The organism is Bacillus sp. (in: firmicutes), from assembly GCF_031983925.1.
GTDB lineage: Bacteria > Bacillota > Bacilli > Bacillales > Bacillaceae_G > Bacillus_A > Bacillus_A pacificus.
Genome location: NZ_DALYZR010000005.1, coordinates 1 through 56159, shown reverse-complemented (window position 1 = coordinate 56159; position 56159 = coordinate 1). Strand labels below are relative to the sequence as shown.

The following is a 56159-nucleotide window of genomic DNA, read 5'->3' as shown; positions in this document are numbered from 1 at the left end:
GCCAGACTTTATATATATGATTGAAAAAGATAATGATTCAAGTGTGTATGTACTTGTTGAAACTAAAGCTGAGAATATGAGGTTGGAAGATCAAAGAATTATTGATATTCAAAAGAAATTCTTTGATACATTGAAAGAACATCATATTGAATTCATAGAGGCAACAAGTGCGCAACAAGTATATTCTATAATTAGAAAGTTGTCTGAAGAGTGAGGGGTAAAATAGTGGATAAAAATATTTCATTATTAGAATTGATGCAAAATGGTCAATTGGTAAAAACTGGAGCGAAACCGAAATTGCCGATACAAATTCCAAATGTAAATGACGGTATGTTAGATGTATACCGTATTCCATTAAAATATCTTTATTATAATGCAGAGAATGGCCGAATCGCTTCGGCTATTTCTCGACAAGATATTCAATTGGAACCTGCTAGAGATGATGAAAACCCAGAATACAATCAGCTAATTGCAAAAATGATTGTAGAAGACAATGCTGCTAAATTAAAGCAAACTAAAAAGTCTATTCGAGAGTCTGGTCAAAAAGTTTTTGGTTATGTTTTAGCAGATGGCCGGGTTATTGATGGAAATAGAAGGTATACAGCTTTGAGGCAATTAGCAGAGGAAACGGGAGAAACCTATCTATTTGAAGCAGTTATCTTACCGTTTACTTATGCATCGAAAACTGAGCGGGCAGAAATCAAGAGACTTGAATTAGCTATTCAGATGGGAACAGAAGAACGTCAAGCATATGATCCAGTTGATTTAGCGGTAGATATTTATCAAACTGTTGTAGTTGATAAACTGATGACAGAGAATGATTATGCTAAAGAAGCAAATATTAAACAAAAAGAAATCAAAAACCGTACCACAACAGTTATGTTAATGCGTGAGTTTTTAGAATTTATTAATGCTAAAAAAAATGCATACCATATTATTAAAGATACGAAATTATATAATCCTTTATATGAATTGGCTAAAAAATTGAATACTCAATTTCCTAAAAAGGGACCAGCCTATGAACAAAGTAAAATTACTTCTTTTGCTTTATTAACAAAAATGTTGGCTACTGGTGGAGATACGGTACGTGAAGTACGTGATTATTTCAAAGATGTACTAACAACCACGGCGAATGAGGATTTTAATGATGCAATTGAGGATTCTATTGATAATTTAAGAGATACCTTTGAAGAAAACCCAGTTACTTCTGCAACAGAATTCAGAAGAGTAATTGAAATAGCCAGTCCAGAAATTAGAGAGATTAATGGAGAATATGTGCGAATACGAAATCGACAAAACCGGGGAAAGAATATTGATAGTTTTATAGGAGATGTAAAAGAGACATTAAATAGTCTAAAAGATATGCAAAAAGGTGAAGGATTGACAGGGAATTTGAACTTTAATAATTTTAGTAAAGATCAAATTAATGAAATCAGGGAATATTTAATTCAAATAAACCTAATTAGTAGAGAGTTGATTGAAATTTATGACAATGAAATCTAATCCAGAACTTATTACGGTAGTATTTGGGGAAAAGGAATTTTTTCAACTTCAAGATACGAAGGAAGAATATTTTAAACAAGGCCGAGTGAGGCGTATTTTAGATCGTTATCAAAGTTATTTTGATAACTATAATGAGTTATTGATTAATAGTAATATTAATTATGTATCGTTACAAGAACTGATTGAAAAGATTAATAAAGCTTTATCTGGGGTAAGTACTGTATCGTTGGTAGTTAGTGTCGAAATTCAAGCTTACATTCAACAAAACAAATATGCAATTAATGAGCAACGTATCGCAGGAAGTACGATTAAAGCTTCTGATGAACGGTGGAAAAGTGAGCTAATCACATTTGGGAAAATTTTAGACGAAGAAATAACACGGCCATTGAAACCAGAACAATTACAAGCGAGTTTTTATCTTGCTACAATGAAAAGGGCTGCTAACTTTTCTGTTCCTGGTGCAGGTAAGACTGCTATGATGTACGGAGCGTTTGCGTATCTAAGTAGTAAAAAAATTAGAAAGATAAGACGATTATTAGTTGTCTCACCGATCAATGCCTTTGAGGCTTGGCGCACAGAATATATTGAGGTATTTGGAGAGAAACGTTATTTAAATTATATGAATTTAAAAGAAGTTAAATACCGAAATGTTGGAAATGTTCGAGTAGATTGGGGGAAAAGCGACATAATCGTTATCAATTATGAAGCGTTAGAAGGCAAACTAACTATTTTAAATGAATTAATTGATGAATATACTATGATTGTATGTGATGAGGTTCACCGTGTAAAAGGTGTGGGCGGAAGACGAGCTACGGCCGCTTTAAATTTAGGGCCAAAATCTCAATATCGTTATGTTTTGACAGGGACTCCGATACCTAATAGTTATAAAGATATCTACAACTTTTTACACTTACTGTATGATAAAGAATATGATTCTTTCTTTCGTTGGGAAGTAAGTGATTTAGAGAACCCTGAAGTGGAGGAGATTAATAACCGTATTCAGCCCTTCTTTTGGCGAACTAATAAATATGATTTAAAGGTACCAAAAGCAGATCCAGACAAATTAATTGTTGTTAAACCTAGTGAAAAGCAAAAACAATTAGTTCAAGCAATATATGAAAATGAAGGTAATATATTAGCGTTGTATTTACGGTTATTGCAAGCATCTACAAATCCTGCTTTATTGTTAGATAAAATTGAATATCGAGATTTAGGTCTTTTAGATGATGAATTTGATTTGACACAAGTTAATGCTTTAAATGATGAAGAAAGAGAAATAGCAAGAATAAGAGCCTATCAACAGTTACAAGTAGATATAATTCCATCTGCAAAATTTGAAAAAGGAATTCAACTAATCATGGACTTGGTGGGAAAAGGGAAAAAAGTGATTGTATGGGGAATGTTTGTAAAAACCATGCAGAAGATTAAACAGGTATTACAACAAAAGGGTGTATCTGTAAATTTAGTTTATGGGGGAACACCAAAGGATGAACGTGTGAAATTGATTAATGATTTTCGTGATGGTGAAGTGGAGGTAATGATTTCTAATCCAAATACTTTAGGAGAATCTATTTCGTTACATCAAACTGTTCATGATGCTATCTATTTTGAATACAACTTTAACCTAACATTTATGCTACAATCCAGAGATCGTATCCATCGACTAGGATTAAAAGATGATCAATACACACGCTATTATTATTTAATGACTGAAGGCGATAGAGCTCATGGTGGATTTATTGATCAGGCAATATATAAACGATTGAAAGAAAAAGAACAAGTAATGCTCGATGCTATCGATGGTGAATTGCTGATTCCAGAGGTAACAGATGATTACTTAAATGATGTGAAAAATATTATTCAAAACTAAGCTGAATTGAATACAATTAATTTTGGAAATGAATTTCACAAAATGCTTGAGAGTATAAAATGTTTTGTATAAATGAGTAGGGAGACAAGAAAGCAAGGATTTATTTTCCGGGATTAAAGTCATCATGTGATACATTATAGAATATAGATCTTCCGTATGAATCATTTGCCGATAAAATTTGTTGAGGAACTTGAAAAATAGATTTTAAGTGAATAGATTGTTTAGCTGAAAAAGGACGAATAGCCATTCATACGAAATACCGTTTTTGGATGGAGAAGAAGTTGATATTATCGGTTTTTCTGGGTTCTTTAATTGATCTTTTTCATAAAAATAAATCCACTCATTTTGATTAGTTCTTTCTAAATGAGTGGGTTTATTTAATTGGTTAACATTGAACTATTTAAAAGCCTACATACCTTTTAATAATTCACTTGAATATAGTTAGTATACTTATGTTCTTGAGTACAGGCTGTAATAGTCGTTAGCCTTTTATATTCATTTCAATCACTCACAATTTAATGATGATGCCTCTTTATATTTTATTATGAGATATTGAAAGTACTCATCAAATTAACTATACGTAGAATGTTAAACAATTTTTCATAAAAAATCATTTGAGAATAGATATTATGAGAAGTACCTATACATTTCAGGATAATTCAATTTTTAACTTTAGTTATGTTAAAATATAGTTGATTTGTTATAAGGATAGATGTAAGGAGAGTGGGACTATGGAAGAGTTAAAAAAGAGGTTAGTATCAACTAATATAATTGAACGGGATAAAGCTATAGAAGAAATTATCAAGTCTGATTTATTAAGTTTAAGGGGGGAGCTTATTAATATAATTGAACATGGGCCTACATATGCAAAAGTTGGCGCAGCAAAAGCTTTTTCTCAAATTGCTACCGAAGAAGATATTGATACTTTAAAACGAATTTTAAAAATGAAATCTTGGCATATTCGTGTAGAGGCCATACACGGTATATATAAAGTTTGTGGAGCTGATTCAGCTGAAGAGTTAACACCTCTCTTAAAAGATAAGGCGTATGGTGTAAGAGTAGAAGTAGAGAAAATTTTAAATCAGTTAGCTCAAGAAAAATATCCTTTAAAGTAAAATAGATAAAATGCTATACTTCAGAATGGAGTATAGCATTTTTGTTGTTTATAAAAAGGATTATGGAGGCTTTTGAACACGTGGATAAGATGAAACAGTATTCAAAAGAGATGGGAGTACTATCACGCTACTTTTAACCTGAACTAATTAGAAAATATAAAATGACCTTATAAAGTTAAACAGCTTGTCTATTACAATAGAAGAAAAATCAAATGGAAGAAAACCTTATTCCAACCCGCAACAAACTTATCCGAAACAAAATCCCACAAATAATAAAGACCAACGGAAAAACACTCACAACAAGAATCCTACCTGAAGAAGAATACATAAAAGAAATCTGCAAAAAAACACAAGAAGAATTAATCGAATACCTAGAAGCAACAACGAAAGAAGATAAACTAGAAGAGCTATCCGACCTCCTAGAACTAATAAACGCCCTGGCCGAACATGAAGGCACGACACTAGGAGAAATAGATAAAATCCGTAAAAAGAAAGCAGAAGAGCGAGGTGGCTTCTCAGATCGAGTTTTTTTAATCGAAGTAAACGATAAATAGCCTCCTACTAAATAATAAATTACTAAGAAAAAAAGACAAAAACAACTACACGTAGTAGCAGCTGAAAATCGGTATTTCTGTTTGGTGAGAATATCATTTTTTCTTAATATAGGTGCTAGAAAAGAAGGGGATATCCGATATCATCTTCATACATAATTTGAAAGAAGGACAGCAACGCTTAAATAAGTGTTGCTGTTTTATTAACTGATAAAATTTAAATAATATATCAATTTTTTTCAAAAAAGCATAATTTCAGTATCGAGTAGAGTTTTAGGACTTTCTATTGATATTAACTAATATAGTATGTTCTTGATACTTTTTAAGAGAAGTGGAAAATGTTTTTGGGGGAGGAGTGGGTGAAATAGGCGATAATCCAAGTTTATTAGAAATTATTTTTATTTTTTTTTGTAAATCTTTCTTTTGTACGGGAGTAAGGTGATTAACAAAGTTATGACAGCAACTATCTATTACTTTATCTAATAGACGGAGAACTTTATCAAATATATATTGATGTACTAAGAGAGTGTATTTTTGTTTTAATGATCTTGTAAAAACAATATCTTTAAGTCTTTCGTTATTTAAACTATCATCGCCAATCATATCGTTAATACAGTCTCTTTGAAAATCTTTTGAGGATTTATTAAATTCATCTAACTTGGTAAATGTTTTTATACTTTCTACATTGTTAGCATTTATTTTGCGTTTAATATAAATATCAGCTACGTATTCTTTATTGTCGGGGTGTATATTAGTTAAATGGTGAATCTCAGTTAATCCATGTCTTCCAGCTCCAGATTGTTCCGCCCTAATTTTCCAGTGAGTGTTAACATCTTTTCCATTAATGTATTTTTTTACAGTCTTTTTTTGTATGTTACATTGCTTAGCGATATCTTCTTCTGTATAACCATTATCAAGTAAAAAACTAATCATTCGTTCTACCTCATAACCTGTTTTTTTCTTGGATTTTAATTCAACACGAAGACGTTTTAGAACCCTTGAGTCTTTTGAGGTGAGTTTTTCCACTTTGCATGTTACAAATGGAATGTTTAAATGTTTTAAAGCCCAAAAACGACGATAACCCTCAACTAATATAAAACAATTCGAATTTTTTTCTTCTACAATAAGTGGTTCTATTAATCCATTTTGTTTAATGCTTGTAGCAAGACTAAAATCCTCTAAATTCTTCCGGAATTCCTCTTCTAGTTTAATATGTTTTAAGGGGATGCTTTTAAATTTCAATATAAACCACCTACTTGTTTTAGGGTTTATTAATGAATATTCAATAAGTAATTTGTACGATTACTTAACTTATAAATTTAATGTTACAGGTATTACAAAGAAAGCAAATGGTTTTAATATACTAAAAAGAAGACAGAGTTATCTTCCAAAATGAGATTCTCTAATTAAAATAGCCCCTCCTAAGCCCCTTACAAGCCCCTACCAAGTAATAAATCACTAAGAAAAAACATAACAAAACAAAAACACCAACAAACACCGTAGTAGGAGTCGAAAAAAATTTTGAAATAACACGCCAAAAACCCGGCCCTCCTTCCTATATATAGTACAAAGAGGAAATTTTCATTTTGAATTAGGACGGGAGGAATTAGGATGGCGGTGTATCGTACTGTGCAGGTGAATTTTTGGCAGGATGATTTTGTTTTGGATTTGACGCCGGAGGAGCGGTATTTTTATGTTTACTTATTAACTTGTTCGAAGACGACGCAGTGTGGGATTTTTCCTTTTCCGAAGCGGTTAGCCGAGATGGAGACTGGTTATAATCGGGAGACTGTTGATAAGCTTGTACAGCGCTTTGTTGATTATGGAAAGATTCTTTATGATGCGGAGACGCGGGAGTTATTCGTTTTGAATTGGCTTCGTTATAATCCTGTGACGAATACGAATGTGGAGAAGTGTGTGCTTCGTGAGCTGAAGGGTGTGAAGAATAAGGAGTTTGTACATATGTTTCTTCAGAAGTGCGTAGAGGAGGAACTGAATGTTCCGATGCTTTTAGCGCATTTCGGTATGCCGAGTGATTTAGCTGTAGATGATGTTGAGCCGGTTTGTGAGGAGGCAGAGGAAGAAGAGGTTATAGAGGAAGAAACGGGGAGTCGCGTTTTTTCTTTTTATGAGCAACATTTCGGAAGTTTGTCTCCGCATACTGTGGAGGAACTGAGTGCGTGGATGGAAGATTTGTCAGAGGAGCTTGTGCTGAAGGCTCTTCAAATTGCGTTTGAGAATAATAAGCGGACGGTTGCTTATGTGAAGGGCATTTTGAGAGGTTGGCATGGGAAAGGGTTTACGAAAGTTTCTGAGGTTGAGGCGGATACGGCGAGCTTTAGGAAGAAGGATTTGTCTGTTAGTACGGGGGAGACGGAGGAGTTTTTGGCGAGGTGTGAGGAGTGGGAGAAGAATGCGCCATCTGAGGAAGAGTTACAGCGCTTTTTAGCGGAGCGCGGGTGGCGGCCATGAGTATTCAAAATGTGGAGGCGGAAAAGACGGTGCTAGGTTCTCTACTACTGGATGGAGAGCTTATTAAGGAGTGCCGTTTGACGGAGCAGTATTTTTCGATGCCGGTGCATAAGTCTATATTTCAGTTAATGCGAAAGATGGAAGAAGAGGGGCAACCGATTGACCTTGTGACTTTTACTTCTAGGGTGGATCCGAATTTTTTGAAGGGGATCGGGGGAATGGAGTATTTTATAGGGTTAATGGATGGTGTGCCCACTACTAGCAACTTCTCATACTATGAGGGGCTTGTTCGAGGTGCCTGGAAAATGTATCAGGCGGGTGTTCTCGGGCACAAGATGGGAGAGCGTCTTATTGCGGAGAAGAGTGAGAAGATTATTGGTGAGACGATTACGGCACTTTGTGAGTTAGAGGAGAAGGACTGTGTATGTGAGTTTGATTTGAAGGATGCGCTAGTTGATTTGTATGAGGAGCTGCATCAAGATGCGAAAGAGATTACGGGGATTGAGACTGGTTATACATCGCTAAATAAAATGACGTGCGGATTGCAGGAAGGTGATTTTGTTGTACTTGGTGCGCGTCCTTCTATGGGAAAGACTGCGTTTGCGTTAAATGTTGGACTGCATGCGGCGAAGTCTGGAGCGGCGGTTGGATTGTTTTCGTTAGAGATGAGTAGTAAGCAATTGTTAAAACGGCTGGCGTCTTGCGTAGGGGAAGTGTCAGGAGGTAGGCTGAAAAATCCGAAGCACCGTTTTGCGATGGAAGACTGGGAACGGGTGAGTAAGGCGTTTGCGGAGATTGGTGAGTTACCTCTTGAGATTTACGACAATGCAGGGGTTACGGTGCAAGATATTTGGATGCAAACTCGTAAGTTAAAGAGGAAGCATGGTAATAAGAAGGTTTTAGTCATTGTAGATTACTTGCAGCTTATTACGGGAGATCCAAAGCATAAGGGCAATCGATTTCAAGAGATTAGTGAGATTTCTCGTAAGCTTAAGTTATTAGCGCGGGAATTAAATGTTTGTGTAGTAGCATTATCGCAATTGTCTCGTTTAGTAGAGTCGCGTCAAGATAAGCGCCCTCTTTTATCTGATTTAAGAGAGACGGGACAAATTGAGCAAGATGCGGATGTCATTATGCTTATGTATCGCGAAGATTATTACGATAAGGAAACGGTGCAAAAAGAGATAACGGAGATTCATGTGGCGAAGCATCGGAATGGGCCTGTTGGTAGTTTTAAGCTGAGGTTTTTGAAGGAGTTTGGGCGGTTTGTGGAGGGGAAATAGTGAAAAGATTTGAGTATTACTTTGCATATAAAATAAAGCATAAGTTTTCCATTGTATTCACTTATGCTTTATTTTTTGAATATGTTTCTTATTTCTCCATAAAGAAAGCTCTTCTCTCTGCAGTAATCCATTGCTCCAAGTCATCTTGGCTACGTCGGACAAGGCGATTTACTAAAACATCATGCCATATATAATCCTCTAATAAGTATATATGAACGGGGTCATCTGTATAAAAAGCAATATTACGCTCTTCAAGTGATGGGCCGTAAATCATCTCTTTAGAATCTATTGATAAAATAAACCAATGTTCTGTAGAGCGAGTTTCTGTATAGGGTGTGATACGATGGGCTTCTAGATTTTTAATAGGATTTTCAACATGTAAGGTAATACCTTGTACTGAAACTTTATCAGCTACCTCAGCTAGATCCTCTTTTAACGCTTCATACATCTCATCCCACATCGAAATGACAATACGTTTTTCGGCTTTTTTTATTAATGTTTGACAATAGCTAATGATTGTTTGATTGTCTTTTAAAGTAATGACTCGATTATCCGTTTTTTCTTCGGAAGTTTCTAGTTTCTTTAATGAATCACTTATTCCTTCGTAAGTAGACTGCCATTCTGATTGCGCCTTCTGTAAAAAAATTTCAACAGGTAGAGGTGAATAGCGGGTGGTGTCATTTATTTCTTCTTTCATGACAATTCCTTTTTCTACAAGGTTACCTAAAATCTCATAAATTCGCGCTCTTGGGACACCCGAATCCTTACTCACTTGATAGGCTGTGACAGGCCCTTGTTTCACAAGAGATACATAAGATTTAGCTTCATATTCATTAAAACCAATTTTTTTAAGCTGTTGTACTATGTAGTCCACTTTTTTTCCTCCGATGTTTGCTTTTATCCCGCTTTAACGGGCAGTAAGACCCCCACCTCAAAATTCAGTGGAAGCAAAGAAGTTAGGTGGGGATCGGGCTGCCCGTTAAAGCCCGATTGGTGAGGGCTGATAATCAGTGGGGATGAACAAAACCCCCCACTGATTAAAGTTTCACTTTATATTTCAACGTTACAATAACTCTTTACATTTAGCAAATTGATAGTTACTATTACAATAGTGACTAAAGGGGAGGCTACTAATATGGATTTTTATTTAGACCCATCTGTATTAATGATTTTGATTGTTTTTGGATTTGTAGCTGCATTTATTGATTCAGTTGTAGGTGGTGGTGGATTAATCGCCTTACCAGCTTTATTATTTACAGGATTGAATCCAGCAAGTGCAGTAGCCACAAATAAACTAGCATCGACAATGGGAAGTGCCACTAGTAATATTGTGTTTTATCGTTCTGGTAATCTCGATTTGAAATCGGCGTTTAAATTATTTCCAATCACTTTCATAGGTTCCATAGTAGGGGCATGGACCGTTCATTTAATGAATCCAGAAGTATTGAAGCCATTAATGTTGATCATGCTTGGTGTGGTCGCTATTTATACAATATTCAAGAAGGATTGGGGAAGTATTTCCACTCATAAAAAATTGTCTGGTCGACACGTCATTATTTTTACCTTTTTTATTTTTGCTATTGGTTTTTATGATGGATTTCTAGGTCCTGGTACAGGTTCATTTTTAATGTTTTCTCTTTTATTTATTGGGTATGATTTTTTAAAAGCAGCAGGTACGGCGAAGTTTCTTAATTTAGGAAGTAACGTTGGTGCATTGCTCATGTTTATGTATGTAGGGCAAGTAAACTATGCGTATGGCTTCATAATGGGAATTGCTCAAATTGCTGGAGGAATCGCCGGCTCCAAGTTTGCTATAAAAAAGGGAAGCGGGTATGTTCGCGCCCTTTTCATTACAGTAACTTGTTTGTTGTTAGCGAAAAACCTGTATGACTATGTGCAGTAGTATGCAGGCTACACAAATATAATAATTCTTTTTAACATTTTTTAGATGCTATCTTATTCGAAGATAGCATCTAAAAAAGTCTCATTTACAAGAGAATGAAAATAATAGTAATGAATATTTTCCCGGGGTATGTTTATCTATTCCACATTCTTTTTATAATTAACTCGTAATAAACTCTTAAAATCTACCTCAGCAATCAACACACTGACTAATATAAGTGTCGCCCCTAAGTAGCCTTTTCTTGTAAGTGTTTCACCTGTGAAAACGAAAGCGAAGCCTGCGGAAAAGACAGGTTCTAATGAAAAAATAAGTCCGGTATGTGTAGGCGTCGTGTATTGCTGGGCGATAACTTGCACGATGAATGCGACTGCGGTGCAAAATATGCTTAAGGCTAAGATGATGAGCCATGAGTTGATTGTGCTAGGAAGCTTTGGCGTTTCTATTATAAATGAAAAAATAAGACTAAATAGGCCGACGAAACCAAGTTGCACTACTCCAAGTGCAATGGAGTTCACATGTTTCGTTACGCTGCCAGTAATGATGACGTGAATCGCATAAAATAAGGCAGACAGTATGCAAAATATGTCACCGTTACCGATTTTGAATTCACTCGTTAATGTTAATAAGCCGATTCCTATTATCGTTAAAATAATTCCCACTATAACTTTCTGTTCTGGAATATGTTTTAAAAATATAGCTGATAAGATCGGAATGAAGATGACTGTGAGACATAGTAAGAAACCGGCATTAGAAACACTCGTATACTTCGTGCCGAAAGTCGCGAAAATGTAAACGATAAATAAAACAGAAGCGAGTATAAATGCATATTTTACCGTTTTAAAATCGATTTTGAATAAATGTTTGTAAAATATTAAACCTGATAAAAGAAAGGCGATAATAAATCGTAATGCGATTAAGTTGTATTCTTCTATGCCTTCAAGTCCAACCTTTGTAAGTAAGATGGATGCACCCCAAAAGAATGTAACTAGTAGTAGCCCTAAATCCGCTTTTAATTGTAGTTTCATTTCTATTCCCTCGTTATGTATAATTTTTAATCCCATACCCCTATCCCCATTGTTTATTTTAATATTAATTCTGAATATTTGTAACTTAAATTTATCGACGGTTTTTTCTCTATCATGTATGAGAAATTTCTTATATATTTCTCATACATTCATCATTTTCCTTTCATCGCCTCCTCACGTCTAAGTTTTACAATCATATGTATTAAAGATAAAGGGAGGTAATACATCTTATACTTCTTTCAAAAACGAATGATAGATGGTGGTGAACAGATGAAAAAGAATAAGCGTAAAAAAATGCGTTGGTTAAAATGGATTTTGGTCCTTCCGTTACTTCTGGCATTCCTATTGTTTGGATTACATAGTATGAAGTTTGATAGGGGGGAACATGAGAAGCATAAGCAGGCGGCGTATACTGTTTCTCACGATAAAGAAAGGGAAGCTTTCGTTGCTCAAAAAGAGAAGTTTCATCACTTTGAGCGACTAAATCATCATGAAAAACATTTTGAAAAAGAGTTTGATGGTTTATTCTTTATACCATTCTTGTTAGCGTTTGGATTTGTTCTTTTCGGCTGGTTTATGATTCGTAAGTCTGAAGGGAATATGGTTAAAAAGTGGACAGGCATAGTGCTCCTGGTTATTGGTGTATTACCAGTCCTTCCGATGCTTGCATTTGTTGCAGCGATTGTTTGGGCATATAAAAAGTTTAAAGAAAAAAGAGTGGCAACTGATATAGAGTTATACAGCGATTTCCAAATGCAAAAACAGATAGATATTTTAGATCAATGGGAACGCAATATTCGTAAGGAGGAGAAGTAATAATGGGTATTTTAAAACGTATTAAAAATATTGTAGTGGCGGATGTGCATGAAACGTTAGATAAACTGGAAAATCCCGTGAGCATGTTGAAGCAGTATCTTCGTGAAACAGAAAAGCAAATTACGAAAGCTCAAAAAGCACTCTCTCACCAATATTATTTAGAAAATAAATATAAAGCATTAATTTCAGAGACGGATGCTCTTATCGCGAAGAGAACTCGTCAAGCTGAACTCGCAGTATCACGCGGAGAAGATCATATGGCGCAGTTAGCCCTGCAAGAAAAAATTTCAAATGAGAAAAAAGCAGAACTGTATCGCAAGCAGTATGAAGTAACGAAAGAGCAAACGGCGAAACTGTATGAACAGATTGACAAATTGCAAGAGAAATATGAAGAGCTACAATATAAAGAACTTGTTCTCGTTTCGCGATTAAATGCAGCGAGAGCAATAAAAGAGAGCAATGCAGCAATTGATTCTTTCCATACAGAAAGTACAGCGAAAGGATTTGCCCGCATTGAATCGTATGTGCAAAAATTAGAAGCAGAAACAGCTGCTAGTAGCTATTTTTATAATTTGAAGGCTCCTAATCAACAAGAATTGTTAGACCAAAATTTGCAAGAAGAAGTGAAGCGGGAGTTAGAGAAGTTAAAAGAGATTAAAGTTTCGCTTTAGAATCTCATAGCTATATCTCTAGTGTATATTAAGATCCTCGTTGATTAGAGTTTCACTATATGCGGATGTTTTTTATGAAGAAAGGACACTCATATAAGAGTGTCCTTTCTAATAGTTTGTTAGCAGAAGCAAGAAGCTCCAACGATGATTAATAAAATAAATAATACAACTAATAGAGCAAAGCCTCCAGCAAAACCACAGCCTTCGCCGCAGCTACCACCATATCCCATAAATAGTTCCTCCTTTAGAGTAGAGGACAAAAACAAGGGGGCATTCATGTGTTTTAACGGATTCTATTTACTTTATGTTTTTACGTATGAAGCTGAGCAGGTCCTTTTGAAAATAAAGCGAAGGCTCATGATCGGGCGTTTTTTTTTAGATTTGTACAATCCTAATTGTAATAATATGAATTTTGATTACAGTCGAGATGTATGTGAAAATGGGGCACAATCTCATTGTTATTTTCGGATAAAGCCTATGGAACTAATAAATTGAAAGGGAAAGAAGAACGGAAATCTCACATATTAAGACATAAAAAAAGACACTCTCAAGAGTGCCTCCCCTTAGCAGCCGAATCCGCCGCCCCAACAGCTAGCGCCAACGATGATTAATAAGATAAAGAGTACAACTAGTAAAGCGAATCCGCCGCCGAAACCGCAGCCTCCACCACAACTACCTCCATAGCCCATATTAACTCCTCCTTCCATAAAGACCATTAATTAATGGATTTAATTTACTTTATGTTTTTACGGATAAACTTGAGCAGGTCCTTTTGAAAAATAAAGGTGCTTAGATTTTAAGGGAGTTGACGACCTTATTTTTGTCACCGCTATTCCGCTGATGACATATTCTATTTTATTCTGTGCATTGGGGGAAGGAGGATCTTTATGGCCAATTCTGAAATGATTTTACGATTACTTACCGATTTAAAAATTGAGCAGCAAGCTTTAAAAGAGCAGTTAGGAAAGATACAAACAGCTGTGACTATTCTTGAAGAAAAATCAGCGATTGTGGAAGCAAAACCAAAGACTATTGAAGAAAAACCAGCTGTTGCAAAGCAAAGAGCTCATTCTGGACACCCAACATCTTTTCGTGCTTGGAGAGCATCTGCTCAAAGGAATTCATAAAAATATAAGAAAAGAAGACATCAATTACGATGTCTTCTTTTGCTTGTACAATCCAAATGCGATAAGAAGGTATATATCCATATTGCTTTAAAACTAAGAAGAAAATAACAATTGTCGACTCCTGTTTTAGTATAGCATGTAATAGTAAATATTTTTATGTAATATTACATATATATATAGATTGTATAATGTTATTCTTGTATATTTTAGCTGTCTGTTATTTGTTTTAATTCATTTACTCTTATTGATGGGGTCTTTTTTATAATTGTGTTAAAACAGAAACCCCTCAAACATAAGGAGGGGCTCCATAAATAGAGAAATGGTTATTAGTGTTTAATAAGGTGAAGCTCAGGATATTGCTTCTGAATTTCTTCTAAATGATTTTCGTTTATCCCTTTTAAAGTTTGATCGAAGAAGCTAGTTACTAGTTTATTAATGAGTGTATAATTTGCGGATACATCTTCACCGGGTTCGTTAATAATAGGTGAAAATGCTGCTAAATCTGTAAAACTATTATGATTTGTTTTTGGAAGTACAACTGTGTACGCGCCAGGTTTTTCAATGGTTTTATTCCTTAAATAGGATATTTCAAACAATTCATCTTGGATTCCGTCTGTCTTTTGATTCTCCGCTTCTTTCATATACTGAATGGTAGCTTCAGCATTCATCAACATGAATGGTTTTTGAGGGCCGTCTTTAGGCATTGGATCGCCATACAATCCACCATCCATATCAATCGCAGCTTTAATACGGTTATCCTTTACTAACATTTGCGCGGCAGTTGCTCCTCCATAAGAGTGACCAAACATGCCAATTTTGTCATCGTCAATTAAATTTGCAATGGCTGTAAAGTTTTTATCAAAATTGCCTTTTATTACTTCATTTAAAATAAAAGTAGTATCTTGTTCCCAATTTCGAACCATGTTATTTAAAGCGTTAGGTGTAAATTCAATTGGTACGGAATCTATACGTTTTCCATTAGGGAAAATTGTTGTTGCTGCGTATCCTGTGAAATTAAGGGCGATTACTACATAACCTTGACTAGCTAATTCTTCTAACTGGAATGTATTTTGTTGTCCGTATAATTCCATTCCATGGCCGAATAAAAGGAGTGGGAATTTTTCTTTAACTTGAAGTGGCTTAGCATCTTGATAAGAATGTGTTTTTGTCAGACCTAAATGTGTTGTTACGATATATGGAGCACCTTTTGTTACAGCCAATTGTTCAGCGAGGGCGTCTATGTTCTCAAAGTAGGCAGAAGGTTTCCCAGATCCTTTTTCGGCAGGATAGTACACTTGTATCATTAACTCGCGATTTCCATGATTATTCGGTACAGTGGTTTCTTTTCGATTTGTATCAATTAAATGAAAAGCTTTCGTTCCTACTGTATATTTTCCAGTAGGCTCTGGGAGTGTTATGATCGGGAAAAGTAAAGGTAACGTGAACATTGCGATAGCAGTTACGATAATTCCTACCCCTTTTAAAATTTTCATCACTAACTTTTTAGAAACAGCTGTAGTTTTTGGTTTCAAAAAAACTTGTAATGTTAAAACGAACAATAAGAAATAAGCAGGTATCATACGCCAGTTTGCGCCAATTAATACGATGGTGGCTAATAAGAATATGTAATTTATTATTAAGATGAATACATTCTTTTTCGTCAACCCACGCTTGATAAAGATAAGTTGGATGCTAGACAAAAGTAATACAGCAACAAAAATGATTTCTAACATTTTCAGTTGTTAGCTCCTTTCCTAATCATATAAATGTAGATTGCTAAATTGATAATCTATAATCTTATCGGTTATATAACCGTCATTGATAATTGTATGCATGTAAGTAAGTTTAGAATGGTTTTACATGAAATCTTAAGAAAAAAGTACTCATATGAGTACTTTTTTTCTTAAACCGTGCCCCATAAATGATAAACCATACCGATAACAAAAAATGCTAGTCCTACAAATAAAACGATTAAAGCAAGGATTCCATTTTTATTATGTTCCATACAGTCAGCTCCTTTTTAGTTATATACAAAAAAGCCTTTAGTCGTAATTATGGCTAAAGGATCGGATTCTCATACTTTTTTAGTTTATAAAGAAAAGACACCCATATAAGAGTGTCTTTTCCAATAGTTTGTTTAGCAGAAGCAAGCAGCGCCAACGATGATTAATAAAATAAACAATACAACTAATAAAGCAAAGCCTCCAGCGAAGCCACAGCCTCCACAACTACCACCAAAGCCCATAATAGTTCCTCCTTTAAATAAGAGGGAGAAAACAAAGGATCACTCATGCGTTTTAACGGATTCTATATACTTTATGTTTGACGCCTGAATGTGAGCAGGTCCTTTTGAAAATAAAAAAAAGACACCTTGAGGTGCCTTCTGTCCCATTTATTTCATTAATATTCGTTAGCGTAAAATTCTTTTATTAGCTTTATTTCATTTGTATCTGGGTTAAACTTAAATATTTTAATTTGATTAGATTCGTCTTTATAGGCAAATGTATTATCGCCAATTTGGGTCATATTGCTAGTGTTTAAGATAGGGTCACTATCATGATCAGTGATTTCCACAGGTTTGTCACGATCCCAAAATGCAATGACAATGATCAAGATGATAAGGCATATACGTATGTTACGTAGTTCTCTTGCTAGAGGATGCTCCATATGATATTCTCCTTTTTCATTTGCTAGATTTTGTGTATAAAAGAGATATTTTCTATGAGAATATAAATAAAAAAGACACTGTAAAAAGTGTCTTTTTTATTTGATTTATGCGCATTGCTTAATAAGACGCTAGTTCCTCAAGTTAAATATGAGTAACTATGTAGGGTGATTTCATTATAACATTTTAACCATTACTGGGTCTATATGGAATTTTATTGATAATTGTGTTTGATTATTCAGAATGGTACATGTAGTGAAAAATATGTATTACCTATAGTAATTGTAAAATATAACGATGTATATAACTAGTCTTGTAATGAACTTTTATTATATTTAAGATTGAAATAGAAATGAAAAAAGCACAAAGAAGGAGCTGTAGCATATGGGCGCTTGGGGAACTGGATTATTTGATGATGACACGACTTGTGATGTGAAAGATCAATTTATTGAGTATATAGAAGAGGGTAATAGTGCGGAAAAAGCAACTAAGCTCATTTTAGAAGAATATGTAGATGAGTTTGATATAGAGGAAGAATTAGAAGAAATATCTTTAGTATACATTGGTCTTGCGGCAATACAATTGGAGAAAGGCTGTCTTCAAGAAGAAGTTCGTAACAAGGCGATTGCATTAATTGAACGTGGGGCTGACCTTGAGCTTTGGGAAGAAGCCGATACGGAAGATTATGAAGAGAGAAAGAGAGTTTTAGATGAATTTAAGCAACAGTTGATTAACGGTTAGTAGTTTACAACATAAAACTTATATATTGTCTAATATATAAGTTGAGGTGAGAGAAACACTTTTGCTTGTATAAAGATGTAATTGAGAAGAATAGTGAAAGTTTAGAGCTTTACGTATGAGAAGGAGACATCTTAATGGATGTCTTCTTTTTTAAAGTATGGAAATTGATTTCCCTTTACACAAACATAACGGTATAATATAGTTAAGTTAAGTAAACTTAACTATTTGAATAAAACCGAAATAACAGCATGGAGGAAGAGTGCTATGACTAGAACGTATAAAGAAATAATTAATGAAATGAACCGAGCCTACACTGAATTTTACATTTTACTATTTCAAGATTTAAAGGACGAGTATGGTCTTACTGGGCAGCAAGAGAGCATGTTATTTCATATTAATTTAAATGAAAACACGACAGCAAATCACATCGCGACTACTTTTAATATATCGAAAAGTGCTGTGAGCCAAGTTTTATCGAAATTGGAAAAGCAGAAGATGATTTCAAAACAAGTAAATCCTAATAATAAAAGGGAGTATTTCCTTACACTTGGTCCGAACGGTAGTAAGTATATGGAGCAGTTGTCTAAGTTAGATGATGTATTAATTGAGAAGTATTTTTCTAAAATCGATATAAATGCTTTAGAACAAATGACGGATACGTTAAAGAAAATAAATAAGGTGATATTGGAAGAAAAACAGAAGGATCTTGATTGTAATGAGTAAGAACTTGAATGAGGTAATGAGTAGAAAGGAGGAGAAGCGTGTGATGAGTTACATACCAAATATGATGACGATAGCGAATTTTATTTGTGGGATATTGGCCATTTATTCTGTTTTCTTTCAAGATATGTATGGTGCAGTCATGTTCATTATTACAGGTATGGTATTTGATTTGTTTGATGGTATGGTGGCTCGGAAACTGGATGCTGTTTCGGAAATTGGCGGAGAGTTAGACTCATTTGCGGATTTAGTTACTTTTGGTGTGGCACCGTCTATTCTTGCCTATAGTGTCGCGTTAAAAGATTTGCAGTCTATTGGGATGATATGTGCGCTTGCTTACAGTATTTGCGGAATGCTTCGGCTTGCGCGATTTAATACACAACAAAGCAAACTCCCGACATTCATCGGTATGCCCATTCCATTTGCAGCAATGTGTCTCCTCATTTTATGCCTCTTAAATAAACCAGTTTCCGTGGCATTTGGCACATGCGTACTTGCTTATTTAATGGTGAGCAAAATCAAATTCCCTCATTTTAAAAAAGATATATCGGAAAGCTTGAAGTCCGAAAGATGGGAGTAATAGGAAAGGTAAGGAGCATAACATGATTCGTATGGCATTAAGATCATTTAACATACAAATATATTGCTTGCTAGGCGTGATGTTACTGGGATGGCTGATGACACCTTTTCGAGCACAGTTTGTAGGGATAAGCATTGGCCTTATAGTTAGTATGTACTGCGCCTGGATTTTAGGAAGGCGTATCGAAAAGTTTGGAAATAGCATCGTAAAAAAAGAAAAAGCACCAATGCTTGGCATGATGAATCGATTTGCAGCCGCCATACTCGGTGCGATTATTATGTATGAAATTGAACACCGTGAGTACATGTGGACATTTGCAGCTGGAATTATGGGTGGGTATTTCTTGGTTATTGTTAATTTGGGGTATTATAGTATGAGGGATGAGAAGGAAGAAATATGAAGAAGTTAAGGGATTGCTATATGGCAATCCCTTAACTAATTTAGTTCCTTAATAGTTTCCCTAGCAATTTCATTAGAAGCATCCAACTCTAAAATTTTATTACAAATTGCAAGTACCTTTTCATTCACGCTAACTGTTTTCTCTTGTCAGACTTCCATACTGCATTGATGAAAATACTACAAGGGTTGCATGTGAAGATTTAAGAAAAATTTTATATTTACCCCACTCTTTATTTTAAAAGTTTCTCCTATCCTATAAACAAGTTACATCAAGGAGGAGACTGAAAATGAAGAAGTGGGGATTGTTTATTTTTAATATATTCCCGATATTCGAAGACAAAGTAGAAGATTAAATATATGAACAAAGTACCGATTCTTAAACTATGTTCTAAATAATAGATGAAAATGTAAAGTTAGGGGATTCCACATGCGCACAGAAGTCTTGATGAGTTATTTGTATACGTATTTTTTTACAATTATGTTTTGTATTGTATTTCAAATTGGATGTTATTTTAAAGCGAAAAACAATATATCTATTCGGCATTTTTTATGGGTATATGTTTTTCTATTCTACCTTTCGCTAGTGTATAAAGTGACGCAAATCGCGACTGTATGGGATATAAGTAGATATGAAACGTGGATTCGTGTAAATCAAATTAATTTGACTCTATTTGATACGGTAGGTAGTACGACGTATCTTTTGAATATTTTACTGTTTATGCCTTTAGGTTTTTTATTACCGACCATTTGGCCGCAATTTAGAAAAATGAAAAACACCGTATGCGCGGGATTCTTTTTTTCATTGGCAATTGAGTTAAATCAATTACTAAATAATAGAATTACAGATATTGATGATTTATTTACGAATACTCTTGGGACGATTGTTGGGTATGTATTATATAAAGTATTATATACAGCATTATTTAAAATGATATTGAAAAGAGAGGAAAAAAAGATTGATATGAACTCTTCGCTAGTCATAAAATACGAGGCTATTTTTTGTTTAGTGTGTTCATTTGTAGGAGCGATGTTAATTTATTATCCAGCTTTGTTTGGAAGACCTGTAATTCTCCAATGAGATGTGTGATCTCGTTTATAAAATGATTCTCGTTCTCCACACCCAAACACAGTAAAATGTGAATGACGCATTCTCTTTTTCTAACTTAATAGATATAGTTTATGTATTACATGATAGGCAGGTGTAAATGTGTTACATGTTCAATTATCTCAATACTTACTAAAAGAATCAAAACCAGCTCTTCATACAGATGAAAAACGAGTATATATGTTAAAAGATGAAGGGTTATCACCGTATCCTATTTATTTAAATCACCCTATTATGATAGGAGTGGGGACGAATTGGAATCAGCATACAGGATTCGAAGAAATCATTAAAGGATTTATGGGTACACATAACAAATTTCCTATGTATATGCTATTTGAAACTTATTTATGTAGAGACTTTATTGAAGGATTTTTAGAAGAGAATAAACTTCATTTTGAGCTAGTTTTTACTAATAAGAAAAAGGATACGAACTTTTTTAAAGTGTGCATTACCAATAGTGATGATATAACCACACTTATGAAGTATTTCTTCCAATCAGCACAAGATTCTCTCTATACGTTATTAAGCTATTCGGTAGACTGTAAGATTATCAGTAATCGTATTGGTGAGATTGAAATAAAAGCGGACAGTTTCTATCCAAGCTTTTCATTTATGTATGATGCGCAAGAATTATTTATTATTGGTGGAGAAGAAAAATGGTCTGATATCCATTATATAAAAAGATTTTTCCATCTTGAGCAGATTACAGATGAGCTAATTATTGATTTAAGAAAATGAGAGACGAGAGAGAATAAATGAAAAAACCCTCAAGTATAGAACGACATACTTGAGGGTTTTTATGTATGAAGAAGGGCCTTGTATCATATATTTTATTCGTCGCTGCATGTAAGTCATTCGGTTTATAAAAACAATGTGTTGAATAGATCAGTAAAGAAGGCTTTTCTATTTTTCCCTAGAATGAACAGTAATGTATAATCTAATTCCTTCATGTAATAAGGAGGCAGTGAAATTTGAACAGGAAAATTTGGTTTGTATTTACTTGTTTTGCTCTTTTAGTATCTAGTTATATTGTTGTCCAATATTTTATTATGGATGGATTTCAAACAGGGCTTGTAAAAGTGAAGCTTATGTTTGGATCTAAATTAAGTGCGTTCTGGTATATGATGCTATTTATACATATTACAACTAGTATAGTAGCATTAGTAATTGGTCCGTTTACATTATCCACTAAATTTAGAGAAAGGAATATCAACCGTCATCGAATAGCTGGGAGAATTTATATGGTTGGTATATTATTAGGCGGCGTTTCTGGACTATACCTATCCTTTTATGCTACGGGAGGATTGGTAGCGAAGCTAGGTTTCGGTTTGTTATCCGTACTTTGGCTAACATCAGCATATCAAGCATTACATAGAGTTAAGAATAAAAAAATTAAAGAGCATCGAAATTGGATGATTAGAAATTATGCTTTAACCTTTGCGGCAGTTACATTAAGAATTTGGCTACCTTTGTTTATCGTTCTATTTGGGATAGAACATTTTGAACTTAGTTACGCTATTATTGCTTGGTTAGCATGGGTACCCAATTTAATTGTCGCAGAATTATTCATAAGAAAAAGGCTTAATAAAGGAAAATACGAAGGAAATGAGGATTTACATTTTTGATGTAAAATTGCTGTAATATTGAGGACGAAAATTTTTAAATAGCTGAATTACGTACAAAAATAGGCTGGCCAATTGAAGCCATCCTATTTTTATTTATATTACCAACTAGCAGTTTCCGTATTTTCTTTCAACCACTTCACCCAGTTCAAGTCCTCTACCTTAAGTAAACTTAAAGAAACACCCTTCATATCTAAAGAAGTTAGCAGTGTACCAACTTTTACGAATGTAATCTGTAATCCTTCCAGCTCACACAAACGACGAATGTCGTTTGCGAAAATGTATTGTTCCATTAAAGGTGTTGCGCCGAGTCCATTAATAAGGATGGCGAAGTTGTCACCTTTTCGCCAGCGATAAATGCTTTTTAGTTTGTTCATTAGTTCAATCGCTAATATTTCAGAAGAGGATAATGCTTCTTTGCGGTAACCTTTTTCTCCGTGAATGCCGACGCCGTAAAAGACTTCATCTTCGTTTAATGTGAATGAAGCTTGTCCTTTCACTGGATCGTTGGCAGGTGAAAGGGCGACTCCTAATGTGTGTAAGTTCTCGGTAACAGAACGGCCGAGTGTTGTTAGTTCTTCTAAAGAATGACCTTCAAGAGCAGCCGCACCAAGTATTTTTTGAACGAAAACAGTGCCAGCGACGCCGCGTCTTCTTTTATTAAAAGAAGCATCATCTTCAATTGAAACGTCGTCATTTATGATGATATGGTCAATTTTTTTTCCTTCTTCTTTAGCGATCTGCTCAGCCGCTAGAAAGTTCTCAACGTCATCTTTAAAGTTTTTGATGATGAATAGTATACTTTTATCTTTTGGCACGAGGCGAGTTGCCGTCACAATTTGTTCCACTGTAGGCGGAGTGAAAATACTGCCGTTTACTGCCGCTGTAAGCATACCTTTCCCTACATAACCAATATCAGCAGGTTCATGTCCGCTACCACCGCCACTTATAATAGCGACGTCTTGCTTCATTTTTTCGATATCTTTTACATAAATGATGTTATTTGTTTCGTCATAATTTACTTTGTCGTTATGTTCAAAATAAAAGCCATGCAGCATATCTTGAACGATATTTTGTACATCATTCATAATCTTTTTCATTGCTTTTGCCACCCTTTAATTACTTTGCTGATTGCTCCAGTAATAGTAGTAATTGATTGTTTATCATATTTTTCATGAGAGAAGACATAATGGAAGGATCTACTTCGCACTTGCTTTCAATCCAATCTTTTATCGTTCCAACGAAGCCGTGACTATAAAAGGAGGCAATCGTATTTTTTGTCTCATCAGAAAGGCTGAATCCACAGCTCACAGATAATTCATCAATAATCTTCATATATAAGTTTTTCGTATGCTCAAATAAATAGTGATTAAACGAGTTTTGTTCAATGACTTTAAAAGCATTTCGGTAAAATTTTTGATTTTCATAAAAGTAATCAAATAATAAATCAAAAATATTTTCCCACGTTTCATAGTCGAGAAAGTCAATAATGTTTTCTTTCGTTTCTTCTCTATAAATCCAGCTTAATAGTTCAAATTTATCTTTAAAATGATAATAAAAAGTTTGCCTACGCATTTGACAGTGTAACATAATATCGCTCACTGATATTTTATGAAAAGACTCTGTTTCCATTAAATGTTTCAATGAGTTCGCGATTATCTTTTTAGAAATTATAGAAGAGGTCATCTGAATCATCCCTAGAATGTTAGTAATATGAAAATCCTACCCATAAATGAGAGCGGTGTCTTTAGACAGATTGTCCATTTTGTCCGTTTACTATAAAACGCTTTCATTTTAACATAGATAGTAAGAAGAAGATTTCAAATATATCACAATATATTAAAGGAATTGAGGGAGAACTACAATGAAAAAGATTATAAATAAACCAGAAACATTAGTAATGGAAATGTGTAACGGAATGGTGATGGCGCACCCAGAGCTTGAGCTTTTGAAAAAATATAAAGTCATTAAGAAGAAAGAAATGAACGAAAATAAAGTAACGTTAATTAGCGGCGGCGGTAGTGGCCATGAGCCAGCGCATGCAGGTCTAGTCGGAAAAGGAATGTTAGATGCGGCAGTGTGCGGAGATGTGTTCGCATCTCCTTCGCAAATTCAGGTATATCAAGCAATTAAAGAGACAGCTAGTAAAAAAGGTACGTTATTAATTATTAAAAATTATAGCGGCGATATTATGAATTTCAAAAACGGAGCTCATTTAGCGACGGAAGATGGAATTGAAGTAGATTACGTAAAAGTGGACGATGATATTGCGGTGGAAGATAGCTTGTATACAGTAGGAAGACGCGGCGTTGCGGGCGTTATTTTAGTTCATAAAATTGCTGGTGCAGCAGCGGAAGCAGGTATGGATTTAGGAGCGGTGAAAGCTGTCGCAGAAAAAGCAGCTGCTAACGTGCGCACAATCGGTTTAGCGTTAACGTCTTGTACAGTTCCAGCGAGTGGATCACCTACTTTCACACTTGCGGAAGATGAAATGGAATACGGCGTAGGTATTCACGGCGAACCAGGAATTAAACGTGAAAAAATGTTGTCAGCTGATGAATTAGCGAACCGTATGACAAATGATTTAATGAAAGATTTAGGAGTAAAAGATGGCGAAGAAATTGCACTTTTAGTTAACGGTTTTGGCGGAACACCACTGCAAGAACTTTACTTATTTAACAACGCAGTTACACGAGAATTAGCTGCTAGAAACATTAAAATTAATAGAGTATTCGTTGGTAACTATATGACGAGTATTGATATGGCTGGTATGTCTTTAACGGTGATGAAATTAGATGATGAGCTAAAAACATTACTATCAAAAGAGTGTAATACACCAGCGTTTAAAGTAGATGGGCCAGTTGAAAGTGTAGAGTACGTAAATGTACTTGAAGAAACAGAAGAGAAAGAAGTTTCCTTTGAAATAGAAACAGCAGAAGAGCACGCTGTGATTAAAGATAATGTTATTACATTAAACAACATGATTTATCTCGTTGATAAAATGAGCGATATTATTATTAAAAATGAAGTACCGTTCTGTGAGCTAGACACGCATGCTGGTGACGGAGACTTCGGAATGAGTGTAGCAAAAGGATTTAAGCAATTAAAACGTGAGTGGCATTCGATTGTAGAACAAGAAAACGTAACGATCGGATCATTCCTTGACGGTTGTTCCATGATTATTATGGAACATTGCGGCGGAGCTTCAGGTCCAATTTGGGGCGGAGCATTCCGTGCAGCTAGTAAAGCAGCAGGCGAAAAACGTGAGCTAACAGTGAAAGAATTCGCTGAAATGTTGCAAGCAGCACTGCAAGGCATACAATCTATCGGTGAAAGATCATTCGGAAGAGGAGCAGTAGTTGGTGACAAAACACTTGTTGACGCACTTGCTCCATGTGTAGATTCTTGGTTAGCTAGCGCTTCAAACGAAGAAAATATGAAAACTGCTTTTGAAAAAGGAGCAGAAGCAGCAGTTAAAGGCGCAGAGTACACGAAAGAAATCGTAGCTCGCATGGGCCGCGCCGGTACAGTTGGTGAAAGAAGTTTAGGCTATCCAGATGCAGGTGCGCATGCGCTTGGGGTTATCTTTACGGAGATTGCGGGTAGTTTGAAATAGGAATGAGAAAGTCCCTTTGCCTTAAGGCGGAGGGACTTTTATATAGTTGATATGTAGAAGACTTCTTCGACGCTCTCTCTGTAAAGATATGAGTTTGTTAATATTTTTGATAAAATCTTATTTCAAAAATACAACTAATATTTCTCAACATTAATATATTGAAAATAGTTAGAATATTTAGGATAATCGTTTGTGAAGAAATAAATTATAAAAAGGGGGAATTTATTTTGTTACGTCGCTTATCTATTGGTACTTTATTAACAGCTTTTATCTTTACTTTGTTTACATTTAACGGCTCTGCTTTCGCGGCTACGAATACTACTGAAAATGAAACAGTAGTAGCAGCTTGTGCAAAGGGAGGTACGGTAGGTACATATGGTGCAAAGATGCGCAGTGGTTACACTGTTGGATCACCTGTGTTACATACATTTAATAGTGGTGAGAAAATTACTGGCACATGGGTAACTGGTGAGTATGTTCAAGGGCATTATAGTAATTCTAATCAGTGGTTAAAAGTTACTTATAAAGGGATGACAGGTTATGTATCCCACACAACATTATATAACATTTGCTCATAAAACTATGTAATATAATAGCTTTTGAGATAAAAAAACTAATCCCTTATAGGGGTTAGTTTTTTTATCTCCTTGAAAAATATCCATATTTAACTAAGTTAGTGTATAGATAACCATTTTTTCTAAGGATTTATTGGATTAATAGTTTTAATATTAGTTGTTAATTAGTATGGAGAAATTTATCATGCAAGAAGAGTGAGAAATCAAGAATTATAAAAAATTATAGTATCTTCGATTTATATGTTTATTTTTTATATAGAAACGAATAAGGAACAGAAAAAGTTATAAGTCTAAAGAGTTGAAATGGTGAAAATGTATTGAGAAATTTTTTGGAGTGTTAATATTCTGAAAATTAAATGTTTTCTAGGTTTATTTTTGTTATTATATTAGTAATCTATAGACAAAGGAGAAGGGGCTATATGAGTGTACACGTAATAAAAAAGGAAGAAATCACTTTACTTTTACATGATTGGTATCGAGAAATTCGTTCACAGAATTTCGTTAAGGCAAAGGAATTAAAACAAAGTATTGATACAAAAATTAATAGTATGGAAGAAAATCAAAAGAATACAGAGTTTTATTCACTTTTAGATTTTAGATTTAAAATGTTAAGTGCAGAGTTTTATCCCCATCAATCTGACATATCTAAGAATGATCTAAGAAAAATGAAGTTAGATGAAGCGCCATCAGATGAATCTTTATTATATTATTACCATTTCTTTAAGGCTTCTCATGCTACGGTAAACGGTGATTTTAAAGTGGCTGAAACGCATTATGGAATAGCAGAATCTTTGTTGGAAAATATTCAGGATCCAATCGAAAAAGCAGAATTTAACTTTAAGCTATCTAGCTACTATTATCATGTTTGCCAGCCTATTTTAGTTATTCAATATGCAACTAGAGCAAGAAATATATTTGAAGGGCTGTACGGGTATAGTAGGAAGGTCGCGGCATGTGACAATGTTCTTGGGTTAGCATGTGTAAAGCTAAATGAATTTGAACAGGCAGAAGTTTATTTTATGTCGTCTTTGGATATTTTGAAAAAGCAGAATGAAGAAGAGCTAATGTTACGAGTTCGACATAGCTTAGGGGTTATGTATGCAGAGCAAAACCTATCTGATTTAGCACTTCGTTATTTATCAGAAGTATCACAAAAAATTCCGAATCACTTTAGAGCGATTTTTTTGGAAGCTAGAGAGAATTTAAAGTTAGGAAAAACAAAGCTTGCAGCCTCTTTAATTGAAAAAGGATTAGTAATCTGTAATGAACTAGAACAAAAAGAATATGAACATCATTTTACCATTCTAAAGGGAATGAATGAGAATGTTTCTGCTGAAGAATTAGAGTTAGCTATTTCTAAAGGAATTTCTTTCTTTAATGAAGTAGGTTTATGGCAATATGTCCAGGAATACGCTGAAAAATTAGCGGTTAAATATCATAAAGAAGGAAATTCAATAAAATCCAGTGAATACTTCTATTTAGGATATAAAGAAAAAGAAAAAGGTTTTCAGAAAGGGGCTTTAAAATGAAAAGAATCATAAGTAGTTCAATTGGATTTATAATTACGGTCATACTATTAAATGGAGTAAATGTTTCAACGGACCAAACAAAGGTTAATACAACAAGCGTTATACAATATACACACGGAGAGCCATGGGGCTGATAAAATATTGAAGTATAAAGAGTTATTAGATCAAGGGCTTATTACTGAAGAAGAGTTTTAAGTGAAAAAAGTAATTATTAGGTATAGAGATGAAACGCTCAAATGAGCGTTTTTTTTAAAAGAATCAGATAATTTATTTTCATATATATCCCGGTAAATTTTATCCCGCATTAACGGGCAGTAAGCCCGATTGGTTCAACTAATAATCAGTGGGGGATGAACAAAACCCCCACTGATTAAAGTTTCACTTTATTCCTTGCCCTAAAAGAGAAGACAACCAAAGGCGCCCTTCTCCGACAAGAACCATCGTAGTTTTAATAATATATATTGGATTCGCATCCAAATGATATTTTACTAAGTTGAGGTTACATCACCATCAAGCTAAGAAAATACAACTCCCCCGTAACGAAAATTTTATGTATCGTTGACTATTGGTAATGAGACGCTACGTCTACTAATTTTGTATAGAACAAGCATAAAAAACTGCAAAAGCTTATTACTAAATCAAATCATGTTCTCTATTAACAAATTTTTTAATTTTATTCCCATATAAAACTTTCTTTGGATTTATAATTATAAGTAAAATCGCAACTATGGAATAAAAAATTGCAGTATACATAATTAATTCAATTAATTGTCCATTGATTATGCCAATAAATAAGTTAAAGAAAAAGTGGATGATCATTGGAACAATTAAATTTTGATTTAAATTATAAAATGTTGTCATAATAATTGTAGTAGATATAATTGCAATCATAAAAAACAAAATATATTTGATTAAATTACTGCCTGTAAAACCTGTAGTAAACCATATAGGCAGATGCCACATTCCCCACCAAAAACCAATAATGATTGAAGATTTTAATGGTGAATATTTTTTCTGAAGCTCCATTAATGCAAAACCTCTCCACCCTAATTCTTCTCCTAGTGGTCCAGATACAATAGTTTTAACAACATAATAAAGTAATACGCCCCATGTAGTTTTATTAAAAATAGAGTTTGCGTCACTGTTAGTCGAAATGAGAAACAACATCGTCAAAAATATAATTATTTGAATGATACTTACAGTAAGAACGATAGAGTAATTAAGTTTATTTTTAAATCTATCTTTTACGAATTGAATAAAACTCTGTCCAGGATAAATTCTTTTAAATAGAAATATAAAAGCAAAAGTGGAAGACCAAGCTGATATACAAAGCATTACATCAAAAATCCAAGTTGGAAAATTTAATAACTTTGTAATTCCTACAAGCAGAAAAAGTGGCCAAAAAATAATGTTGGTTAGTAATATAAAACTTACCACGGGCTTTTTCAGTCTTTTATCTTCAGTCATATACAATCCCACCTTAAGCTAAATTTTCAACATATAATAATGTACTTATTCAGCGCGTTGAGATAATGAACCGAATATTCTTTCTATTATATTTGACATATGTAAATTTCTACAGAGATTTTTCAGTGTATATTTTGGAGTTACTTGCCGTTTACGTTATAAGAGATATATACATCTTGGTTAATTTTTAGATGCAATGGGTGTTTCAAGATTTTTTTGCTTCATATGTTAAAGAATATAGAGCAAAAATCAGAAAATGAAATGATTCGTACAGAACTATAGGTATATATAATTTTATACATTTACATAGTTTTTTAATTTTAAACAGTAAACTAATTCTGGATGGTGTCCTTCCTCAATCTTTCCTGTTGGCCTAAAACCCACTTTTTCATAAATCCGCTTTGCGCGTTCATTATCGTAAATAACCGATAAGAATATTTCTTCACATTTGTACGTCTGAACCATACTATCTATTACTGCTTTTAAAACAGGAACTCCATACCCTAACCCTTGATATTGATGGCCAAGCATCATGCTAATTAACTCATATTGCTTCGTTTCATTTCTAAACCCATACGAAGCAAAACCTATTAAAACATCATTATCATATATAGCTTTCGGAGTAAATCCAAACGTTTGGCAAGCTGCAAGAAAGAAAGCGTTTGAACCAACCCATCTTTCATATATTTGAATGTGTTTTTCTTGAAGTTTATCTGATTTTAAATTAATAATTTCAAAGAAATTTTCTTCTGTTACATCTATTAATTTTAGATTCATCTTTTCTCCTCTTTCCATTTTTTACATTATCTATTCTAATTCTTCATCGTATTTCTCATTCCTTTATCTTCTTAATGGATAACACTAGTCAATTTTAAAAATAGTCCGAAATCTTAAGTTAATGGATGTGGGGTAGCACTAACGAAATGTTCTTTTTTTTTCAAAGTTTTTATGACTTTACTTAAATAAACAGTATTCCACATACTAATTTCATTAATTAAGAGGTTTCGTGCACTACTTCTTGGAAGTTGATCTTGTAGCGCTCTTTCTCGTAATTCACTATGTTTTCCAAAGAAAATAGTGAAAGGCAAGGCTATGAATACATTTACAAAATGACGAAATTGTAAGAATACAAGAATGTTTGTAAGAAAGTTCGATGTTTTCCTTTTTCTTTTTTTATTATAGTGAAGAAGAACGAAATATTCTCTTATGTAGGAAAGGAAGATAATAATGATTGATTTATTAAATAAATGGATGTTAGAAAGCACAGGGAATTTCAATATTGTTGTAGGACTTACAGCACTTCTATTTTTGGGTTCAGTAATTGCACTTATTATTATTTACAAAAAAATTGGTAAACCAGATGAAAGAACAAATGCTATTTATTTAAAAATTACTTCTCGTATGTTTACTACTCAAATTCTAACGAATGCTATATTTATTTCTTTAGTTGGTAAAGATATCGAGAATTTCCGTCAAATCTTTATATTATTTGAAGCTTTTGTATTCTTCGTTGGAGCTATTTATTCGTTTAAATTATATAGACAGGAATACAAATAATTTACTTATAAGAAACAATAAAAAAGAGGTTGCTCAAAAGTAGTTATTCAGCTGCTTTTGGGACAACCTCTTTCTAATAGTTTTTTAGCAGAAACAGCTGCATCCGATAATGATTAATAGAATAAATAATACAACTAATAAAGCAAATCCTCCAGCGAAACCGCAGCCTTCTCCGCAACTACCACCATATCCCATAACAATAGTGCCTCCTTTAGATAAAAGGGTAAAACTAGGGTTCATTCCATGGATTTTAACGGGTTCACTTTACCTTATGTTTTAAAGAATGAATTGAGCAGGTCCTTTTGAAAATAAAGAAAAGACGCCATTAGGCGCCTTCCTTTTAGGTAGACAAGACTTTAGTTTTCCAATCTAAAGAAATTTTGTATCAGTTCTTTGTGAGTATATCATAATATCTGGTTGATTTATTATGCATTGTTACATACTTCTCTAAATTCCTCTATTTTTCATTTGATAAAATAAAATCCTAATATTATCAAAAAATAAATAAATATTTCTACATATTCAAGATATTTACATAAATTACAAAAGTGATACATTTAAGTTGTAAGCTATAAAAACTATTAAAGGGGGATTTATTATGTTTAAGAAATTAGTAGTAGGGCTATTGGCAACTGGTATTGCATTAACAGGAGGAATTGGAGCGGCTTCAGCTGACACGCAAAAAGATGTGAGCTCTCCGAAGCAAGCAGCATGCTCAATTCCTTATGAGTATTCTAATGGTAAATTCAAAAGAACTCTTTATTACTCAAATGGAGTATATGCTAATAGTTTTAATGAAAATGTTTGTGGCGGGACGATTACATGGTATTTAAAACATGTTCAAAATGGAGTTGCTTTTTACGAAGGTAATTTAAAATAGTAGATTTTTTGAACCTCATGTATTGAGGTTCTTTTATTTTGTATTCCAATAAGTTTATCTGAATCATTTTTAGATTATACCCTTTTTCTATTAGCTCAAATATAAATAATGCTATTTTCATGTTAATAACAACATCTTCTTGAATTTACTTTATTCTTTGAATGTATCCGGTTTTTCGATTCTAAATGATTTCACCTCACCACATTCTAAACAGAATGTAGTTAATAGTTTGGAGCGTTTCCCTCCTGAAAAAAATCTACTAGATTCATCTTCGCAAACATATGCATGATAAGCAGATCCGACTCTTCCTTCTTTAAATGTAGTAGAGCCACAATTATCACATCGTTTATTTTTCATATTACTAACACCTCTTTTGGTTCATATTTATTTTGCTGTATTTTTAAGATAGAAGTAAAGTAACTTAGTTATAAATGATGTTTTCGACATGATACAACATACCCCTTTATATATTCGCCAGTAAAACAACATAATACCTCTATACACCTCTATAGCAATATGGGTTTCTATATATCATTCAATGTATATCGGAAAAATAAGTATTAAAATATTGATTTTTATTATTCTGACGATTATAATGAATGAAAATCAAACAATTCTTATGTTGAGAAGTGGAGGGACGGGCCCTATGAAACTTCGGCAACCTCGTATGAGACGAAAGGTGCCAAATCCTGCAGGTGAAGAAACACCTGAAAGATAAGAGCGGTTCAATTAGTCAAGAAGGCTACTCTTATTTCGATAAGAGTAGCTTTTTTTATGGCTAAAAGTTAAAGGGGGAATAGGTAGTGGAGTATGGTTTTTGGTTGCCGATTTTTGGGGGATGGCTTCGGAATGTAAATGATGAATCTATGCCGCCTACGTTTGAGTATGCAAAACAAACGGCGCAAGCGGCAGAACAATTAGGTTTTTCAACAACACTTATTGCAGAATTAAACTTAAATGATATAAAAGGTGTTTCAGCGCCAAGTTTAGAAGCGTGGACCACTGCGGCAGCACTTGCAGCAGTAACGGATCGATTAGAGATTATGACAGCTGTAAGACCTGGCTTCCACAATCCAGCAGTTACAGCGAAAATGGCAGCAAATATTGATCAATTAAGTAATGGTCGTTTTACATTGAATGTAGTTTCAGCATGGTGGGAAGAAGAAGCGAAACAGTACGGCGGAGTATTTACCGCACATGATGAAAGGTATGATCGCACAGAGGAATTTGTAACAATTTTGAAGGGGCTTTGGAAAGAAGAAGAGTTTTCTTATAAAGGGAACTTTTATGAGCTTCATCATACACATTTAAGTCCAAAACCGGTGCAGAAACAAGGCATTAAGCTTTATGCAGGTGGTGAGAGTAAGCGAGGAAAAGAGGTAATCGTAAACCACGCGGATGCATATGTCATGCACGGGGGAACAGTGGAAGAAGTATCTGTGAAAATAGAAGATATGAAGAATCGTAGAAAGAAAGTTACAGAGGAGCCATTGCAATCATTCGGGCTTGCGGCTTACGTCATTTGTCGTCATACAGAAGAAGAGGCGTTAGAAGAATGGAGACGCATAACGGATGTGAAAGATGATGCGTTAGGTTACGCGGGTTACCAAGATTTTGTGAGTAAATCGCAGTTGGAACAGCAAGTGAAGCTCAATGATTATTCCGTATCGAATCGCGGGTTACGTCCTAATTTAATCGGAACACCAGAACAAATTGCAGAAAGAATACTCGCTTTTGAAAAAGTGGGTGTTACGTTATTACTTTTACAATTTTCACCACAGCTTGAAGAGATGAAACGATTTTCTGAAAAAGTGATGCCATTAGTTGAAGCGAAAAGAAAGGAATTGATTACAAATGAGTAAAATTTACATATTACATGAGAATAAGGAATGGACGGATCATTTAGTGAGAAGGTTAGAAGAGTTGGAGTTACCGTATGAGGAATGGCATTTAGATGAAGGAACGATTTCGTTAGACGAAGAACCTCCCCAAGGTGTTTTTTATAGCCGCATGAGTGCTTCTTCACATACGAGAGGTCATAGATATGCACCTGAGTTGACGGAAGGGGTTCTTGCTTGGCTAGAGGGATACGGGCGCACAGTATTTAATGGATCTCGTGCGTTACGCCTTGAGGTAAGTAAATTGAATCAATATGCAGCATTAAGAAATTTTGGGATACAAGTGCCGAAAACAATTGGTGCTGTTGGCCGTGATCATATAGTAAAAGCAGCAAAAGAGTTAGGGGAAGTACCGTTCATTACAAAGCATAACCGTGCAGGTAAAGGCCTTGGTGTCCAACTCTTTCATTCTATTGATGCTTTAGAGCAATATTTGGATAGTCCGGCGTTTGAAGAACCCATTGATGGAATTACTTTAATCCAGCAATATATTGAAGCACCAGAGCCATATATTACACGTTGTGAGTTTGTGGGTGGCCAGCTTGTATATGCGGTTAAAGTGGATACATCAGAAGGATTTGAACTTTGTCCAGCAGATGCGTGCTCGATTCAAGATGCTTTCTGCCCAATAGGAGAAGAGAGTAAGAAAGAGACGTCAACAAAATTTGAAATTATACCAGACTTCCAAGAGCCAATTATTGAACAATACAAAGAGTTTTTGAAAGAAAATGAGATTACTGTTGCTGGTATTGAATTTATTCGCAGTTCGGATGGAACAATTTATACGTATGATATTAATACAAATACAAACTATAATTCTGATGCAGAGTCTGTAGCAAATCAATTTGGTATGCTTGAACTTGCTGCATTCCTTGGAAGAGAATTAGAGAAACAAGTAGAGGCAGTTAAATAATGTTGATTAAAAAATAAGGTTTTGGTGCAAATATAGAAAAAAGAAGAGATAGCAGATTTTATAGGTGAAAGATCATTCGGCAGAGGAGCAGTAGTTGGTGACAAAACAATTGTTGACGCACTTGCTCCATGTGTAGATTCTTGGTTAGCTAGCGCTTCAAACGAAGAAGATATGAAAACTGTGCAGAAGCAGCAGTTAAAGGAGCAGAGTACACGAAAGAAATCGTAGCTCGTATGGGCCGCGCTGGTACAGTTGGTGAAAGAAGTCTAGGATATCCTGATGCAGGTGCACATTCACTTGGGATTATCTTTACGGAGATTGCGGGTAGTTTGAAGTAGGAATGAGAAGAGCCCCTCTGCCTTATGGTGGAGGGGATTTTAAATTATAACCATCATTCTTCCGGTAGGAGAATTTATTTGTTAGCCAATCTAGAAGCAGCCTCTTTAACTTCTTTATATGCATTTTGTAATACTTCATTTGGATCTAGTACTGCTGTTCCTTGTGCACGAACGATTTGATAATCTTCAATACCAAGGAAATTAAACATTGCTTTTAAATATTTATGAGAGTATTCCACGTCTGTATACCAATCATCATTTGTATAGATTGATCCACTTGCTTGTATAACAAGCATTCTTCTTCCATCTTTAAGTAGTCCCACTGATCCAGTTTCAGTATATTTAAATGTTTCACGTGCGATCATGATATTGTCCATATAGTCTTTTAGCTTTGATGGAATATTAAAATTATGCAAAGGTAATACGATAACATACGTATTTGCACTTTTAAATTGTTGTAAAATTTCGGACATACGCTCTGTTACTTTTTGCTCTTCATCAGTTAACTGTTGTCCATTTCCTTGCTCTTCCCATGCGCTTAAAACAGTTTTATCTATCATTGGTACTACATCATCGTATAAATTAATTTGTTCAATCGTTTCATTATTAGGAATTAATTCTGTATAAGATTCTAAAAAATGGTTAAAAACCTTAATGCTGACTGATGATGTATCATCCACTTTCGGATGTGCGTTTATGATAAGTGTTTTGTTCATTTGTATTTCCCCTTTTTAAAAGTTTTTACGCTTTAATTGTCGACTGTATTAATCGTCGATTAAATTTGTCTTTAATATAAACTCTGACATTATTTTTGTCAAATGAAATACATACTATTCTAAACGAGCCTTTTTTTATTTGACTAAAATTCTAAATGGTCCTAAGATACAATTTGATAACCCTTAAAATAAAAAGCAGGTGATTTGTATATGCAGTATAGTGTTGGGGTTGAATATGCCTTGCATTGCCTAGTTTATTTAATTAACACTCCTTCTAAGGAAAGTGTTGGAATAAAAGATTTGGCAGAGTTCCAAGGGCTTTCTGAAACATTTCTTTCAAAAGTTTTCGGTAAATTATCTAAAGCTGGCATTGTAAGTTCTGTCCCAGGTGTAAAGGGCGGGTATAGGTTAGCTAAGTCTCCAGAAGATATTTCTTTTTGGGATGTAATAGAAGCTGTCGAAGGTCCAAAACCTATTTTTCAATGTAAAAATATTGTACAGAATGGTCTACTATATCGAGACGAGGCTTGCAATTCTTGTGAACCTAGCAATTCTTCTTGTACAATTAACTTAGTAATGCTTGAAGCAGAAGAACACATGCGTGAGTTTCTTCGTAAAAAGACTCTTGCATGGTTAGATAAAGAACTTGATATTGTTTTACCTGAAAAGATAAGGGTAGATACTCGTGAATACTTCAAACAAAAAAACTCTAACTAAATCGCCATGACGAATTAGTTAGAGTTTTTTTGTTTTTTAACATTAAAATTGGTAGAACCACAATTAGCACATCTTTTATTTTTCATATTACTAATACCTCTTTAAGTTGATATTTATGCTTGTGTATTCTCTATCATCTTTACAATAGAAGTAAAGCAACTTAATTATAAATGATGTTTTCGACATAAGGCATCATAGCCATTTATATATTTACAAAGAAAACAACATAATATCACCATGAGCTCCTATAACAATATGAATTTTTGCATATTTCAAAACCTAATATATCCTTCAAAAAATTTTAATAGTATAATATGTTTTGTCATATTCTTTTAGATTTTTCGACAAAAAATAACATAAATAGAAACGATATTGGGAGAAGGAATTATGTACACGAAACTACTAAAATCAATTACATCATTATCACTTATTGGTGGTGCTTTACTGTATACAAACGGCAGTGATGTGAGAGCTGCTGAGGCGGGTGTTTTTTCCGATGTGCCTACATCGCATTGGTCGTATCCAGCAATTAAAGATTTAGCGGGTAAAAATATTATTTCTGGTTATGGAAATGGGAAGTTTGGTTTCGGTGATGTTGCGACGAGAGAGCAAGTTGCAGCTTTAATTTATCGTGCGTTGTTACCAAATAAGCAAGGTGGTACGTTTAGTAATGATGGTGCTCGTTACGTATTACAAGATGGATCTACTTTAAACAATCCGTATCGAGATATTCGCTCAGGATCCACATTGTTTCCAGAAGAGGTTTTAACGTTAACGAAATTAGGGGTTTTTAACGGGGATGGAAATGGAGGTTTTAGACCGAAAGATTCTGTTAGCCGTGCAGAAATGGCGCAAATTATTAAAAACGCTTTTCAAGTTTCGGCTAAGCAAAAGCATACATTTAATGATGTTCCGGATGGCTTTTGGGCAGAAGGGGCGATTAGTGCGGTGCAGTCAAACGGGATTGCATCTGGTACAGGCGACGGGAAATTTGAACCTGCTAAAACGGTAACGCGTGAACAATATGCACAGTTTTTATATAATGCTTTGCAGTATAAAAAGCCTGCGGTTGCGGTGCAAGATACAGGGGATGCAGCACTATTAGCAGCATTTAAAGATGAAGTGCAAAAGCGTATTAATGCGTACGAAACGAATATTACACTTCCATATAAAACGACAAATAGTAATACAAAAGAAGTGATGAATACACTTTTTAACGCTTATAAAGAAGTGGCAAGTAAAAATGAGTATACAAATAATAATAGATCGAATGTTTCATATGGACTTTCTGGATCACCTGGAAATTATACGTTTACGCTGAAAATTACATATCGTGAAACGAAAGAACAAACAGAATATGTAATGAAGCAAGCGAAGGCAATTGTTTCTTCTATTACACAAGTTGGGATGGATGATCATGAAAAAGTGAAAGCGATTCATGATTATGTCGTAAAACATGTTTCTTATGATACGTCTTATAAAGCTTACACAGCATATGAAGCACTCGTAAATCGTTCTGCAGTTTGCCAAGGTTACGCACTATTAACTTATCAATTATTAAAAGAAGCGGGAATTGAGAATCATTTTGTAGTAGGAACTGGAGACGGTCAGCCTCATGCTTGGAACTTGGTGAAAATCGAAAACAAATGGTATCACCTTGATACAACATTCGATGATCCGGTGCCAGATGAACAAGGCCGCGTAACGTATTCTTATTTCAACTTATCAGATGAGCAAATCGCAAGAAATCATGAGTGGAACCGAGGGGACTATCCGCAAGCTACAACAAATTATTATAGTACATTAACAAATAAAATTGCGGCAGGTGGTACGAAAACTTCTGCATATCAGCAAATTTTAAAAGATACAAAGTTAAATTATTTAGGAAATGAATACATTGCAAACAACTATAATGAATTCAAAAATAAAATGCAGCAACGTTATAATGAAAAGTCACCAAAGATTGAAATCCTTTATAAACAATCAATGGATGGCGCATTGCAAGATGTGAAAAAAGCAATTGGAGAAATTGGTTATCCGCAAGGGGCGAACCGTGTTTCTTATAAAGCGGAGCCGTATAATGCGAAAGAAGGATATTCTTTAGTAACGATTACATTTATGTAAAAAAATAACCTAGATCCTATGGGATCTAGGTTATTTTTTTATAACTTAATTTGACTGTATAGTTTAGCTATATATTTATCGTTACATTGGAGGTCTTTATGAATAGAGATAAAAATTTACCATTAACGGAAACGACGTATTACGTTCTTTTAGCTTTATTAGAGCCAGCACATGGTTATTTAATTATGCAAAAGGTAGAGGAATTGAGTAATCATCAAGTGAAAATTGCAGCGGGTACATTGTATGGGGCGGTTGAAAATTTATTAAAACAAGGGTTAATAGAATCGGTAAAAAGTGAAGATAAACGAAGAAAAGTGTATGTCATTACGGAACGTGGGAAAGAAGTATTGCATTTAGACTTTATGAGAATGCAGCACATTATTACGGTTACAAAAAGTTTATTACACGTATAGTTTGGGGGAAACGATGATGTGGAGATTGAAATTCTTTTTAGACTTTGAGAAAGAGGAAAAATGGTTAGAAGAGATGGCTTGGAAAGGCTATCAACTAGAAAGCAATACATTTGGTTATACATTTAGATATACAGAACCAGAAGATGCGACGATTAAAATAGATCATAGAGTATTTAGTAGAAAAAGTGATTTTATGAATTACTGCACATTATTTGAAGATAGTGGCTGGGAGCATATAGCTGGTAATTGGTGGTCAGGTACGCACTATTTTAAAAAGGTAGATGAGGAAAGCGAAGATGACATTTTTTCAGATCAAATGTCACGAGCAGGGAAATATAAACGTCTATCTAAAACATTTTTAGAGTTAGCTATATGCTCTATTCCGATATTAATCCTATTTATGTTTAATGACACGATTCATTTAGGAGCACTTGCAAATCCGAAAGAACTATATTTTACGCCAGGACTATGGGATAAGCAAGGTGTATCATTTCTATGGTCATTCTTATTTGAAACACCATTAGCATTGATGAGAGGCTTTGCATGGTTGTTTATTCCTACAGCAATTGTTATGTATTTAATTTGCTCATATAAGGCACATCGGTTGTATGAAGAGAGAAGATGATAGGAGGGGTCCCCTTAAAGCTGATGCTTTGAGGGGATTTTTTGCATTTATAAATTGTATTTTTTAAAAATTGGTAAAGGAAATGAGTGCGTATTGGAAGCAAGTTAGTATGATTTTAATTTAGTTGTATAAACATTATATGCTGGAATAATCTTCTTTAAATATTCCATAATTAACCTACAAAAAGTATCTTTATATGTTAATATTAAAAAGAATATTTACGGTATTTTTTTAATATATTATTTTAAGGATAAGGGGATTCAATTATGAATTTTAAACAATTAATTTTAGCAGGGGCAGTTATTGCATCAACAACACTAACACCTCTAACAAATGTGCAAGCAGAAAATACACTAGGATTTAAAGATGTTCCTGAAAATCACTGGTCTTATCAAGCAATTATGGATTTAAAAGAGAAAAATATTGTGGCTGGTTATGGAAACGGAATGTTTGGTTTTGGTGATAATATTACACGAGGACAAGTAGCTAGACTAATATATGCCTACTTGAAGCCAGTAGATGAACTTAATACACAAAACCCTTTCACAGATATAGAAGAGCATATGTTTAAAAAAGAAATTTTAGCTCTTAATAAAGCAGGTATTATGAACGGATTTGGTAATGGGAAATTTGGTCCAGATAACGTTTTAACGCGTGAACAATTAGCTGTTGTATTAACAAAGGCTTTTAACTTTAAAGCAACATCTACTACCACTTTCAAAGATGTAGATAAAAATTACTGGGCAACAAATGCTATCAGTGCATTACAAGAAAATAAAATTACGACGGGCACAGGTGATAATAAGTTTGAACCACAAAGTCTCGTGACTCGTGAGCAGTATGCACTATTCTTATACAATGCAATTAATAAATCGGAAAAAGAGCATGAGTCAAAGCCTACTGCTATCCCACAAGATTTAGCAGACGAGCTCATTTATTATCATGAAGGTTGGATGGATAGCTCTTCGGTATTAAAAAAATCTATATCTAAGGAAGCACAAAATCTTATTACTGAAATTAACGCAAAATATAATGCGGAGCTAAAATATATAGGGATAGGCGGTCCACGTTCAGAGGTCGTGTTATTCTCTCCGGTATTAGAAGGGATTCCAGAATTTAATGGGAATTTCACTGTAGAAGGCGATAATGAAAGTAACTTTACTGTTAATTTTGTAATTGATAGAGGTCAAGATAAGAAGGCGTTAGTAGAGTTAGGGGAAAAATGGATCAATATGATAAATCCAAACTTAGATTTGAGTACAGAGATTGATAATATAGTGGCTTCTAATACACGCACAGGTAATTTTGATATAAATAAAAACAATCTTAAAATAGAGATAAGCTTAGAGAAGCAAAATTCTAGTAGCGATCTAATGAGTGTTAAAATCCACAAGTAAAAAAGAGGAGTGAAATTTCACTCCTCTCTTAATTATATTATTTTTACTGTTATCCCTCATTTGCCCGTAAATGCTCGAGAGGGTCAATTAATAATCAGTGGGGAAGGGCACTCATCGCTGATTATAGTTTCACTTTATGTTTGGTGAAGCTGTATAATTGAAATTCATAATGGTGTATTTAGGGTTAATTGTTATTTGTATCCTTTTTTTATTTGAGTGTGATAAAATTAATAATAATATTCCTTAGGAGGATGGTCATTCATACACTTTTAGGTATTATTGGAGCAATTGTTTTACTTGCATTTGTTATCCACCCCGGTGTCCCAGACAAACGTGTCCCTCTAAAAAATAAACTCGCAGTAATCCTGCCATTGATTGTTATAGCCGGTTTCATTTCCTTGTATATATAATACAAATAAGCACTTATCAAGTAACATTAAGATAGGTAGAGAAGTATATATACTTTTCTACCTATGCGTAGTTTAGTAAAAATCTTCATCAACACTTTCACTGTGGCTTTTTCTTCATGATAATCAAGTACTAATTCCTTTAGCTTCTGGCTCCCACATAACATATAAGATATATAGTATACATTTTATTAATTATGTTACGCTGTTCAAAAAATCTGCTTTATAGAGCGTGCCCTGTGCCTATCAACTTGAAAATGTAAAATTACCCTAAAAGGAAAAGATGAACTTTTTTATTGCAAGTTAGGATACAATCTCGTTCTGGGGTAGTTGTATTTTCTTAGCTTGATAGGCGAAGGGAGTCTAATATATATTATTAAAATTAAGATAATTCAAATCGAAGGAAGACATCATAAGGTATTTTTATTACCCTTCGACAAAACATGACAATGTACAAATCAATTGTTTGCTACTATGAGATGAGAAATCTTACATTCTAAAAAATCTATTTAAAATAACCAATACAGATAGGCGTGAAAAAATGAAACGAAAGTTACTTATGGCGTTAACATGCAGTACATTGCTTATGGGAACGGTTGCTTGTAGCTCAAATGAGAAGGCTACACCTGAATCAAAACCTAAACAAGAAGAAAAGGTTCAGGAAAAATCAAAAGTTCAAACCATTCAAAAGCAACAAAAAGATAGTTATGTAGTAAGTGAAGATGAATTATCTAAAGCGGCACAGTCGATTGGGGAAATCCAAAACGAGCAAACGATAAATGATATGATGATACATATGTCTTTACAAAAACTCACATTCAATGGGAATAATCTTCATGTTTCTGGTACTCGTGATGTAGGGCGATTTCAAATGATAAAAGAAAACATTCAATACTTAAAAAACAACTTACATGTTATAAATAATGAGGAAAGACCAAAATATGAATCTATTCTGAACAAATGGTACGATGGAAATTTCGAATCTGCAGTTGAAGACTTTGGGGAAATTCATTATTTACGTTCTGGAACAAGGAAAAGTATGGAAGGATCTAAACTAGCTAAAAAAACTGTTAGTGATGAAAAAGAATTTATTCTCCATTTCTTTGGCCAAGAAGGATTAGATATTCATAATAAAGAATGGAAAAATGGAGCGTTATAAAAATAACACTGAATTTCACTCCACTAGGAAGTATAATGTTTTTACTCTGCAATACGGTATTTCCTTCGGAGATAGTGTCACATTGGCTTAGCGCATAATTTTACTCAAGCTCGCTTCTATATCATTTTTTAAAATATAGATTTTAGTTGTAAATAAGGGACCTAAAGTTTGTTTAATACCATTTTTTACGTAATAAATGAATGGTGAAATTTTCTTATGTGCAGTTACATTGGGAGGTTACTTATAATGAGATTTAATAAATACACAGTAATGCTTATGTTTCTAGCCATTGGCTCAAATGCCGCATTATCCATGTGGCTCAAGCAAGGACTTTTAGGTGTTATCACGGCTATTGTTCTTTTGTTAATCGCTGCATGGACTACAAAAAGACCTCATACAGACAACCAGCACAAGTAAATTATTGTATTTCTCAATAAACAAAAACAACTTAACATGGTAAAATAATAATTGGATGGGAGTCCAATACATATTATTAAAATTAAGATGGTTCAAGTCGGAGGAAGGCACCTTAGGGTGTCTTTTCTTTTTTCTAAAAGAGAGTTTTGCTTTAAAGAAGATAAATTTTCAATGGATTAATGCCATGCGTATGTAGATAAAGTTCATCAATATATTTATGTTCATGAATATGTATAATTACATAAAATTTCAGAGGAAAAGAGAGTATACTTTCTTATTGTGTAATAAAGATAAAGCCCGCCTACGGAAATAGGTGGGCTTTTTTAATGTATAAAGAAAAGTTATCTGCTAAGATGTTTTCTTAAAAAAATCCTTCATCATTTTAGCATCTTCAATATTCACAATCACCCCCTCGACCTTATCCTTCTTCTCATCTTTAGCAATCGTAATTTGCTCTTTATTATCAACCCAAACAAGAAATTCTTCTTTTGCGTCATCTTTATATGTAACGGTAATAGTAGAATGTGCAGATTCTCGCTTTTTTTGATCTAAAGTGATTGTTTTAGGCGTGCCTTTTTGAACTGCTGAAACGATAGATTGTATCATTTCTTCGTTGTCTGTTTGAGATTTTGAAACGTTGTTATTTATTGTACTAAGTATTTCAATGTCTGTAATATTTGCGGATTTTAATTGAAAGGTAGTTTGTGTATGTTCTTGCTTAGCTTGTGAAGCTTTATCTGTAGCTGAGGTGCTTGTACAGCCTATTAAAGTGAAAGATAGAGCGGTTAGAGCGCATATAGATATGATTTTTTTCATAGTATCCCTCCTTATGTTTAATTATAACAATTTTCTGTTAATTTAGGTAGTTATTGTAAGGGGATTTATTCTACTAGTTTTGGGATAAAGAAAATTCAAGAGGAGGTTAATCGTAAATAATAACCATCAGGGTCTACGATACGAAAATCCTTCATTCCCCAAGATTGCATTTTAAGGTTAGATTCCACTGGATAATTTTTTTCTAATACATGTTGGTATATTTGTTCGATATGATCAAAAACTATGATAATCTCAACACCTTTACCTTTTGGATTAAGTCCATCTGTTTTTAAATAATGATTTTCATTAAGAATATAATCAGGGGTCAATAATAAAGAAAAATCCCCTAGTTTAATCATTGCACCAGTTGTATTCTTTTTTGAGAATACAAGGGTAAGGATTTCCTCATAAAAACGAATAGACCTTTGCAAATCTTCTACAAATAACTCTAGACGAAAGTGCATATGTACTCTCCTTCTCATTTTTTTTCAAATTTTATGTTTAACATTTCGAAAATGGGTGTACTACATATAATATAACAAATAATTCATTTTAAAGGAGGAAGTTAAAGATGGAAACGAAGTATAGTAAACCTTTTGTATATGAATTTATTACGGAGAAAGAGGTCATGAATGCGGCGAATGATCTAGTGAAGAAAGGAATAGACCAAAAAGATATTTACGTATTAACACACGAGAAAGAAAGGACAGATAGAATCGCAGACAATGCAGACGTAAATACAATTGGTATAAAAGAGGAGGGGCTTGGGACAAGCATTATTAATGTCTTTCAAAAAACGGGAGATCAGTTAAGAAATAAGATGCAGGAGTTAGGGCTTAATGAGGAAGAAGCGAACTTCTATGAAGAAAAGCTGGATGAAGGGAAAATCTTGTTATTCGTTAAGGATTTAGAAAGAGTCGGTGAATGGTTACAAGAAAGAAGATGCACGTATTCTATTTAAATTTGTATCCTATAAATCTATTAAGAAAAGGAGATGGGAAATATGAGTGGCGGACTAAAAGAACAAATTACAGGTAAAGTTGAAAAGACAAAGGGACAAGTAAAAGAAGGAATTGGTGAAGTTACAGAAGATAGAGAGTTGAAAAATGAAGGGAAGTGGGAGAAGACGAAGGGAACGATAAAAGAAAAAGTCGGAAAAGTGAAACAAAAGATAAGTGATGGGCTGGATAATAAAGAATAATACATGTTTATCAAGCTTTGGTTACAAACCAAAGCTTGATAAATCCATTATAAAAATAATATGGGAGGCTTAATTGTGGGACTTATTATTACGTGTATTGTAGGTGGACTTATTGGTGCGTTAGCTGGAATGATTACGGGAAAAGACTTTCCTTTAGGTATAGTTGGTAATGTGATTGCGGGATTAATCGGATCTTGGGTAGGTAGTGCGTTATTTGGTCATTGGGGTCCTGAATGGGGAGGTATTTTCGTTCTTCCAGCGTTATTAGGTGCAATCGTCTTTATTTTAATCGTTACATTCTTCTCTAGAATGCTGCGGAAAGCGTAAGTTTGATCATGAATAGTAATCTTAAGTTTATTATATATAGCTATAAAGTAAATAGAATGATAAATATACATAAAAAAGCATCCAATTAAAATAATTTGGATGCTTTTTTATATTTTGCATGCGAATGAGCGGGGAATAAAGAATTCCCCGCTCATTGAAATTACACTTTCTATTATGTATTAAACCATCGTTACTTTTTCGCAATTATTTATTCTTACAACTTGCCTTGGTTCTATATGAGACAAGTCTTCTTTATTACCTATATCCACTACAATTGTATTCGTTAGTATGTTAATAATGGAACCAACTAATTTTGTAGCATGATCGTGTCGATAAGAAAATTGTACGAAATCTCCCTTTTTAAAATTGTGCTCTTCCATAGATAGATCCCCCTAAAAATAATGTTTATACATTATACATACACAAATTTATAAGCTTTAAACATTTAGTAGTAGTTTTTACGTGTTAAGCCGAGAAAGGTGTAGAAAATTTATTTATAATAAAAATAAAAAAATATGTTTAAAACTAATTTTTATGGGTAATTAACATAGTAGTAGTTTGAGATAAGGGGGCGGAAATGATGAATTTGGGAATACATATTTTGCAAAATGATGTAGGTTATACGGTACAACTTAATGGTGAAATTGATGCATATACGGCATCAGATTTGAAAAATAAGATCATGCCTATTGCAAGCGAAAAAGAGGTTCATATTGTAGTAGATTTTACTGAGGTAGAGTATATGGATAGTACAGGCTTAGGTGTTTTTATAGCGCTATTAAAAGCAGTTAAGAAAAATGATGGAAAGCTAGAGTTTATTGGTGTATCTAAAAGGTTAAAAAGATTATTTGATATTACAGGGTTAACAGAAATATTAAATTTGAATTCCGATTTTGAAAAAGTAGAAAGAAGGTGACTAGGGATGATGGAGAGATTTGAAAAGATAGAAATGAAAATTCCTGCAAAGGCAGAATATGTCGCTATTATTCGTTTAACAATGGCTGGTGTTGCGAATCGAATGGGTTTTGCTTACGACGATATAGAGGATATGAAAATTGCTATTAGTGAAGCATGTACAAATATTGTACAACATGCATATAAAGAAGACGTTGGAGAAATTACAATTGTCTTCGGTCTATATGAAGATCGATTAGAAATTATGGTTGCGGATAATGGGGTTAGCTTTGATTTTAATAATTTAAAAAGGAAAGTTGGTCCGTATGATATTAATAAACCAGTAGAGCACTTGCCGGAAAATGGTTTAGGTTTATATTTAATCAATACGTTAATGGATGATATACAAATTATGCATGATGAGGGCATGACAGTTTTAATGACAAAATATATACAAAGAGAGCAGGTGGAGAATGATGGAAATCCAATCTCAACCTACAACTCTTACTAAAGAAGACGTTATGAAACTAATTGCAGAATTTCAACAAAACCAATGTGATGAAGCGCAGGAAAGGTTAGTTGAGCATTATAAAAATCTCGTCTATTCCATTGCATATCGCTATTCAAAAGGCGGGCCGATGCATGAGGATATTATACAAGTAGGAATGTTAGGGCTCTTAGGCGCAATAAGAAGGTATGATTATTCGATAGGGAATGCTTTTGAGCCGTTTGCAATCCCTACGATAGTAGGGGAAATAAAAAAGTATTTACGTGATAAAACATGGGGCATTCACGTTCCAAGGCGAATTAAAGATTTAGGCGGAAAAATTAAACTTGCGATAGAGGAGTTAACAGATCAACTGCAACGTTCACCGAAAATTATAGAGATTGCGGATCATTTAGAACTATCCGAAGAGGAAGTGCTAGAAATTATGGATGCGAAAAATAATTATCGAGTATCCTCCTTAGATGATGTAGTTGAAAATGCATCTGATGGCAGTTCGGTAGCGAGAATTGAATCTGTAGGTGAAGTAGAGCAAGGATATGAAGAGACAGAAAGGCGTCTCGTTTTAAAGGATATTTTTAACGTATTAAATGAAACGGAAAAGAGTGTTATTCATTATATATTTGAAGAAAATTTAAATCAAAAAGATACAGGGGAACGGTTAGGTATTTCACAAATGCACGTTTCTCGTATTAAAAGACAAGCGATAAGTAAGTTGAAACAAGCCGCATTTTTAGATACATAAAAAATTTTAAATAATGATGTTTAAAACATGAGAAAAGGGGTACTTATTAAGTATAGGAGGAGATATGAAATGTCACACGATGTGAAAGAACTAATCGAAGGATTGAATGAAGATTTAGCGGGAGAATACTCAGCAATTATTATGTATAACCATAATGCAGCTACAGTTTCTGGTATATATAGACAAGTGTTAAAACCTTTCTTTGAATCTGAAATTAGTGATGAACAAGGACATGCCCTATATTTAGCGGAGAAAATTAAGACGCTAGGTGGTACACCTACTACAATCCCTTTACGAGTGAAACAAGCAGAAGATGTTAGAGAAATGTTAGAATATGCTAGAGAATCAGAATATGAAACAATTAAGCGTTATGAAAAGCGAAAAGAACAAGCCGCGAATTTAAATATGACAGAGTTAGTTGTAAAGTTAGAAGATATGATTGCAGATGAAACCAATCATATGGAAGAATTGGATCGTCTTTTAAATGATAAAGCAATGGTGCTAAATTAAAAGTGGAAATTTATAGAGTGAAAGAACAAACTCTCATTTCTGGGGGTTTGTTCTTTTGCTGTATAAAAAATAGGTATGAGTAGGAAATTTTCATTTTGTAACTGAGTATGTAATACTAGAAAAATAGAAAATGATAATCGATTTACATTTTATATAAGAAAAGGGGAAATCACTTGTGTCCATTTTAATTGTAGATGATAATCCGGTTAACATCTTTGTAATTAAGAAGATTTTAAAACAAGCCGGATATCAGGATCTTGTATCGCTGAATTCTGCACAAGAGCTTTTCGAATACATCCATTTTGGAAAAGATTCTTCCAGGCATAACGAAATAGATTTAATACTATTAGATATTATGATGCCTGAAATTGATGGACTTGAAGTTTGTAGGCGATTACAAAAAGAGGAGAAGTTTAAAGATGTTCCTATTATTTTTGTAACAGCTTTAGAAGATGCAAATAAATTAGCTGAAGCGCTTGATATGGGGGCAATGGATTATATTACGAAACCGATAAATAAAGTTGAATTGTTAGCGCGTATGCGTGTAGCATTACGCTTGAAATCGGAATTAAATTGGCATAAAGAACAGGAAGAAAATCTTCGGAATGAACTAGATTTAGCTACGCAAGTACAAAGAAACTTATTAAGTAGTCCATTAAGAGAAGAACACATAAAAATCGAAGCAAGTTACTTACCTTCATTTAAACTAGCTGGAGATATGTATTACTGGTATAAAATCGATGAAAACCGCTATGGTATTATATTATTAGATGTGATGGGACATGGTGTATCAGCTTCATTAGTTTGTATGTTTATTTCGTCTGTATTACGTGAAACGATTAAAAGTTTAATCGATCCAGAACTCGTTATGAAAGACTTAAATAAATATATGACTCTTTTACATAATGAGAATGACAATATTCCATATTATTTTACAGCGATATACTTAGTAGTGGATACAGAAAAGAGAACGATTGAATATGTAAATGCAGGACATCCTTCTGGGTACGTTTTAGTTGATGAAACGAATGTAGTGGAACTAAATCGCGGGAGTTGTGCGGTAGGATTTTTTGATGAAATAAAAGTTGAAAAGACAGTTATACCTTTTGAGAAGAACGCTCAAATCACATTGTTTACAGATGGTGTTCTTGAAGCAATTGCAAATGATGAATTTGAGGCTGAAGAGAAATTACGTGCTTTTACAGAAAGAAAATGGGGAGATTTAGAAGAAGAGATAGAAGGGTTTTATAAGGAAGAACAGAAGAAAGCACAATCAGATGATATGTGCCTCATTATGATACAAACGAATGCGAAATAAAAAGCGTATGAAATCCAAACAGAGGATTTCATACGCTTTTATTGTATTTTTTGGTAGATTTGTTCGTTCGGATTAAATTGGATATAATGCGGCATTATATCTGAAAAACGAAGCGTTTCTTTATTTCCTAAACATAGGAATCCGTTGTGACCTAAACTTTCATAAAATAGTTGCTGTACTTGGTTTTGAAGTTTACTCGTAAAGTAAATTAAAACGTTACGGCAAAGTATAATGTGAAATTCGTTAAAAGATTGATCAGTTACTAAATTATGCTGCGCAAAAATAATGTTTTGTAACAGTGACGGATTAAAATAAGCAAAGCGACTATCCGTTGAATAATAGTTGGAAAATGCTTGTGTACCGCCAGCTTGTAAATAGTTTTTCGTATAAGTTTGCATTTTATTTAACGGAAGGATGCCTTGTTTTGCTTTTTCTAACACATTTGTATTCATATCTGTTGCGTAAATAACAGCTTTTTCACTTAATCCTTCTTCATGAAGTAAGATGGACATGGATAATACTTCTTCACCAGTTGCACATCCAGCATGCCAAATTCTAATTTCAGGATGCTTTCTTAATTCAGGAATAACATGCTCTCTTAGCGCCTTAAAAAAGATAGGGTTACGGAACATCTCAGTTACATTAATGGAGAAATCATTTAATAACTGTTCTAAAACCCCCTCTTCATGAATTACTTTTTCAATTAATTTTGAAATGGTAGGGATATTAGAAAGCTGCATTCGATTACAAATCCGCCTATAAATAGATGTGCGAGCATATTGGCGAAAATCAAATCCTGATAGTTTAAATACCGCTTCCAATAGTAAGTCAATTTCTAAGTTCGTACGCTTATCCGTATCTACTGATGGATCAAAATTATAATACTTATTTTCCACTGAAACGAAACCTCACTTATTTTATTAACCATACACTCATTACCGAATAGAGTTGATGTAAATTTAATGGTTTACTTATATAATCTGAAGCGCCAGCAGATAAACATTTTTCCTTATCATTTGGCATTGCTTTCGCAGTTAATGCGATAATAGGTATTTCATGTAATCCTAAGTTCATTCGGATATGTTCCATCGTTTCATAACCGTCCATATTCGGCATCATAATATCCATTAAAATAAGGTCGATATTTGTATTGTTTTTTAGTATGTCTAAACACTCTATACCGTTTTGTGCAGTAATAATGTTAGCATGTTGTTTTTCTAGTGCATTTTGTAACGCAAATATATTTCGATGATCATCATCGACAATTAAAATAGTTTTCTCTTGGAAGACGTTATTAGTTTCTGGAATCACGATAGTTTCCTCAACAACTTCAGCAGGAATAACATCTTCTACCGTTGCTGCGACTTCTAAATTGGATACTTGTATATCAGTTAATCCATTTGGAAGGTTAGGAATATATACAGTGAAAGTACTGCCTTCTCCTACATGACTCTGTAACGTAATCCAACCACCTAACAATCTAGCAAACTCTTTACAAATAGATAATCCTAAGCCTGTACCACCATATTTTCGAATCGTTGCGCCATCTGCCTGTTGAAAGGCTTCGAAAATAAGTTGATGCTGTTCTTTAGCGATACCAATACCAGTATCTTTTACTGAAATTGATATCCAGTCTTTACTTATAGACTGCATATCATGACTCAAGTTGCTTGTTTCTATTGAATCGAAATGTAAAGAGACAGATCCTTTTTCTGTAAATTTAAATGCATTGGATAATAAATTTTTAATAATTTGTTCAATCCGTTTTGCATCTGTATAAAACAGATTAGGAATGGTGTCACTGTCTTCAACAGTAAATTCTACATTTTTTTGTGCAGCGATATGTAAGAAGTTTTGCTGCATACTTGCTGCCATATCACTTATGTTCGTTGCTTCAAAAATGACATCTAGTTTTCCGGCTTCTACTTTCGATAAATCTAGTATGTCATTAATTAAAGTAAGCAAATCTTTTCCTGATGAATGAATAACGGTTGCCAATTCAATTTCATCATCGGATAGATGATTGTCATGATTTTCTTTTAACATTTCAGATAATAGTAAAATACTATTTAATGGTGTGCGTAATTCATGTGACATATTTGCTAGAAATTCTGATTTATATTTTGAGCTACGTAACAACTCGCTTGCTTTTTCTTCTAATTCTAATTTCGTAATTTGTAAGTCAGCTGTCTTTTGTTCGGCCTCTTCCGTTCTAGATTCTAATTGTTCATTCGTTGTTCGTAATTCTTCGGCTTGCATTTGTAGTTCTTCCGCTTGCGTTTGCAATTCTTCTGATTGAACTTGTAACTCTTCTGTCATTGCTTGTGATTCATGTAAAAGGGTTTGAATTCGCATACGTCCCATAATACTATGGATTGTTAAACCTAGATTATCAACAGTTTGTTGAATGAAATCTTGATGTAAGTCTGAAATCTCAGTTACACTTACTAACTCCATTACTGCAATTACTTCATCTTCAAATAAGACAGGGATGACTAGTATATTTTTAGGACGTATTTCTAATAATCCAGTAGTAACGTAACGAAACTCTTCAGGTATGTCCCTCAGAATAAAACTTTTCTTTTCTAAAGCAGACTGTCCAATGAAACCTTCACCCATTTTAATAGATTGTTTTCCAATATCAGCACCTTGCTCAGCGAAAGAAGCTTTCTTCACATAGTAGACAGTTTCTTCAACTTCTTCACGTACATAAAATGCACCGCAAGAAGTTTGCGTTTTTTGTATAATGCCACTCAAAATTTTGTTGCCTAACACTTCAATAGAAGATACACCTTGATACATTAAAATTAATTCTGCAAGCTCTGTTTGTAACCACTCTCTTTTCGATATTTCGTCCAGTAGGTGATTTGTTGTATGAGCAAGATCTTTTATTTCGTCATGTGTATTTACATGAATTCTTTCCGTAATTTTTTCTTTAGAAGAAATGGATTTAATAGCTTGAATTACATTTTTAATCGTTTTTGTAATGGAATTCGAAATATAGAGTGAAACGATAATAGAAATACAAGAAAGTAAGAACAATAAACTGTATAACCAAATCTCTAATTTATTATTTTCAGTATCTAATTGTGTAGCTCTTTTTTTCGTTAATTGCTCCTCAGTGCTACGGAAGTCAGTTAGCTGTGATTGCAATGATTGAATTTCGGTAGTGTCGATTTCTTGTATGTTATTACTATTATGGTTTGCAATTAACGGGTGAATTTCTTTATTTATCCAATTAGTAATATTTCCGTTAATCTGTTTTAATTTTTCTTGCTGAGATGGGTTATCTTCTAATAAAGAAAAAAGATCATGGTAATGTTTTTCATAATCTTTTTCGGCAGAGTTAAGAGATTGCAGATAATTCGCGTTATTAGAAGTGATAAAGCCCTTCGCTTTATTTTCAATTGTTAGCAATTCTTTCTCCACTTGATTCGTTAAATTAAGAACTTTAAAATCGTGATCAATAATAAAATTACGAGATTTTTGTAAATTGGAAATCTCATTGTTTAGCATAATGAAAGAAATAAGTAAGAACAAAATGATAACTAAATAACCAGCCATAATTTTGTAGCGAATACTAAATTTTGTTTCCGATTTCATTAAAAATTCCTACCTTCAAGGTTATTAAAAGTTTTCTATTTTAAAGAATGAAAAACGTAATATATATTATATCAGTTTTCATAGGGCCAAACTAGAAATCCCCCTATTGTATTAGGGGGTCTCGTTTTGAATAGAAGAAATCATTTTGAAGTATAAAACGATATATGAAAAGTAACAATTGAGGGAATAGGGGGATAACAAAACTTTTAAGAAGGAAAGAGTGTTCTTAAAGCTTTTTTTGCATCTATTCCTTCAAAGATAAATAATACAAGCTCTCTCTTTTTTACAGTAAGGAAAAATGATACTAATGTGCTTAAATTTTTAATAGCAGTAAGTGTTCCGTGTTTACTTATAAATACATTCGTTTGAAATGTTGTCATTACAGCATAAAAATGATGAATCTGCGTTATTGTAGGTGTTTCATTATAAAGAATAGTAGTAGAGTGAATGGCATTCATCGTAATATTCCTTTCCATATAATAAGCATAACAATATAAACATACCCGTTTAAAAAAATGTTAAACCTATAAAATTTAAAAAATATAATTATAGTTTTTTACGTTTAGAAAGAGTTATGGAGGGTATACATATACTACAAAGAGATTGACCGAAGATGAATTGTAAGGTTTTATACTTTTACTTTAAATAAAAAGGAGACTGTTACATATGGATAAAATGATAACGGATATTACATTTGATTTCATTTACTTGTTAAGTAGTTCTCTTGTAATCCTTTTATTATTGGCGTTTTTTGTGAATGGATATGTGAATAAAAAAATTAGTGTATATAAAAACGAAGAGTAATAAAGATATATTATATAAAACTTTAGGAGGTTAATAGTTATGAATGTGGATAGAAAAATAGTAGGTGTTTTTCAAACAATTGATGATGCGGCACTCGTTATTAATGAATTAAAGGAAAAAGGATACTCGGCAGATAACATTTCAGCTATTGCGAAAGATCAAAAGGAAATTGAACATCTGGAAGAAAAATCAGGTGAGAAAGTGAATCATGAAACTGCACATAAAGCAGATATCTTTTCAGCGACAGGGCTTGTAGCAGGAGGAGTAGCAGGAGGACTCGGAGGTTTATTAACAGGTCTTGGTGTACTTGCCGTATCTGGACTGGGCCCAATTGTAGCAGCGGGACCTATCGCAGCAGCTATTGGAGGAGCCGGTATTGGCGGAGGAGCTGGAAGTTTAATAGGCGCATTTATCGGCTTAGGAATCCCTGAAGACCATGCTAAAAAGTATGAAGAATACATTTACGATGGCAATATATTAATTTTAGTAGATGCAAAATTAGATGATAAGTTAGAAATCTATAAAATATTTGATAAGCACAATGCGTATAACTCTGATTTCTTTAAATAAGCAAAGTGAATATCGTTTTTTGATCTTACAACTTTGGCGCGACCGAGGAGTCGTATGACTATAAGAGAGGAAGGGCTTATAGTAAAAGATCAAGTTTAAGAGAGAAGGGGTGTCTTGTCGTGATTGTAAAAATATTAAAGGATAGTAGTAATAGCTTCCTTTGTACAGTACAAAATAAAAATGGAGAGAAGTATGTGAAGAAATGGTTTCGTAAACAGGGAAACAAGGGAGAATTAGGACGACCGACTTTTAAAGAAGTAGAACGCGACTGGAAAGAAAATAGGGAATCGTTTATGTATCCTAATGTTAAAGCGCTTTATTAAACAAAATAGTCGCTGTATTCTTACAAAACTGTCACATTCCTGTAAGGTAATTCAATAGATTCATTGTTTGTTCCATGTCATAATAAAGACATAAGAAAGCTTATTCAAACTACAAATTATTAGGAGCGTGTCAGTCATGATTGTAACAACAACGTCTGGAATTCAAGGTAAAGAAATTATTGAGTATATCGATATTGTAAATGGTGAAGCTATTATGGGTGCAAATATTGTCCGCGATTTATTCGCTTCTGTTCGTGATGTTGTCGGTGGTCGTGCTGGTTCTTACGAAAGCAAACTAAAAGAAGCTCGTGATATCGCAATGGATGAAATGAAAGAACTTGCAAAACAAAAAGGCGCGAACGCTATCGTTGGTATTGACGTAGATTACGAAGTAGTTCGTGATGGAATGTTAATGGTCGCTGTAAGTGGTACAGCTGTACGTATATAAGTAAATAAAAAAACAGGCTCACCCCTTAAAGCTTATGCTTTAAGGGGATTTTTTTGTTCATAACTAAAGGTAAGAGGGAGAAGAGCCAATATACTAGCCTGCTTATTTCAAATGTAGTATATTACTTTCAAAGGGAAAAGTAATAATATGGAAAAATATTAACTTTATGACAAATAATAAAATTGTCATTTGAGGTAAGAAGAGAAATAATGGTATGAATAGCCTTAGAGAGTGTATAGTTTATAGAAATAAACGATTAAGCATGTAAAGAGTTATAGTACATAAAATTTATCCCGCGCTAACGGACAGTAAAACTCCCACCTCAAAATTTCAATTGGAGCAAAGAAGTTAGGTGGGAGATCAACTGTCCGTAAACGTCCGATTGGTGAGAGCTGATTAAAGTTTTACTTTATAAAGGATTGGAGGCAATTACATTATGTTTTGGTTAGGGTGTTTTTTAGGCTACATTGTAGGTTCAGTTATTACATGTGCTTTACTTTACTATGGATATAGATCTAGTGAAAATAAAAAAGCGGATATACGAAAGAGGGAGGAGAGGAAAATCAATCAAAAAGGTGTATAGGATGTGGAACGTAAGGTGATTACGTTGATGCCAAAATAAAGGACAGTACATATTGGATATGACGACTATGTACTGTCCTATTTATTCTTTTTGAATTAGGAAAAGTTATTTCCTGTCTTACTATAAATTTCATAGGCGAAATAACCAAATAAATAGCCTATTCCGGCCCCTAAACTAACTGAAAGCAGGGAGAAGTCCGGGAAAAACATGCCGAAAATCAAGCCAATCATACAACCAATAAACATTCCTATTGGTATTAAACTGTCTAATAAAATTTGAGCCTCATTTGATTTTTTCTTACCCAATTTGCCGTGCTTATATTTATGTTCCAATCTTTTTATTACAAATACTACAATTCCCCCGACTATTAGAACAGGCGCGATTGCCGAAGTGAACCACATGTTAGAAGCTCCTTTCACCTTTTAATAGAATTATACCATATATTTACAAATTTTCATTCCTAAATGTATTATCTAGTCTATTTAAAAGGTAAATGCAAAAGACTTCTTCTTTTGCATTTAATAACTCGTCAAAAACACTTTCCGATACGATAAACTTAACTAAATCTATACAATTCAATCAAATTTACACAAGTT

67 protein-coding genes, 2 pseudogenes and 1 riboswitch (1 of these 70 running past the window's edge) are annotated in these 56159 nt (G+C 33.7%); of the genes and pseudogenes, 46 read left to right on the top strand and 23 right to left on the bottom strand.

What is annotated here, in order from left to right; all coding sequences use genetic code 11:
- The 5 genes from RTP99_RS17055 to RTP99_RS17035 all read left to right on the top strand — a co-directional run.
- Positions 1-214, top strand: partial view of a type III restriction-modification system endonuclease gene (locus tag RTP99_RS17055; RefSeq protein WP_000698184.1) — the end only. Its footprint begins 2750 nt before the window's first position; the window shows 214 of its 2964 coding nt (coding positions 2751-2964); its start codon lies beyond the left edge, outside the window; it ends in the stop codon at positions 212-214.
- Positions 215-225: 11 nt separating this feature from the next.
- Entirely contained in the window at positions 226-1503 is a 1278-nt protein-coding gene (locus RTP99_RS17050; RefSeq protein ID WP_000360024.1) for a ParB N-terminal domain-containing protein, read from the top strand.
- On the top strand, positions 1487-3373 hold the full coding sequence (locus RTP99_RS17045; protein WP_085965933.1) for a DEAD/DEAH box helicase: 1887 nt from the start codon (positions 1487-1489) through the stop codon (positions 3371-3373). The genes RTP99_RS17050 and RTP99_RS17045 overlap by 17 nt, the downstream gene beginning before the upstream one ends.
- Before the next feature lie 731 nt (positions 3374-4104).
- Positions 4105-4488: a HEAT repeat domain-containing protein gene (locus RTP99_RS17040; RefSeq protein ID WP_000391845.1), complete on the top strand. Its 384-nt coding sequence runs from the start codon at positions 4105-4107 to the stop codon at positions 4486-4488.
- Positions 4489-4715: 227 nt separating this feature from the next.
- Positions 4716-5042 carry a nucleoside triphosphate pyrophosphohydrolase gene (locus RTP99_RS17035; protein WP_041184735.1) on the top strand — a complete coding sequence of 109 codons (327 nt, stop codon included), beginning with the start codon at positions 4716-4718 and terminating at the stop codon, positions 5040-5042.
- Between the two features lie 270 nt (positions 5043-5312).
- Here RTP99_RS17035 and RTP99_RS17030 read toward each other — a convergent pair whose 3' ends face one another.
- Positions 5313-6281, bottom strand: a complete 969-nt coding sequence (locus RTP99_RS17030; RefSeq protein WP_000669697.1) for a ParB/RepB/Spo0J family partition protein — start codon at positions 6279-6281, stop codon at positions 5313-5315.
- 369 nt (positions 6282-6650) lie between these two features.
- Between RTP99_RS17030 and RTP99_RS17025 the strand changes: the two genes are divergently transcribed.
- Entirely contained in the window at positions 6651-7511 is an 861-nt protein-coding gene (locus RTP99_RS17025) for a DnaD domain-containing protein (RefSeq protein ID WP_000312209.1), read from the top strand.
- The gene (gene dnaB / locus RTP99_RS17020) at positions 7508-8794 is read left to right on the top strand and encodes a replicative DNA helicase (RefSeq protein WP_000027346.1); all 1287 of its coding nucleotides are present in this window, start codon (positions 7508-7510) and stop codon (positions 8792-8794) included. Before RTP99_RS17025 ends, dnaB begins: the two co-directional genes overlap by 4 nt.
- Positions 8795-8882: 88 nt before the next feature.
- On the opposite strand, the gene RTP99_RS17015 is transcribed toward dnaB, so the two are convergent.
- Positions 8883-9668: a TrmB family transcriptional regulator gene (locus RTP99_RS17015; RefSeq protein WP_000384593.1), complete on the bottom strand. Its 786-nt coding sequence runs from the start codon at positions 9666-9668 to the stop codon at positions 8883-8885.
- Between the two features lie 261 nt (positions 9669-9929).
- Here RTP99_RS17015 and RTP99_RS17010 point away from each other — a divergent pair, with 261 nt between their 5' ends.
- Positions 9930-10697 carry a TSUP family transporter gene (locus tag RTP99_RS17010; RefSeq protein ID WP_000348453.1) on the top strand — a complete coding sequence of 256 codons (768 nt, stop codon included), beginning with the start codon at positions 9930-9932 and terminating at the stop codon, positions 10695-10697.
- A gap of 137 nt (positions 10698-10834) precedes the next feature.
- Here the strand turns inward: RTP99_RS17010 and RTP99_RS17005 are convergent, their stop codons facing one another.
- On the bottom strand, positions 10835-11722 hold the full coding sequence (locus RTP99_RS17005) for a DMT family transporter (RefSeq protein WP_041184736.1): 888 nt from the start codon (positions 11720-11722) through the stop codon (positions 10835-10837).
- Between the two features lie 270 nt (positions 11723-11992).
- On the opposite strand from RTP99_RS17005, the gene RTP99_RS17000 reads away from it, so the two are divergent.
- Entirely contained in the window at positions 11993-12538 is a 546-nt protein-coding gene (locus tag RTP99_RS17000) for a hypothetical protein (protein WP_041184737.1), read from the top strand.
- Between the two features lie 2 nt (positions 12539-12540).
- Positions 12541-13209: a PspA/IM30 family protein gene (locus RTP99_RS16995; RefSeq protein WP_000511930.1), complete on the top strand. Its 669-nt coding sequence runs from the start codon at positions 12541-12543 to the stop codon at positions 13207-13209.
- A gap of 119 nt (positions 13210-13328) precedes the next feature.
- Here RTP99_RS16995 and RTP99_RS16990 read toward each other — a convergent pair whose 3' ends face one another.
- The gene (locus tag RTP99_RS16990) at positions 13329-13439 is read right to left on the bottom strand and encodes a YjcZ family sporulation protein (protein WP_000540373.1); all 111 of its coding nucleotides are present in this window, start codon (positions 13437-13439) and stop codon (positions 13329-13331) included.
- Positions 13440-13772: 333 nt separating this feature from the next.
- Positions 13773-13898 carry a YjcZ family sporulation protein gene (locus tag RTP99_RS16985; RefSeq protein WP_000540377.1) on the bottom strand — a complete coding sequence of 42 codons (126 nt, stop codon included), beginning with the start codon at positions 13896-13898 and terminating at the stop codon, positions 13773-13775.
- Between the two features lie 198 nt (positions 13899-14096).
- On the opposite strand from RTP99_RS16985, the gene RTP99_RS16980 reads away from it, so the two are divergent.
- Positions 14097-14336: a hypothetical protein gene (locus tag RTP99_RS16980; protein ID WP_000013683.1), complete on the top strand. Its 240-nt coding sequence runs from the start codon at positions 14097-14099 to the stop codon at positions 14334-14336.
- A gap of 326 nt (positions 14337-14662) precedes the next feature.
- Here RTP99_RS16980 and RTP99_RS16975 read toward each other — a convergent pair whose 3' ends face one another.
- From RTP99_RS16975 to RTP99_RS16965, 3 genes are all read right to left on the bottom strand, one after another.
- A complete protein-coding gene (locus tag RTP99_RS16975; RefSeq protein WP_000889703.1) occupies positions 14663-16069 on the bottom strand; it encodes an alpha/beta hydrolase family protein in 1407 nt (468 codons plus the stop codon).
- A 404-nt stretch (positions 16070-16473) separates the two neighbouring features.
- Complete coding sequence (locus RTP99_RS16970) at positions 16474-16581, bottom strand: YjcZ family sporulation protein (protein ID WP_000505670.1); 108 nt, start codon at positions 16579-16581, stop codon at positions 16474-16476.
- 155 nt (positions 16582-16736) lie between these two features.
- Positions 16737-17003, bottom strand: a complete 267-nt coding sequence (locus tag RTP99_RS16965) for a YmzC family protein (RefSeq protein WP_000400943.1) — start codon at positions 17001-17003, stop codon at positions 16737-16739.
- A 382-nt stretch (positions 17004-17385) separates the two neighbouring features.
- Here RTP99_RS16965 and RTP99_RS16960 point away from each other — a divergent pair, with 382 nt between their 5' ends.
- The 7 genes from RTP99_RS16960 to RTP99_RS16930 all read left to right on the top strand — a co-directional run bounded on the left by RTP99_RS16960 (position 17386) and on the right by RTP99_RS16930 (position 22171).
- Positions 17386-17742: a DUF4259 domain-containing protein gene (locus RTP99_RS16960; RefSeq protein ID WP_000501491.1), complete on the top strand. Its 357-nt coding sequence runs from the start codon at positions 17386-17388 to the stop codon at positions 17740-17742.
- Positions 17743-18006: 264 nt separating this feature from the next.
- The gene (locus RTP99_RS16955) at positions 18007-18465 is read left to right on the top strand and encodes a MarR family winged helix-turn-helix transcriptional regulator (RefSeq protein ID WP_000198938.1); all 459 of its coding nucleotides are present in this window, start codon (positions 18007-18009) and stop codon (positions 18463-18465) included.
- Entirely contained in the window at positions 18458-19042 is a 585-nt protein-coding gene (pssA, locus tag RTP99_RS16950) for a CDP-diacylglycerol--serine O-phosphatidyltransferase (protein ID WP_000042045.1), read from the top strand. The genes RTP99_RS16955 and pssA overlap by 8 nt, the downstream gene beginning before the upstream one ends.
- 22 nt (positions 19043-19064) lie before the next feature.
- Positions 19065-19442 (top strand): ATP synthase subunit I, encoded by a 378-nt coding sequence (locus RTP99_RS16945; protein ID WP_000620584.1) that lies wholly within the window; start codon positions 19065-19067, stop codon positions 19440-19442.
- A 426-nt stretch (positions 19443-19868) separates the two neighbouring features.
- Entirely contained in the window at positions 19869-20519 is a 651-nt protein-coding gene (locus RTP99_RS16940) for a VanZ family protein (protein ID WP_001258620.1), read from the top strand.
- A gap of 129 nt (positions 20520-20648) precedes the next feature.
- Entirely contained in the window at positions 20649-21284 is a 636-nt protein-coding gene (locus RTP99_RS16935; RefSeq protein ID WP_000903472.1) for a hypothetical protein, read from the top strand.
- Positions 21285-21517: 233 nt separating this feature from the next.
- On the top strand, positions 21518-22171 hold the full coding sequence (locus RTP99_RS16930) for a DUF2306 domain-containing protein (RefSeq protein ID WP_001080292.1): 654 nt from the start codon (positions 21518-21520) through the stop codon (positions 22169-22171).
- A 98-nt stretch (positions 22172-22269) separates the two neighbouring features.
- Here the strand turns inward: RTP99_RS16930 and dhaQ are convergent, their stop codons facing one another.
- Entirely contained in the window at positions 22270-23268 is a 999-nt protein-coding gene (gene dhaQ / locus RTP99_RS16925; protein WP_312366551.1) for a DhaKLM operon coactivator DhaQ, read from the bottom strand.
- A 19-nt stretch (positions 23269-23287) separates the two neighbouring features.
- Positions 23288-23854: a dihydroxyacetone kinase transcriptional activator DhaS gene (gene dhaS, locus RTP99_RS16920; protein ID WP_000204205.1), complete on the bottom strand. Its 567-nt coding sequence runs from the start codon at positions 23852-23854 to the stop codon at positions 23288-23290.
- Between the two features lie 178 nt (positions 23855-24032).
- On the opposite strand from dhaS, the gene dhaK reads away from it, so the two are divergent.
- The 4 genes from dhaK (at position 24033) to RTP99_RS16900 (ending at position 28022) form a co-directional block, all read left to right on the top strand.
- A complete protein-coding gene (gene dhaK / locus RTP99_RS16915; RefSeq protein WP_000720723.1) occupies positions 24033-25784 on the top strand; it encodes a dihydroxyacetone kinase subunit DhaK in 1752 nt (583 codons plus the stop codon).
- Positions 25785-26011: 227 nt separating this feature from the next.
- A complete protein-coding gene (locus RTP99_RS16910; protein ID WP_000946197.1) occupies positions 26012-26362 on the top strand; it encodes an SH3 domain-containing protein in 351 nt (116 codons plus the stop codon).
- 416 nt (positions 26363-26778) lie between these two features.
- The gene (locus tag RTP99_RS16905) at positions 26779-27888 is read left to right on the top strand and encodes a response regulator aspartate phosphatase (protein WP_046646456.1); all 1110 of its coding nucleotides are present in this window, start codon (positions 26779-26781) and stop codon (positions 27886-27888) included.
- Complete coding sequence (locus RTP99_RS16900) at positions 27885-28022, top strand: Phr family secreted Rap phosphatase inhibitor (protein ID WP_000821339.1); 138 nt, start codon at positions 27885-27887, stop codon at positions 28020-28022. The genes RTP99_RS16905 and RTP99_RS16900 overlap by 4 nt, the downstream gene beginning before the upstream one ends.
- 499 nt (positions 28023-28521) lie before the next feature.
- Here RTP99_RS16900 and RTP99_RS16895 read toward each other — a convergent pair whose 3' ends face one another.
- The 3 genes and pseudogenes from RTP99_RS16895 to RTP99_RS16885 all read right to left on the bottom strand — a co-directional run.
- Positions 28522-29355 (bottom strand): CPBP family intramembrane glutamic endopeptidase, encoded by an 834-nt coding sequence (locus tag RTP99_RS16895; protein ID WP_000133834.1) that lies wholly within the window; start codon positions 29353-29355, stop codon positions 28522-28524.
- Positions 29356-29649: 294 nt separating this feature from the next.
- A complete protein-coding gene (locus RTP99_RS16890) occupies positions 29650-30132 on the bottom strand; it encodes a GNAT family N-acetyltransferase (protein ID WP_001049725.1) in 483 nt (160 codons plus the stop codon).
- A gap of 143 nt (positions 30133-30275) precedes the next feature.
- Positions 30276-30446: pseudogene (locus RTP99_RS16885) on the bottom strand (Tn3 family transposase); the annotation flags it as partial.
- A 136-nt stretch (positions 30447-30582) separates the two neighbouring features.
- On the opposite strand from RTP99_RS16885, the gene RTP99_RS16880 reads away from it, so the two are divergent.
- Entirely contained in the window at positions 30583-30912 is a 330-nt protein-coding gene (locus RTP99_RS16880; RefSeq protein WP_000566282.1) for a hypothetical protein, read from the top strand.
- An 84-nt stretch (positions 30913-30996) separates the two neighbouring features.
- Here the strand turns inward: RTP99_RS16880 and RTP99_RS16875 are convergent, their stop codons facing one another.
- Complete coding sequence (locus RTP99_RS16875) at positions 30997-31107, bottom strand: YjcZ family sporulation protein (protein WP_000540371.1); 111 nt, start codon at positions 31105-31107, stop codon at positions 30997-30999.
- Between the two features lie 403 nt (positions 31108-31510).
- Here RTP99_RS16875 and RTP99_RS16870 point away from each other — a divergent pair, with 403 nt between their 5' ends.
- Positions 31511-31792, top strand: coding sequence for an LCI fold-containing protein (locus tag RTP99_RS16870; RefSeq protein WP_000473839.1), 282 nt, complete (start codon positions 31511-31513; stop codon positions 31790-31792).
- Between the two features lie 150 nt (positions 31793-31942).
- Here RTP99_RS16870 and RTP99_RS16865 read toward each other — a convergent pair whose 3' ends face one another.
- A complete protein-coding gene (locus tag RTP99_RS16865; protein ID WP_000792080.1) occupies positions 31943-32149 on the bottom strand; it encodes a hypothetical protein in 207 nt (68 codons plus the stop codon).
- 257 nt (positions 32150-32406) lie between these two features.
- Positions 32407-32513, top strand: a riboswitch (SAM riboswitch).
- A gap of 82 nt (positions 32514-32595) precedes the next feature.
- Here RTP99_RS16865 and RTP99_RS16860 point away from each other — a divergent pair.
- The 3 genes and pseudogenes from RTP99_RS16860 to RTP99_RS16850 form a co-directional block, all read left to right on the top strand.
- Entirely contained in the window at positions 32596-33654 is a 1059-nt protein-coding gene (locus tag RTP99_RS16860; protein ID WP_000455640.1) for an LLM class flavin-dependent oxidoreductase, read from the top strand.
- Positions 33647-34603 carry an ATP-grasp domain-containing protein gene (locus RTP99_RS16855; RefSeq protein ID WP_000036937.1) on the top strand — a complete coding sequence of 319 codons (957 nt, stop codon included), beginning with the start codon at positions 33647-33649 and terminating at the stop codon, positions 34601-34603. The genes RTP99_RS16860 and RTP99_RS16855 overlap by 8 nt, the downstream gene beginning before the upstream one ends.
- A 60-nt stretch (positions 34604-34663) precedes the next feature.
- Positions 34664-34941: pseudogene (locus RTP99_RS16850) on the top strand (DAK2 domain-containing protein); the annotation flags it as partial.
- Between the two features lie 74 nt (positions 34942-35015).
- On the opposite strand, the gene RTP99_RS16845 reads toward RTP99_RS16850, so the two are convergent.
- On the bottom strand, positions 35016-35657 hold the full coding sequence (locus RTP99_RS16845) for an FMN-dependent NADH-azoreductase (protein WP_001044349.1): 642 nt from the start codon (positions 35655-35657) through the stop codon (positions 35016-35018).
- Between the two features lie 210 nt (positions 35658-35867).
- Between RTP99_RS16845 and RTP99_RS16840 the strand changes: the two genes are divergently transcribed.
- From RTP99_RS16840 to RTP99_RS16810, 7 genes are all read left to right on the top strand, one after another.
- Entirely contained in the window at positions 35868-36374 is a 507-nt protein-coding gene (locus tag RTP99_RS16840; RefSeq protein WP_001200347.1) for an RrF2 family transcriptional regulator, read from the top strand.
- A gap of 387 nt (positions 36375-36761) precedes the next feature.
- The gene (locus RTP99_RS16835; protein ID WP_000288200.1) at positions 36762-38498 is read left to right on the top strand and encodes an S-layer homology domain-containing protein; all 1737 of its coding nucleotides are present in this window, start codon (positions 36762-36764) and stop codon (positions 38496-38498) included.
- Positions 38499-38596: 98 nt separating this feature from the next.
- Complete coding sequence (locus RTP99_RS16830; protein ID WP_001078069.1) at positions 38597-38911, top strand: PadR family transcriptional regulator; 315 nt, start codon at positions 38597-38599, stop codon at positions 38909-38911.
- A gap of 13 nt (positions 38912-38924) precedes the next feature.
- Positions 38925-39536, top strand: coding sequence for a DUF2812 domain-containing protein (locus RTP99_RS16825; RefSeq protein WP_041184648.1), 612 nt, complete (start codon positions 38925-38927; stop codon positions 39534-39536).
- Between the two features lie 266 nt (positions 39537-39802).
- Entirely contained in the window at positions 39803-40933 is a 1131-nt protein-coding gene (locus tag RTP99_RS16820; RefSeq protein ID WP_001009751.1) for an S-layer homology domain-containing protein, read from the top strand.
- 948 nt (positions 40934-41881) lie between these two features.
- Positions 41882-42499, top strand: a complete 618-nt coding sequence (locus RTP99_RS16815) for a DUF6241 domain-containing protein (RefSeq protein ID WP_000823711.1) — start codon at positions 41882-41884, stop codon at positions 42497-42499.
- Between the two features lie 246 nt (positions 42500-42745).
- A complete protein-coding gene (locus tag RTP99_RS16810; protein WP_001211982.1) occupies positions 42746-42916 on the top strand; it encodes a hypothetical protein in 171 nt (56 codons plus the stop codon).
- 348 nt (positions 42917-43264) lie between these two features.
- Here RTP99_RS16810 and RTP99_RS16805 read toward each other — a convergent pair whose 3' ends face one another.
- On the bottom strand, positions 43265-43732 hold the full coding sequence (locus tag RTP99_RS16805; protein WP_000720853.1) for a hypothetical protein: 468 nt from the start codon (positions 43730-43732) through the stop codon (positions 43265-43267).
- Positions 43733-43827: 95 nt separating this feature from the next.
- A complete protein-coding gene (locus tag RTP99_RS16800) occupies positions 43828-44196 on the bottom strand; it encodes a VOC family protein (protein ID WP_000545706.1) in 369 nt (122 codons plus the stop codon).
- 107 nt (positions 44197-44303) lie between these two features.
- On the opposite strand from RTP99_RS16800, the gene RTP99_RS16795 reads away from it, so the two are divergent.
- The 3 genes from RTP99_RS16795 to RTP99_RS16785 all read left to right on the top strand — a co-directional run bounded on the left by RTP99_RS16795 (position 44304) and on the right by RTP99_RS16785 (position 45260).
- Positions 44304-44693 carry a YflT domain-containing protein gene (locus RTP99_RS16795; RefSeq protein ID WP_000448809.1) on the top strand — a complete coding sequence of 130 codons (390 nt, stop codon included), beginning with the start codon at positions 44304-44306 and terminating at the stop codon, positions 44691-44693.
- A gap of 33 nt (positions 44694-44726) precedes the next feature.
- Positions 44727-44933 (top strand): CsbD family protein, encoded by a 207-nt coding sequence (locus RTP99_RS16790; RefSeq protein ID WP_370530088.1) that lies wholly within the window; start codon positions 44727-44729, stop codon positions 44931-44933.
- A gap of 75 nt (positions 44934-45008) precedes the next feature.
- A complete protein-coding gene (locus RTP99_RS16785; protein WP_000522903.1) occupies positions 45009-45260 on the top strand; it encodes a GlsB/YeaQ/YmgE family stress response membrane protein in 252 nt (83 codons plus the stop codon).
- Positions 45261-45439: 179 nt separating this feature from the next.
- Here RTP99_RS16785 and RTP99_RS16780 read toward each other — a convergent pair whose 3' ends face one another.
- Complete coding sequence (locus RTP99_RS16780) at positions 45440-45640, bottom strand: hypothetical protein (RefSeq protein WP_000390992.1); 201 nt, start codon at positions 45638-45640, stop codon at positions 45440-45442.
- A 197-nt stretch (positions 45641-45837) separates the two neighbouring features.
- On the opposite strand from RTP99_RS16780, the gene rsbV reads away from it, so the two are divergent.
- The 5 genes from rsbV (at position 45838) to RTP99_RS16755 (ending at position 49232) form a co-directional block, all read left to right on the top strand.
- Positions 45838-46176, top strand: a complete 339-nt coding sequence (rsbV, locus tag RTP99_RS16775; RefSeq protein ID WP_041184649.1) for an anti sigma b factor antagonist RsbV — start codon at positions 45838-45840, stop codon at positions 46174-46176.
- A gap of 6 nt (positions 46177-46182) precedes the next feature.
- Entirely contained in the window at positions 46183-46665 is a 483-nt protein-coding gene (gene rsbW / locus RTP99_RS16770) for an anti-sigma B factor RsbW (protein ID WP_000970582.1), read from the top strand.
- On the top strand, positions 46628-47404 hold the full coding sequence (gene sigB / locus RTP99_RS16765; protein WP_041184650.1) for an RNA polymerase sigma factor SigB: 777 nt from the start codon (positions 46628-46630) through the stop codon (positions 47402-47404). The genes rsbW and sigB overlap by 38 nt, the downstream gene beginning before the upstream one ends.
- Before the next feature lie 69 nt (positions 47405-47473).
- Positions 47474-47914 (top strand): ferritin-like domain-containing protein, encoded by a 441-nt coding sequence (locus RTP99_RS16760; RefSeq protein WP_000017761.1) that lies wholly within the window; start codon positions 47474-47476, stop codon positions 47912-47914.
- A 175-nt stretch (positions 47915-48089) separates the two neighbouring features.
- Positions 48090-49232: a fused response regulator/phosphatase gene (locus RTP99_RS16755; RefSeq protein ID WP_000025562.1), complete on the top strand. Its 1143-nt coding sequence runs from the start codon at positions 48090-48092 to the stop codon at positions 49230-49232.
- A 38-nt stretch (positions 49233-49270) separates the two neighbouring features.
- On the opposite strand, the gene RTP99_RS16750 is transcribed toward RTP99_RS16755, so the two are convergent.
- The 3 genes from RTP99_RS16750 to RTP99_RS16740 all read right to left on the bottom strand — a co-directional run bounded on the left by RTP99_RS16750 (position 49271) and on the right by RTP99_RS16740 (position 53293).
- Positions 49271-50128 (bottom strand): CheR family methyltransferase, encoded by an 858-nt coding sequence (locus tag RTP99_RS16750; RefSeq protein ID WP_000429057.1) that lies wholly within the window; start codon positions 50126-50128, stop codon positions 49271-49273.
- Between the two features lie 16 nt (positions 50129-50144).
- Positions 50145-52835: an ATP-binding protein gene (locus RTP99_RS16745; RefSeq protein WP_000834393.1), complete on the bottom strand. Its 2691-nt coding sequence runs from the start codon at positions 52833-52835 to the stop codon at positions 50145-50147.
- Between the two features lie 206 nt (positions 52836-53041).
- Positions 53042-53293: a hypothetical protein gene (locus RTP99_RS16740; RefSeq protein WP_000991343.1), complete on the bottom strand. Its 252-nt coding sequence runs from the start codon at positions 53291-53293 to the stop codon at positions 53042-53044.
- A 208-nt stretch (positions 53294-53501) separates the two neighbouring features.
- Here RTP99_RS16740 and RTP99_RS16735 point away from each other — a divergent pair, with 208 nt between their 5' ends.
- From RTP99_RS16735 to RTP99_RS16720, 4 genes are all read left to right on the top strand, one after another.
- Positions 53502-53639, top strand: coding sequence for a hypothetical protein (locus RTP99_RS16735; protein WP_000359813.1), 138 nt, complete (start codon positions 53502-53504; stop codon positions 53637-53639).
- Between the two features lie 39 nt (positions 53640-53678).
- The gene (locus RTP99_RS16730) at positions 53679-54209 is read left to right on the top strand and encodes a general stress protein (RefSeq protein WP_001100076.1); all 531 of its coding nucleotides are present in this window, start codon (positions 53679-53681) and stop codon (positions 54207-54209) included.
- Between the two features lie 119 nt (positions 54210-54328).
- Entirely contained in the window at positions 54329-54532 is a 204-nt protein-coding gene (locus RTP99_RS16725; protein WP_000635856.1) for a DUF4028 family protein, read from the top strand.
- 136 nt (positions 54533-54668) lie between these two features.
- Positions 54669-54980, top strand: a complete 312-nt coding sequence (locus RTP99_RS16720) for a YbjQ family protein (RefSeq protein WP_000637510.1) — start codon at positions 54669-54671, stop codon at positions 54978-54980.
- Between the two features lie 678 nt (positions 54981-55658).
- Here the strand turns inward: RTP99_RS16720 and RTP99_RS16715 are convergent.
- On the bottom strand, positions 55659-55964 hold the full coding sequence (locus tag RTP99_RS16715) for a hypothetical protein (RefSeq protein ID WP_000264366.1): 306 nt from the start codon (positions 55962-55964) through the stop codon (positions 55659-55661).
- Between the last annotated feature and the right edge of the window lie 195 nt (positions 55965-56159).

Excerpts from the sequence above, each read along its gene's own strand:
- RTP99_RS17045 (WP_085965933.1), top strand. The coding sequence starts at position 1,487 with ATGACAATGAAATCTAATCCAGAACTTATTACGGTAGTATTTGGGGAA.
- RTP99_RS17040 (WP_000391845.1), top strand. The coding sequence starts at position 4,105 with ATGGAAGAGTTAAAAAAGAGGTTAGTATCAACTAATATAATTGAACGG.
- RTP99_RS17025 (WP_000312209.1), top strand. The coding sequence starts at position 6,651 with ATGGCGGTGTATCGTACTGTGCAGGTGAATTTTTGGCAGGATGATTTT.
- dnaB (WP_000027346.1), top strand. The coding sequence starts at position 7,508 with ATGAGTATTCAAAATGTGGAGGCGGAAAAGACGGTGCTAGGTTCTCTA.
- RTP99_RS17010 (WP_000348453.1), top strand. The coding sequence starts at position 9,930 with ATGGATTTTTATTTAGACCCATCTGTATTAATGATTTTGATTGTTTTT.
- RTP99_RS17005 (WP_041184736.1), bottom strand. The coding sequence starts at position 11,722 with ATGAAACTACAATTAAAAGCGGATTTAGGGCTACTACTAGTTACATTC.
- RTP99_RS17000 (WP_041184737.1), top strand. The coding sequence starts at position 11,993 with ATGAAAAAGAATAAGCGTAAAAAAATGCGTTGGTTAAAATGGATTTTG.
- RTP99_RS16995 (WP_000511930.1), top strand. The coding sequence starts at position 12,541 with ATGGGTATTTTAAAACGTATTAAAAATATTGTAGTGGCGGATGTGCAT.
- RTP99_RS16990 (WP_000540373.1), bottom strand. The coding sequence starts at position 13,439 with ATGGGATATGGTGGTAGCTGCGGCGAAGGCTGTGGTTTTGCTGGAGGC.
- RTP99_RS16985 (WP_000540377.1), bottom strand. The coding sequence starts at position 13,898 with ATGGGCTATGGAGGTAGTTGTGGTGGAGGCTGCGGTTTCGGCGGCGGA.
- RTP99_RS16980 (WP_000013683.1), top strand. The coding sequence starts at position 14,097 with ATGGCCAATTCTGAAATGATTTTACGATTACTTACCGATTTAAAAATT.
- RTP99_RS16975 (WP_000889703.1), bottom strand. The coding sequence starts at position 16,069 with ATGTTAGAAATCATTTTTGTTGCTGTATTACTTTTGTCTAGCATCCAA.
- RTP99_RS16970 (WP_000505670.1), bottom strand. The coding sequence starts at position 16,581 with ATGGGCTTTGGTGGTAGTTGTGGAGGCTGTGGCTTCGCTGGAGGCTTT.
- RTP99_RS16965 (WP_000400943.1), bottom strand. The coding sequence starts at position 17,003 with ATGGAGCATCCTCTAGCAAGAGAACTACGTAACATACGTATATGCCTT.
- RTP99_RS16960 (WP_000501491.1), top strand. The coding sequence starts at position 17,386 with ATGGGCGCTTGGGGAACTGGATTATTTGATGATGACACGACTTGTGAT.
- RTP99_RS16955 (WP_000198938.1), top strand. The coding sequence starts at position 18,007 with ATGACTAGAACGTATAAAGAAATAATTAATGAAATGAACCGAGCCTAC.
- pssA (WP_000042045.1), top strand. The coding sequence starts at position 18,458 with ATGAGTAAGAACTTGAATGAGGTAATGAGTAGAAAGGAGGAGAAGCGT.
- RTP99_RS16945 (WP_000620584.1), top strand. The coding sequence starts at position 19,065 with ATGATTCGTATGGCATTAAGATCATTTAACATACAAATATATTGCTTG.
- RTP99_RS16940 (WP_001258620.1), top strand. The coding sequence starts at position 19,869 with ATGCGCACAGAAGTCTTGATGAGTTATTTGTATACGTATTTTTTTACA.
- dhaQ (WP_312366551.1), bottom strand. The coding sequence starts at position 23,268 with ATGAAAAAGATTATGAATGATGTACAAAATATCGTTCAAGATATGCTG.
- dhaS (WP_000204205.1), bottom strand. The coding sequence starts at position 23,854 with ATGACCTCTTCTATAATTTCTAAAAAGATAATCGCGAACTCATTGAAA.
- dhaK (WP_000720723.1), top strand. The coding sequence starts at position 24,033 with ATGAAAAAGATTATAAATAAACCAGAAACATTAGTAATGGAAATGTGT.
- RTP99_RS16905 (WP_046646456.1), top strand. The coding sequence starts at position 26,779 with ATGAGTGTACACGTAATAAAAAAGGAAGAAATCACTTTACTTTTACAT.
- RTP99_RS16900 (WP_000821339.1), top strand. The coding sequence starts at position 27,885 with ATGAAAAGAATCATAAGTAGTTCAATTGGATTTATAATTACGGTCATA.
- RTP99_RS16895 (WP_000133834.1), bottom strand. The coding sequence starts at position 29,355 with ATGACTGAAGATAAAAGACTGAAAAAGCCCGTGGTAAGTTTTATATTA.
- RTP99_RS16890 (WP_001049725.1), bottom strand. The coding sequence starts at position 30,132 with ATGAATCTAAAATTAATAGATGTAACAGAAGAAAATTTCTTTGAAATT.
- RTP99_RS16880 (WP_000566282.1), top strand. The coding sequence starts at position 30,583 with ATGATTGATTTATTAAATAAATGGATGTTAGAAAGCACAGGGAATTTC.
- RTP99_RS16875 (WP_000540371.1), bottom strand. The coding sequence starts at position 31,107 with ATGGGATATGGTGGTAGTTGCGGAGAAGGCTGCGGTTTCGCTGGAGGA.
- RTP99_RS16870 (WP_000473839.1), top strand. The coding sequence starts at position 31,511 with ATGTTTAAGAAATTAGTAGTAGGGCTATTGGCAACTGGTATTGCATTA.
- RTP99_RS16865 (WP_000792080.1), bottom strand. The coding sequence starts at position 32,149 with ATGAAAAATAAACGATGTGATAATTGTGGCTCTACTACATTTAAAGAA.
- RTP99_RS16855 (WP_000036937.1), top strand. The coding sequence starts at position 33,647 with ATGAGTAAAATTTACATATTACATGAGAATAAGGAATGGACGGATCAT.
- RTP99_RS16845 (WP_001044349.1), bottom strand. The coding sequence starts at position 35,657 with ATGAACAAAACACTTATCATAAACGCACATCCGAAAGTGGATGATACA.
- RTP99_RS16840 (WP_001200347.1), top strand. The coding sequence starts at position 35,868 with ATGCAGTATAGTGTTGGGGTTGAATATGCCTTGCATTGCCTAGTTTAT.
- RTP99_RS16835 (WP_000288200.1), top strand. The coding sequence starts at position 36,762 with ATGTACACGAAACTACTAAAATCAATTACATCATTATCACTTATTGGT.
- RTP99_RS16830 (WP_001078069.1), top strand. The coding sequence starts at position 38,597 with ATGAATAGAGATAAAAATTTACCATTAACGGAAACGACGTATTACGTT.
- RTP99_RS16825 (WP_041184648.1), top strand. The coding sequence starts at position 38,925 with ATGATGTGGAGATTGAAATTCTTTTTAGACTTTGAGAAAGAGGAAAAA.
- RTP99_RS16820 (WP_001009751.1), top strand. The coding sequence starts at position 39,803 with ATGAATTTTAAACAATTAATTTTAGCAGGGGCAGTTATTGCATCAACA.
- RTP99_RS16815 (WP_000823711.1), top strand. The coding sequence starts at position 41,882 with ATGAAACGAAAGTTACTTATGGCGTTAACATGCAGTACATTGCTTATG.
- RTP99_RS16810 (WP_001211982.1), top strand. The coding sequence starts at position 42,746 with ATGAGATTTAATAAATACACAGTAATGCTTATGTTTCTAGCCATTGGC.
- RTP99_RS16805 (WP_000720853.1), bottom strand. The coding sequence starts at position 43,732 with ATGAAAAAAATCATATCTATATGCGCTCTAACCGCTCTATCTTTCACT.
- RTP99_RS16800 (WP_000545706.1), bottom strand. The coding sequence starts at position 44,196 with ATGCACTTTCGTCTAGAGTTATTTGTAGAAGATTTGCAAAGGTCTATT.
- RTP99_RS16795 (WP_000448809.1), top strand. The coding sequence starts at position 44,304 with ATGGAAACGAAGTATAGTAAACCTTTTGTATATGAATTTATTACGGAG.
- RTP99_RS16790 (WP_370530088.1), top strand. The coding sequence starts at position 44,727 with ATGGGAAATATGAGTGGCGGACTAAAAGAACAAATTACAGGTAAAGTT.
- RTP99_RS16780 (WP_000390992.1), bottom strand. The coding sequence starts at position 45,640 with ATGGAAGAGCACAATTTTAAAAAGGGAGATTTCGTACAATTTTCTTAT.
- rsbV (WP_041184649.1), top strand. The coding sequence starts at position 45,838 with ATGATGAATTTGGGAATACATATTTTGCAAAATGATGTAGGTTATACG.
- rsbW (WP_000970582.1), top strand. The coding sequence starts at position 46,183 with ATGATGGAGAGATTTGAAAAGATAGAAATGAAAATTCCTGCAAAGGCA.
- sigB (WP_041184650.1), top strand. The coding sequence starts at position 46,628 with ATGATGGAAATCCAATCTCAACCTACAACTCTTACTAAAGAAGACGTT.
- RTP99_RS16760 (WP_000017761.1), top strand. The coding sequence starts at position 47,474 with ATGTCACACGATGTGAAAGAACTAATCGAAGGATTGAATGAAGATTTA.
- RTP99_RS16745 (WP_000834393.1), bottom strand. The coding sequence starts at position 52,835 with ATGAAATCGGAAACAAAATTTAGTATTCGCTACAAAATTATGGCTGGT.
- RTP99_RS16740 (WP_000991343.1), bottom strand. The coding sequence starts at position 53,293 with ATGAATGCCATTCACTCTACTACTATTCTTTATAATGAAACACCTACA.
- RTP99_RS16735 (WP_000359813.1), top strand. The coding sequence starts at position 53,502 with ATGGATAAAATGATAACGGATATTACATTTGATTTCATTTACTTGTTA.
- RTP99_RS16730 (WP_001100076.1), top strand. The coding sequence starts at position 53,679 with ATGAATGTGGATAGAAAAATAGTAGGTGTTTTTCAAACAATTGATGAT.
- RTP99_RS16720 (WP_000637510.1), top strand. The coding sequence starts at position 54,669 with ATGATTGTAACAACAACGTCTGGAATTCAAGGTAAAGAAATTATTGAG.
- RTP99_RS16715 (WP_000264366.1), bottom strand. The coding sequence starts at position 55,964 with ATGTGGTTCACTTCGGCAATCGCGCCTGTTCTAATAGTCGGGGGAATT.